Origin of the sequence: Candidatus Aegiribacteria sp., assembly GCA_021108435.1 — a bacterium.
GTDB lineage: Bacteria > Fermentibacterota > Fermentibacteria > Fermentibacterales > JCC-6 > Aegiribacteria.
This window is the reverse complement of the sequence record JAIOQY010000209.1, coordinates 1-57,671: the sequence shown is the minus strand read 5'-3', so window position 1 is coordinate 57,671 and position 57,671 is coordinate 1. Positions and strand designations below refer to the sequence as shown.

Annotated in this window: 55 protein-coding genes and 3 tRNA genes (1 of these 58 running past the window's edge); 46 read left to right on the top strand and 12 right to left on the bottom strand. The window is 47.0% G+C overall.

Annotated features, from left to right (window positions below):
- The 6 genes from K8R76_12925 to K8R76_12900 all read left to right on the top strand — a co-directional run.
- Positions 1-64: the 3' portion of a hypothetical protein gene (locus K8R76_12925; protein MCD4849077.1), read on the top strand. 629 nt of this gene lie to the left of the window's left edge; 64 of the gene's 693 nt are visible here — the last part of the coding sequence; the start codon falls outside the window, past its left edge; the stop codon is at positions 62-64.
- 92 nt (positions 65-156) lie between these two features.
- Positions 157-885: a YebC/PmpR family DNA-binding transcriptional regulator gene (locus K8R76_12920; GenBank protein MCD4849076.1), complete on the top strand. Its 729-nt coding sequence runs from the start codon at positions 157-159 to the stop codon at positions 883-885.
- Positions 886-912: 27 nt separating this feature from the next.
- A complete protein-coding gene (gene ruvC / locus K8R76_12915) occupies positions 913-1,416 on the top strand; it encodes a crossover junction endodeoxyribonuclease RuvC (protein MCD4849075.1) in 504 nt (167 codons plus the stop codon).
- Positions 1,376-1,975 carry a hypothetical protein gene (locus tag K8R76_12910; GenBank protein ID MCD4849074.1) on the top strand — a complete coding sequence of 200 codons (600 nt, stop codon included), beginning with the start codon at positions 1,376-1,378 and terminating at the stop codon, positions 1,973-1,975. The genes ruvC and K8R76_12910 overlap by 41 nt, the downstream gene beginning before the upstream one ends.
- The gene (ruvB, locus tag K8R76_12905) at positions 1,972-2,991 is read left to right on the top strand and encodes a Holliday junction branch migration DNA helicase RuvB (protein ID MCD4849073.1); all 1,020 of its coding nucleotides are present in this window, start codon (positions 1,972-1,974) and stop codon (positions 2,989-2,991) included. The genes K8R76_12910 and ruvB overlap by 4 nt, the downstream gene beginning before the upstream one ends.
- Positions 2,992-3,168: 177 nt before the next feature.
- Positions 3,169-3,729 carry an epoxyqueuosine reductase QueH gene (locus tag K8R76_12900; protein MCD4849072.1) on the top strand — a complete coding sequence of 187 codons (561 nt, stop codon included), beginning with the start codon at positions 3,169-3,171 and terminating at the stop codon, positions 3,727-3,729.
- 23 nt (positions 3,730-3,752) lie between these two features.
- Here K8R76_12900 and K8R76_12895 read toward each other — a convergent pair whose 3' ends face one another.
- Both K8R76_12895 and pyrB read right to left on the bottom strand, forming a co-directional pair.
- Positions 3,753-4,211 (bottom strand): aspartate carbamoyltransferase regulatory subunit, encoded by a 459-nt coding sequence (locus tag K8R76_12895; protein MCD4849071.1) that lies wholly within the window; start codon positions 4,209-4,211, stop codon positions 3,753-3,755.
- Positions 4,211-5,134, bottom strand: a complete 924-nt coding sequence (gene pyrB / locus K8R76_12890) for an aspartate carbamoyltransferase (protein MCD4849070.1) — start codon at positions 5,132-5,134, stop codon at positions 4,211-4,213. Before pyrB ends, K8R76_12895 begins: the two co-directional genes overlap by 1 nt.
- A 95-nt stretch (positions 5,135-5,229) precedes the next feature.
- Between pyrB and pepT the strand changes: the two genes are divergently transcribed.
- The 5 genes from pepT to K8R76_12865 all read left to right on the top strand — a co-directional run bounded on the left by pepT (position 5,230) and on the right by K8R76_12865 (position 10,229).
- Entirely contained in the window at positions 5,230-6,450 is a 1,221-nt protein-coding gene (gene pepT, locus K8R76_12885) for a peptidase T (GenBank protein ID MCD4849069.1), read from the top strand.
- Positions 6,451-6,633: 183 nt separating this feature from the next.
- The gene (locus K8R76_12880) at positions 6,634-7,485 is read left to right on the top strand and encodes a hypothetical protein (protein ID MCD4849068.1); all 852 of its coding nucleotides are present in this window, start codon (positions 6,634-6,636) and stop codon (positions 7,483-7,485) included.
- Between the two features lie 151 nt (positions 7,486-7,636).
- Positions 7,637-8,053 carry an OsmC family protein gene (locus K8R76_12875; protein ID MCD4849067.1) on the top strand — a complete coding sequence of 139 codons (417 nt, stop codon included), beginning with the start codon at positions 7,637-7,639 and terminating at the stop codon, positions 8,051-8,053.
- An 18-nt stretch (positions 8,054-8,071) separates the two neighbouring features.
- Positions 8,072-8,806 carry a type 1 glutamine amidotransferase gene (locus K8R76_12870; GenBank protein ID MCD4849066.1) on the top strand — a complete coding sequence of 245 codons (735 nt, stop codon included), beginning with the start codon at positions 8,072-8,074 and terminating at the stop codon, positions 8,804-8,806.
- Positions 8,784-10,229 (top strand): aminoacyl-histidine dipeptidase, encoded by a 1,446-nt coding sequence (locus tag K8R76_12865; GenBank protein ID MCD4849065.1) that lies wholly within the window; start codon positions 8,784-8,786, stop codon positions 10,227-10,229. Before K8R76_12870 ends, K8R76_12865 begins: the two co-directional genes overlap by 23 nt.
- 180 nt (positions 10,230-10,409) lie before the next feature.
- Here K8R76_12865 and K8R76_12860 read toward each other — a convergent pair whose 3' ends face one another.
- On the bottom strand, positions 10,410-11,102 hold the full coding sequence (locus tag K8R76_12860; GenBank protein MCD4849064.1) for a hypothetical protein: 693 nt from the start codon (positions 11,100-11,102) through the stop codon (positions 10,410-10,412).
- A gap of 248 nt (positions 11,103-11,350) precedes the next feature.
- On the opposite strand from K8R76_12860, the gene K8R76_12855 reads away from it, so the two are divergent.
- Entirely contained in the window at positions 11,351-13,609 is a 2,259-nt protein-coding gene (locus tag K8R76_12855) for a hypothetical protein (GenBank protein MCD4849063.1), read from the top strand.
- Between the two features lie 98 nt (positions 13,610-13,707).
- On the opposite strand, the gene K8R76_12850 is transcribed toward K8R76_12855, so the two are convergent.
- Positions 13,708-15,549 carry a T9SS type A sorting domain-containing protein gene (locus tag K8R76_12850; GenBank protein MCD4849062.1) on the bottom strand — a complete coding sequence of 614 codons (1,842 nt, stop codon included), beginning with the start codon at positions 15,547-15,549 and terminating at the stop codon, positions 13,708-13,710.
- A gap of 350 nt (positions 15,550-15,899) precedes the next feature.
- Between K8R76_12850 and K8R76_12845 the strand changes: the two genes are divergently transcribed.
- Positions 15,900-17,141, top strand: a complete 1,242-nt coding sequence (locus K8R76_12845) for a permease (protein ID MCD4849061.1) — start codon at positions 15,900-15,902, stop codon at positions 17,139-17,141.
- Positions 17,134-17,451, top strand: a complete 318-nt coding sequence (locus K8R76_12840; protein ID MCD4849060.1) for a metalloregulator ArsR/SmtB family transcription factor — start codon at positions 17,134-17,136, stop codon at positions 17,449-17,451. The genes K8R76_12845 and K8R76_12840 overlap by 8 nt, the downstream gene beginning before the upstream one ends.
- 6 nt (positions 17,452-17,457) lie before the next feature.
- On the opposite strand, the gene K8R76_12835 is transcribed toward K8R76_12840, so the two are convergent.
- Complete coding sequence (locus K8R76_12835; protein ID MCD4849059.1) at positions 17,458-17,829, bottom strand: YigZ family protein; 372 nt, start codon at positions 17,827-17,829, stop codon at positions 17,458-17,460.
- Positions 17,826-19,298: an FAD-binding oxidoreductase gene (locus K8R76_12830; GenBank protein MCD4849058.1), complete on the bottom strand. Its 1,473-nt coding sequence runs from the start codon at positions 19,296-19,298 to the stop codon at positions 17,826-17,828. Before K8R76_12830 ends, K8R76_12835 begins: the two co-directional genes overlap by 4 nt.
- A 129-nt stretch (positions 19,299-19,427) precedes the next feature.
- On the opposite strand from K8R76_12830, the gene K8R76_12825 reads away from it, so the two are divergent.
- The 7 genes from K8R76_12825 (at position 19,428) to K8R76_12795 (ending at position 26,063) form a co-directional block, all read left to right on the top strand.
- Positions 19,428-20,684 carry a 3-isopropylmalate dehydratase large subunit gene (locus K8R76_12825; GenBank protein MCD4849057.1) on the top strand — a complete coding sequence of 419 codons (1,257 nt, stop codon included), beginning with the start codon at positions 19,428-19,430 and terminating at the stop codon, positions 20,682-20,684.
- Positions 20,684-21,175: a 3-isopropylmalate dehydratase gene (locus tag K8R76_12820; GenBank protein MCD4849056.1), complete on the top strand. Its 492-nt coding sequence runs from the start codon at positions 20,684-20,686 to the stop codon at positions 21,173-21,175. The genes K8R76_12825 and K8R76_12820 overlap by 1 nt, the downstream gene beginning before the upstream one ends.
- Positions 21,172-21,813 carry an outer membrane beta-barrel protein gene (locus tag K8R76_12815; protein MCD4849055.1) on the top strand — a complete coding sequence of 214 codons (642 nt, stop codon included), beginning with the start codon at positions 21,172-21,174 and terminating at the stop codon, positions 21,811-21,813. The genes K8R76_12820 and K8R76_12815 overlap by 4 nt, the downstream gene beginning before the upstream one ends.
- Positions 21,814-21,860: 47 nt before the next feature.
- Positions 21,861-21,936, top strand: a tRNA-Thr gene (locus tag K8R76_12810).
- Between the two features lie 22 nt (positions 21,937-21,958).
- Entirely contained in the window at positions 21,959-23,305 is a 1,347-nt protein-coding gene (locus K8R76_12805; GenBank protein ID MCD4849054.1) for a phosphoglucosamine mutase, read from the top strand.
- A complete protein-coding gene (gene glmS, locus K8R76_12800) occupies positions 23,293-25,128 on the top strand; it encodes a glutamine--fructose-6-phosphate transaminase (isomerizing) (protein ID MCD4849053.1) in 1,836 nt (611 codons plus the stop codon). Before K8R76_12805 ends, glmS begins: the two co-directional genes overlap by 13 nt.
- The gene (locus K8R76_12795; protein ID MCD4849052.1) at positions 25,125-26,063 is read left to right on the top strand and encodes a YihY/virulence factor BrkB family protein; all 939 of its coding nucleotides are present in this window, start codon (positions 25,125-25,127) and stop codon (positions 26,061-26,063) included. Before glmS ends, K8R76_12795 begins: the two co-directional genes overlap by 4 nt.
- Positions 26,064-26,244: 181 nt before the next feature.
- On the opposite strand, the gene K8R76_12790 is transcribed toward K8R76_12795, so the two are convergent.
- Genes K8R76_12790 through K8R76_12775 form a run of 4 tightly spaced genes read right to left on the bottom strand, consistent with a single transcriptional unit; the run spans position 26,245 to position 28,301 of the window.
- Positions 26,245-27,234 (bottom strand): DUF933 domain-containing protein, encoded by a 990-nt coding sequence (locus tag K8R76_12790; GenBank protein ID MCD4849051.1) that lies wholly within the window; start codon positions 27,232-27,234, stop codon positions 26,245-26,247.
- A 17-nt stretch (positions 27,235-27,251) separates the two neighbouring features.
- Complete coding sequence (locus K8R76_12785) at positions 27,252-27,665, bottom strand: hypothetical protein (GenBank protein MCD4849050.1); 414 nt, start codon at positions 27,663-27,665, stop codon at positions 27,252-27,254.
- Between the two features lie 26 nt (positions 27,666-27,691).
- Positions 27,692-27,949: a hypothetical protein gene (locus K8R76_12780; protein ID MCD4849049.1), complete on the bottom strand. Its 258-nt coding sequence runs from the start codon at positions 27,947-27,949 to the stop codon at positions 27,692-27,694.
- A 1-nt stretch (position 27,950) separates the two neighbouring features.
- Entirely contained in the window at positions 27,951-28,301 is a 351-nt protein-coding gene (locus K8R76_12775; GenBank protein ID MCD4849048.1) for a DUF2089 domain-containing protein, read from the bottom strand.
- A 161-nt stretch (positions 28,302-28,462) separates the two neighbouring features.
- Between K8R76_12775 and K8R76_12770 the strand changes: the two genes are divergently transcribed.
- Positions 28,463-29,725, top strand: coding sequence for a glucose-1-phosphate adenylyltransferase (locus K8R76_12770; GenBank protein MCD4849047.1), 1,263 nt, complete (start codon positions 28,463-28,465; stop codon positions 29,723-29,725).
- Positions 29,726-29,896: 171 nt separating this feature from the next.
- Positions 29,897-30,928: a hypothetical protein gene (locus K8R76_12765; protein ID MCD4849046.1), complete on the top strand. Its 1,032-nt coding sequence runs from the start codon at positions 29,897-29,899 to the stop codon at positions 30,926-30,928.
- A gap of 71 nt (positions 30,929-30,999) precedes the next feature.
- Here the strand turns inward: K8R76_12765 and rpsT are convergent, their stop codons facing one another.
- Positions 31,000-31,233 (bottom strand): 30S ribosomal protein S20, encoded by a 234-nt coding sequence (rpsT, locus tag K8R76_12760; GenBank protein ID MCD4849045.1) that lies wholly within the window; start codon positions 31,231-31,233, stop codon positions 31,000-31,002.
- Between the two features lie 123 nt (positions 31,234-31,356).
- On the opposite strand from rpsT, the gene K8R76_12755 reads away from it, so the two are divergent.
- From K8R76_12755 to K8R76_12650, 22 genes are all read left to right on the top strand, one after another.
- Entirely contained in the window at positions 31,357-32,820 is a 1,464-nt protein-coding gene (locus K8R76_12755; GenBank protein ID MCD4849044.1) for a T9SS type A sorting domain-containing protein, read from the top strand.
- A gap of 19 nt (positions 32,821-32,839) precedes the next feature.
- Positions 32,840-33,577, top strand: coding sequence for a DnaJ domain-containing protein (locus K8R76_12750; GenBank protein MCD4849043.1), 738 nt, complete (start codon positions 32,840-32,842; stop codon positions 33,575-33,577).
- A gap of 1 nt (position 33,578) precedes the next feature.
- Positions 33,579-33,968, top strand: coding sequence for a MerR family transcriptional regulator (locus K8R76_12745; GenBank protein ID MCD4849042.1), 390 nt, complete (start codon positions 33,579-33,581; stop codon positions 33,966-33,968).
- Positions 33,969-33,984: 16 nt separating this feature from the next.
- Positions 33,985-34,061 (top strand) — tRNA-Pro (locus K8R76_12740).
- Between the two features lie 35 nt (positions 34,062-34,096).
- Positions 34,097-34,612, top strand: coding sequence for a small multi-drug export protein (locus K8R76_12735; GenBank protein ID MCD4849041.1), 516 nt, complete (start codon positions 34,097-34,099; stop codon positions 34,610-34,612).
- 60 nt (positions 34,613-34,672) lie between these two features.
- Positions 34,673-34,750: transfer RNA gene (locus tag K8R76_12730), tRNA-Pro, on the top strand.
- A gap of 40 nt (positions 34,751-34,790) precedes the next feature.
- Entirely contained in the window at positions 34,791-35,264 is a 474-nt protein-coding gene (locus K8R76_12725) for a TIGR00725 family protein (protein ID MCD4849040.1), read from the top strand.
- Positions 35,248-35,787: an adenine phosphoribosyltransferase gene (locus K8R76_12720; protein MCD4849039.1), complete on the top strand. Its 540-nt coding sequence runs from the start codon at positions 35,248-35,250 to the stop codon at positions 35,785-35,787. The genes K8R76_12725 and K8R76_12720 overlap by 17 nt, the downstream gene beginning before the upstream one ends.
- A gap of 92 nt (positions 35,788-35,879) precedes the next feature.
- The gene (locus K8R76_12715; protein MCD4849038.1) at positions 35,880-36,890 is read left to right on the top strand and encodes a hypothetical protein; all 1,011 of its coding nucleotides are present in this window, start codon (positions 35,880-35,882) and stop codon (positions 36,888-36,890) included.
- Positions 36,891-37,394: 504 nt separating this feature from the next.
- On the top strand, positions 37,395-38,720 hold the full coding sequence (locus K8R76_12710) for a replication-associated recombination protein A (protein ID MCD4849037.1): 1,326 nt from the start codon (positions 37,395-37,397) through the stop codon (positions 38,718-38,720).
- Positions 38,717-39,370, top strand: coding sequence for a protein-L-isoaspartate(D-aspartate) O-methyltransferase (locus K8R76_12705; GenBank protein MCD4849036.1), 654 nt, complete (start codon positions 38,717-38,719; stop codon positions 39,368-39,370). Before K8R76_12710 ends, K8R76_12705 begins: the two co-directional genes overlap by 4 nt.
- Positions 39,371-39,378: 8 nt before the next feature.
- A complete protein-coding gene (locus K8R76_12700; protein MCD4849035.1) occupies positions 39,379-40,413 on the top strand; it encodes a hypothetical protein in 1,035 nt (344 codons plus the stop codon).
- Position 40,414: 1 nt separating this feature from the next.
- Entirely contained in the window at positions 40,415-42,493 is a 2,079-nt protein-coding gene (locus K8R76_12695) for a VacB/RNase II family 3'-5' exoribonuclease (protein MCD4849034.1), read from the top strand.
- Positions 42,490-43,239 carry an NAD(+) synthase gene (gene nadE / locus K8R76_12690; GenBank protein MCD4849033.1) on the top strand — a complete coding sequence of 250 codons (750 nt, stop codon included), beginning with the start codon at positions 42,490-42,492 and terminating at the stop codon, positions 43,237-43,239. Before K8R76_12695 ends, nadE begins: the two co-directional genes overlap by 4 nt.
- Complete coding sequence (gene purH, locus K8R76_12685) at positions 43,232-44,719, top strand: bifunctional phosphoribosylaminoimidazolecarboxamide formyltransferase/IMP cyclohydrolase (protein MCD4849032.1); 1,488 nt, start codon at positions 43,232-43,234, stop codon at positions 44,717-44,719. Before nadE ends, purH begins: the two co-directional genes overlap by 8 nt.
- A 10-nt stretch (positions 44,720-44,729) precedes the next feature.
- Positions 44,730-46,874: a lytic transglycosylase domain-containing protein gene (locus K8R76_12680; protein MCD4849031.1), complete on the top strand. Its 2,145-nt coding sequence runs from the start codon at positions 44,730-44,732 to the stop codon at positions 46,872-46,874.
- Positions 46,871-49,066, top strand: coding sequence for a lytic transglycosylase domain-containing protein (locus K8R76_12675; GenBank protein MCD4849030.1), 2,196 nt, complete (start codon positions 46,871-46,873; stop codon positions 49,064-49,066). Before K8R76_12680 ends, K8R76_12675 begins: the two co-directional genes overlap by 4 nt.
- On the top strand, positions 49,063-50,361 hold the full coding sequence (locus K8R76_12670; protein ID MCD4849029.1) for a hypothetical protein: 1,299 nt from the start codon (positions 49,063-49,065) through the stop codon (positions 50,359-50,361). The genes K8R76_12675 and K8R76_12670 overlap by 4 nt, the downstream gene beginning before the upstream one ends.
- A gap of 131 nt (positions 50,362-50,492) precedes the next feature.
- Positions 50,493-51,584 carry a CNNM domain-containing protein gene (locus K8R76_12665; protein ID MCD4849028.1) on the top strand — a complete coding sequence of 364 codons (1,092 nt, stop codon included), beginning with the start codon at positions 50,493-50,495 and terminating at the stop codon, positions 51,582-51,584.
- Entirely contained in the window at positions 51,578-52,570 is a 993-nt protein-coding gene (locus K8R76_12660; GenBank protein ID MCD4849027.1) for a CNNM domain-containing protein, read from the top strand. Before K8R76_12665 ends, K8R76_12660 begins: the two co-directional genes overlap by 7 nt.
- Positions 52,467-54,533, top strand: a complete 2,067-nt coding sequence (locus tag K8R76_12655) for a HEAT repeat domain-containing protein (protein ID MCD4849026.1) — start codon at positions 52,467-52,469, stop codon at positions 54,531-54,533. The genes K8R76_12660 and K8R76_12655 overlap by 104 nt, the downstream gene beginning before the upstream one ends.
- A gap of 116 nt (positions 54,534-54,649) precedes the next feature.
- Complete coding sequence (locus tag K8R76_12650; protein MCD4849025.1) at positions 54,650-56,353, top strand: S8 family serine peptidase; 1,704 nt, start codon at positions 54,650-54,652, stop codon at positions 56,351-56,353.
- Position 56,354: 1 nt separating this feature from the next.
- Here K8R76_12650 and K8R76_12645 read toward each other — a convergent pair whose 3' ends face one another.
- Entirely contained in the window at positions 56,355-56,498 is a 144-nt protein-coding gene (locus tag K8R76_12645; protein MCD4849024.1) for a hypothetical protein, read from the bottom strand.
- A gap of 135 nt (positions 56,499-56,633) precedes the next feature.
- Between K8R76_12645 and K8R76_12640 the strand changes: the two genes are divergently transcribed.
- Positions 56,634-57,671 (top strand): S8 family serine peptidase (locus K8R76_12640; GenBank protein ID MCD4849023.1); only part of this gene is annotated, 1,038 nt, incomplete at its 3' end.

The following is a 57,671-nucleotide window of genomic DNA, read 5'->3' as shown; positions in this document are numbered from 1 at the left end:
TATTCCTTTTACGGCGGTAAAAGACGCAGACGATATTCTGAAGCGCAGCGGATATAATACGTGATGATGTATCTTCTTGACCGGAGCGGTGTAGATATCTAATGTTGTAATAGCTTTGATGGAGTTATAATAAATTCATGCGGACGGGAGATGTGCATGTCAGGACATAATAAGTGGAGCAGTATCAAGCATAAAAAGCAGAAAGCTGACGCCGTCAGAGGCAAGATATTCAGCAGACTGGTAAAGGAGATATCTGTTGCCGCAAGGGAAGGCGGCGGAGATACTGAATCAAACTCGAGGCTCAGAGTAGCTGTTGAAACCGCGAAATCTCACAACATGCCTTCGGATAACATCGACAGGGCGATAAAAAGGGGAACTGGTGACCTTGAAGGTATTAATTACGAGGAGATTACCTACGAAGCCTATGGTCCCGGCGGAGTTGCGATTATTATTGAAGTACTGACCGATAACAAGAACAGAACCGCGGCGGATATAAGGCACATTCTTTCCAAGCACGGTGGTCATCTGGGTTCAAGGAACAGTGTAGCCTACATGTTCAACAGAGTTGGACAGATAACTATCGACGGAGCTGAATACACGGAGGATCAGATTCTCGAAGCAGGTCTTGATTTCGGTCTTGAGAACGTTCAGTCGCATGATGATATCATAATTGCCATGACTTCACCTTCGGACGTGTTTGATGTAAAGGACGTTCTTCTGGAGTCCGGAATCAGGATAGAGAGCGCAGAGATCACGAAGCAGCCTGACAACTGGATCGGGCTAAACGAGAAAGAGGCTGGCAAGGCGTTGCAGCTCCTTGAAATACTTGAAGAGTGCGATGATGTACAGGCGGTTCATACAAATTTTGAGATTCGGGAAGAATAGTTGAATCCCGATGAAGCTCCAGTTTATATCGGTATAGATCCCGGACTGGGTACGACAGGTTACGGTGTTCTTCGATTTGAGTCAGGAAACACGGTATTAGTTGATGCAGGGACGATAAGATCCTCGCCGGATGATCTGCTTCCCGCAAGACTTGATGAACTGTACACAGGTCTTATCGAGGTTATCGATTCCTTTCATCCTGAGGCCATGGGACTGGAGCAGGTGTACTCGCACTACAGGCATCCTGCCACAGCCATCAAGATGGGGCACGCAAGAGGAGTGCTATGCCTTGCGGGTCAGAGGAGAAATCTGCGGATTGTTCCACTCCCTTCAACGACGATAAAGAAACTTGTGACCGGAAAAGGAAGGGCAAGCAAGGAGCAGGTCGCTGGTATGGTCAGACATCTTCTGGGTATATCTGAAGAAATACGGTCTAATGATGTTACTGACGCTCTTGCTGCTGCAATAGCTGCATACGAAAGTGAACGGTATGATAGAAAGTATAAGAGGAACAGTAGTAGATACGGGTGATTCTACCATCTATCTTCGGACAGGTCCCGTTGTCTTGTCGATTCTTGCTCCGGGATTCTTCCTTAGACGAGTTTCAGTGGGACAGACACTGGATATACCTGTATACCTTCATTTTCAAATGGAAGGGAATCGCATAGTACCTCTTATTGTGGGTTTTCCAGAGATCAAGGACAGAGAATTCTTCGAGCAGTTCATCTCCGTATCAGGAGTAGGCGTAAAAGCAGCTGTAAAAGCATTGGCCAGACCACCTTTCGAGATAGGGGGCGCAATCGCTTCAGAGGATTATGCCTATCTGACCGCACTTCCCGGAATAGGAAACAAGAGGGCAAGGCAGATTGTAGCCAGACTTCAGGATCAGATGGAGAAAGCCTATGGTTCCCTATCATCATCGAGGTTGGACGCAGCTGCTCTTGGTGAAGCCAGAGCCGTACTTCGACAGCTTGGTATACCGTCATCTGAAGCTGAAACTCTCCTTTCTGAAACGGTTAAAGAACTGGGAGATGATGCTGATACTCCGGATATGATTAAATACGCTATGAGAATCAGGAGCAGAAAGTGAGCAGAGAGTCTATTATTTCAGGCGGATCAGAGAGCATAGACGAAAGCACGCTTACTTCTCTTCGACCGAAGAATCTGGACGGGTACATCGGGCAGGAATCTGTAGTTAAGAAACTATCCATAGCCATTCAGGCTGCTCTCGGAAGAGGCGAACCTCTTGATCATATTCTGTTTCACGGTCCTCCCGGACTTGGAAAGACAACTCTCGCTCATATAGTAGCAACCGAAATGAATGCAGGTTTTGTTTCCGCGTCCGGCCCAGCTCTTGAAAGAGCTGCTGATCTGGTAGGAATACTCACCAATCTTCAGCAGGGTGATATCTTCTTCATCGATGAAATGCACAGATTACCAAGAATTGTCGAAGAGTACCTGTATCCCGCTATGGAGGATTTCGAAATAGACATTATTCTTGATCCAGGTCCTCATGCCCGAACAGTAAAACTTGATCTCGCCGAATTCACGATAGTTGGTGCCACTACGAGGGCCGGGCTTATCACCGGACCAATGAGGGACAGATTCGGCCTGTCGCTCCACATGCAATTCTATACTCCGAGCGAGCTTACTGAAATTGTTCGCAGATCATCAACGATTCTTAAAATTGATATCACTGATGGAGGAGCGGAGACAATAGCTCTTCGGTCCCGGGGAACACCCAGAATATCCAACAGACTTCTTAAGAGGGTTCGCGATTTTGCGCAGGTTGAAGAAAAGGATTCCATTACAGAGGATGTCGCAGTTGAGGCAATGGATATTCATGGTATCGATGAAGCCGGACTGGACAGTCTGGACAGGAAATATCTTCAGATAATCATAAAACAGTATACAGGCGGTCCGGTTGGTGTCGCTGCTCTAGCTGCAACCCTGAACGAGGAACAGGATACTCTCATCGATGTCGTCGAGCCCTTTCTTCTTTCAGCCGGATTTCTGAACAGAACAAGCAGAGGAAGGATGTCTACTCCAAAAGCATGCAGGCATCTGGGGCTTGATCACAGGGGTCAGGAAGAATTGCTATTGTGACTAACCTGTATATTTCACCAGGGTTCGTAACGAAACGGTGTAGAAGCGCTCGCAGACAAGGCATACGAAGGAGGTCGACGCAGACGTATAGTAGTATATACTTCAAGGAAGACCAACTGAGCATAACGCAGTATGCGAGTGCCTTATGCACCGTTGCAGTAGAACTGCTGGTGAGATATGCAGGTTAAGTCTGTTCCACTGCTGCTGCATGTATGCTGCGCTCCATGTATGACTGTTGTTCAGAAGGCGCTTTCTCTGGAGGGCTTCGAGATCACAGCCTTCTTTTACAATCCGAATATTCATCCATGGAAAGAAAGACAGAGAAGACTGGAGACTCTGACTACATACTCAGGTTCAGAGGGAATTCCTCTTGAGACAGTAGAAGCATATCCCCTGGAGGAGAACATAAGAATGCTTCTTGAGGCGGAGAACAGATGTTATGCCTGCTTTGAAGACAGGCTTTCAGCGACAGCGGATAAAGCGAATGAAATGGGATTGCCCGCGTTCTCGACAACACTGTCTGTCAGCCCATATCAGAACCAGGAGCAGATAAAAAGAGCTGGAAAAAAAGCAGCGGTCAATACCGGAGTGGAATTCGTATATAGAGATTACAGAGATCTATACAGGGATTCAGTAAGAATTTCCAGAGAAAACGGCATGTACAGGCAGCCTTACTGCGGATGCGTTTTCAGCGAACGGGACAGATATCTGAGAATTAAGTCACCTGGAATGATCTGATACGCTCTAGCCCTTGTTTCTTACTAATTTGAGCTTAGCAGATCAGCTTCGATCACAGTTGCACGTTCACAATATCTGCATCTGTATGTAACAGATTTTCTGTCCTCAAGAAAGAAGTGTTTTTCCGCTCCCAGTTTGTTGGTTGCACAATTGGGATTTGGGCAGGCAAGAATACCACTGACCTCAGAAGGCAGAGAAATCTGACGTTTTTCAAATACTTCGCCGTCCTTGATGATGTTAATTGTAGCATCGGGTGCTATAAGAGCTATCATATCCGTTTCATCATGAGATAATATGCGATTCTCTACTTTGACGATATCTTTACCATCAGGGTATTTCTTGGATCGGAAACCGATGCCAATCGTCATTATTCCTTCATTTCCGAGTCCAAGTATTCGGATGACCTTGAGAGCAAGGGGAGTTGGAATATGATCAATGACAGTTCCATTCTGAATTGAATAAACCTTGTATGCTCTGTCCATCAGTCCAGACCTCCGGTCACCAGGCCAAGCAGCGCCTGTCGTGTGGGTATCCCGTTGTGAGCCTGAGTGAAGTACAATGCGTTCGGAAGATCATCAACTTCCTCCGCAATTTCATCAACGCGCGGGAGCGGGTGCATAATTCTGATATCTTTTCCCAGGATATCAATGGTTTCTCTGGTGATTCTGTAACTCCCCGCAACTTTTTCGTATTCCTGCGGATCACCGAAACGCTCTTTCTGGATTCTGGTCACATAAAGGATATCGAGATTACGTTTTCCAGCGTCTTCCAGATCTTCCATATTCCTGTAATGAATCTTCCTGTCATCAAGTTCATTGAGCATATGTTCCGGCATCGCCAGAGCAGGCGGTGAGATGAAGGTTAATTCTGCACCAAAGAGTGTGAGTGCGTGTGTGAGTGAATGTACTGTTCTACCGTATTTAAGATCGCCAACTATTCCAATCTTCAGTCCATCAAGCGTACCCAGTATTTCCTTAATAGTGAACAGATCCAGGAAGGTCTGGGTAGGATGCTGGTTGGCTCCATCACCCGCGTTTATAACAGGTGTATCAGATAGTTCAGAAGCCATTCTTGCCGCTCCCTCTACCGGATGCCTTATTACAATTACATTGCAATATCCGGCGACAGTCCTGATCGAATCTGCAAAGGATTCACCCTTGCTCTGCGAGGATGAACCAGGATTGGCAATACCGAAAACAGATCCGCCGCTTTTGAGAACAGCCGATTCGAAGGAGAGCCTGGTTCTTGTGGAAGGCTCAAAGAATAATGTTGCTACGGTTTTGTCCTTCATGAAGTCGGGGGGATTGGATTCCTTCACAAAACGGGTTGTATCAACGATTTTTATGAGATCATCCAGTGACATATCTCTTATGGATATAACGCTTCTGTTCCTGAAGGATACCACAAAATCACCTGCTCTCGTTTACGGATTTCAGTCTGTACTCAATCCAAATCTTCGGTATATATACCAAATCGAATCCGCTAATGAAAAGGAGAAATATGTCTGAACGATTAACAGAAAGATTTCTGAGCTACGTTGGAATCAATACTGCATCCGATCCAGCCTCCACCTCCTCACCGTCTTCCTCATGTCAGCTTGATTTTCTCAGAATGCTCGAGGGTGAATTACGGGAAACAGGTATGAAGCATATCGAACTGGATGAAAAAGGCACTTTATATGCAGCTCTTCCCGGAAAGGGAAGCGGTGATACTGTCATCGGTCTGATCGCCCACGTAGACACTTCTCCTGATGTCTCAGGTAAAGATGTATCTCCCGTTCTTCACAGTGACTGGGACGGAAAGGCTATAACTCTACAATCAAATATTGTCATAGATCCGGAAGAGACCGAGGATATGATCAGGTACGTCGGGGGTACAATAATCACATCTGATGGTACAACCTTGCTTGGAGCTGATGACAAAGCCGGTGTTGCGATCATTATGGAGATATGCAGGAGTCTGATCGCAGATCCTGATATTCCAAGACCCCCACTGAAGGTTGCGTTTACAACAGATGAAGAAGTCGGCAGGGGTATGGACAATTTCAATATATCGACATTCGGGGCTGATCTTGCGTATACCGTTGATGGGAGTGCTATTGGAAAGGTGGATACACAAACCTTCAATGCATGGTCAGCTGACTGGAAAGTAAAAGGGAATGAAGTCCATCCTGGAAGTGCAAAGGATATTCTTGTCAACTCTGTCCGGATTCTGGCGGATATTGTTGCGATGATCAGTTCAGAAGAAATGCCTGAGAACAGCTCAGGTATGGAGGGCTATGACTACCCTCTTTCCATCACCTCTGTAACTGCAGAGGGTGAATTGAAGATGATCCTTCGTGATTTTACCCGGGAAGGTATGGAAACGAGAATCAACAGAATGCGCAGCATCGAGAAATGGATCAAGGTTAAATATCCGCGTGCAGAGATCTCGCTCGAACTTACAGAGCAGTACCGGAACCCCGGAGAAATTCTTCTGAAGGACAGAAGACCGGTTGATTACGCCCTGAAGGGAATGGAAAGAGCTGTCCTTGAAGGGGAAGAAGGTTCAATAAGAGGGGGTACTGACGGGTCGAGATTATCATTCATGGGTATTCCCACTGTGAATCTGCCTACAGGAGGAGAATTCTTTCACTCCAGGAAGGAGTGGATTGCTGAAGAGGGTCTTGAAGCATCCTTCAGAATTGTACTTGAAACACTGAAAATATGGGGAGCGAATTAGTCCATACTTTTTACCGGAAACGCTGTGGATTTCTCTGAAACAACAGGCTCCTGGCATAGCTGGTATAGAAAATCTGAGAAACACACAAGGTGTTTTACCGGGCATTCTGTTCCCCTTGCTTTTATTATAAATAGTGTTATGTGTTTCATGTGTTATACGTGTGATAACATATAGGGGGGTCTTTTGAGATATCAAGCAATAGTATTAATGACGTCCGCATTAGTGTTTTCTGTTGCTTTCGCACAGACAGAAGAGGAAATACCCCCGGACCCTGTTGTCAACGGGTTTATGCCGGAAGAGGAAACACCTCCAGATACCATTGACACATCTGAGACAGAAGAGGAAACACCTCCAGATACCATTGACACATCTGAGACAGAAGAGGAAACACCTCCAGATACCATTGACACATCTGAGACAGAAGAGGAAACACCTCCAGATACCATTGACACATCTGCGACAGAAGAGGAAACACCTCCAGATACCATTGACACATCTGTGACAGAAGAGGAATTATTACAGCCGGATGAGGATGAATCTTCTGAATCGGTTAGTGAGTACTCATACTACGAAGACACTTCACATTTGATTCCTGACAACCCTACCGCGGTTCTCGAGGCGTTTTTTGAAGCTCTTAAAGCGGGGGATGGTGAATCTGTCTCATCTCTTGTCTCAAGTGAAGCACTAGATAACATAGATGTTATGCTGGATGTATTGAAGGAAAGTCTTGATCGAGATGAAGAATTAACTATGAACCGTCTTGCTGCCGCTGGATACACCGCGACAGCAAGTGATATAGATGATTGGTCAACTCTGGAATATCTTGAATTCACACTCTCTCTCCCAATAATGATTGCTCGTTACTCGATGTACGAGATGGAGATAGGAGAATACACCTTAAATGGCAGTAATCTTGATATTCCACTGACATTTGTCAGTTCTGCCGGGATGGAGCTTCCTTTTGAGGTAAAGCTTGTCCGGGAGGATGATACCTGGAAAGTGTCAAATTTCATGGGATTCAGCAGCTTTCCCTGAACTGCGATATAGCAGGTATCCTGATTCTGTCATGAATCCGGTATGATTTGAATCACAGAATATTCCGATCTTTCTCGTATTTCCCTTACTCTTATAAATGCTTATTTTATATACTTCTTTTCGATACAAGGATTGATACATGGAGGAATCAATGGCTGTAAGCACTGCTATGTGGCTTGGAGGACTTGCATTCTCCGTTGAACAGGACGGTCACAGGTTTGTTATTGATGGCTCTGAGGAATTCGGCGGGGAAGATAAAGGTCCCAGGCCTAAAAACCTTCTTCTAACAGCACTGATCGGCTGCACCGGAATGGATGTTGTGTCCATTCTCAAGAAGATGAAGGTTGAGAACTATACTCTCACTGTCAGTGCCAGCGGTGACTATACTGAGGATCATCCCAGAGTTTTCAAATTCATAAACATTGAGTACCTCTTCAGGGGGAATAAACTACCGAGGAAGCAAATTGAAAGGGCTGTATCTCTTTCTCAGGACAGGTATTGCGGTGTATCAGCCATATTTCGATGCAGTGTTCAAATGAATCATAAGATCGTTATTGAGAATACCTGATTCCGGAGTGATACGGATATGATTCATCCTCCAAATGTTCTTATTCTTGATTATTCGGTAGACCGTTCTGAAGGTCCTCTTTTCAGGCGCTGGCTTCCGGATGAATGCGAATCAACAACTGTATTCGTTTACTCTCGCGAGGATATTCCTGATACTGGTGTATTTACACATGTGATGCATACCGGTTCGAGCCTGTCTATCTGTTCTGATGCTGAATTCTATTCAAAGGCTGAAAGAGTCATTCTCTCCTGCGTGGAGAACGGAATACCGCAAATGGGTGTCTGCTACGGTCATCAGCTGCTCTGCAGGGTTCTGGTCGGCCCATCATCTGTAAGGAAATGTAATAATGGACTTGAAGCGGGTTGGAGGAATGCTGTAATAACAGGAACCGGATTGAATATCCAGGGTGTGAGAGCGATTTCGAGGGTTTTTCAGTTTCATTTTGATGAGGTTGTTGTTCTGCCGTCCGGTGCTGAAATAATTGCGACCAGCAGACATACTGGAATTCAGGGTTTCATGGATAAAGCCAGGAGAATTCTCAGCCTGCAATTTCATCCTGAATTCTCAAGGAAGGATGGGAATCATCTTTTCTTTAAGGAGAGAAGGCTCCTTGAAGAGAATGGTTTCGATCTTGCCACTATTCAAGCTGATGGACCGAACATAGATGCAGGAAGAGTATTTTTCAGTTATTTTATGAGTAGTTTTCAGAAAAGCGGAGAGGATCAACCTTATGCGAGTACTTTCAGAGATTGAACCAGGAGAAATATGGTTCTGGTTTGAGGAAATATCCCGAATTCCCAGACCTTCAGGCAGTGAAAAAGAGATAGCTGATTTTCTTGTTGACTTTGCAGGAAAAAGGAACCTTCCGGTGAAGCGGGACGATGTTAACAATGTTCTGATAACTTCACCCGGAAGGGGGAACGCAGCTTCTCATCCATCACTCGTTCTGCAGGCTCATGTGGATATAGTCCCTGAGAAAACCGATGACAGTTCACATATTTTTACCAGCGATCCCATTATTCCGGAAATTGACGGAGACTGGGTTACTTCAAAAAAGACTACTCTTGGCGCTGATAACGGAATCGGTGTAGCGCTGATGCTTGCAGTTCTCGATTCTGATGACATTTCACATCCTTTTCTGGAGTGTCTCTTCACAACAGATGAGGAAAGAGGTCTTACTGGTGCTGCTCAACTGGATTCCGAATGGATTACATCGAAGCGTCTCATCAATCTTGATTCTGAAGACGAAGGTGTTTTTACCATTGGCTGTGCCGGTGGGCTTGATTTCACAGTGTCCATGAATTTTGACCGGACGGATGTACCTGCGGAATACTATCGTCTTGAAATCACCGGACTCAGAGGTGGTCATTCCGGAATGGAGATCAATAAAAACCGGGGTAATGCAATACGGTTCCTTGGCAGAATTCTTCATAGAATCTGCAATCATCATAATTGTCTGATAGCTGATATAGAAGGCGGATCAAAAAGAAATGCCATTCCGAGAACCGCGATAGCTGTTATCTCAATTCAAAAACAGTCTGTTGATGCTGTCAGGGAATTAATTCAAAGGGCAACCATAGAACTGAAGAGAGAGTATGAAGGTATTGAAGAAGGTATCGAAACAACTCTTCAGTCCACCGCAACAGATAGAAAACCGGTTTCACAGGAGATCACTATCAGGATAATAAATCTGCTTCTCTCGATGCCTCACGGAGTTGAAAAAATGAGTGGAGTGGTTCCAGGACTTGTTGAAACCTCTGTAAACATGGCTATCGCTTCAATGAAAGAGGACAGATTTATTCTTGAATTCGCAGCAAGAAGCCCTATGGACAGCGCCAAACAGGCACTTGCCGCCAGAGCTGCAGCAATCGCTGAGCTTGCCTTCTGTGATTTCAGGGCAGGTTCCGCCTATCCCGGATGGATGCCCGATTCAAATTCCGCACTGCTGACAAAAATAGCAAATATCTATAGGGAAGTTACAGGCAATGAACCAGTTATAGAAACAATTCATGCCGGTCTCGAATGCGGGATTATCGGTGACAGGATTGCCGGAATGGAAATGATTTCCATGGGACCTAATATAAGAGATGTTCATATTCCAGGGGAGAAGGTCAGTATTTCATCGCTTCAGCGGTTCTGGATATTTTTCAAATCGGTAATGGAATTTCTTGATTAAGGAAAGTGTCTGTCTTCGTCCAGATTATTAAGACCTTGCAACGATTCCTAGCATCCTCCGTATTTGAGCGCAGGATGACAACTACGGCCACACCGCCAAGACCGATAAGCCAAAGAAAGCCGGTGATGGATAAACAGGTCGCAATCCGACCGAGCCGGAGTGATCGAGAATCCTGGCAGGTCAGAATATCATATCGGCATTTACGACTACATTGGCTCCAATAACAAGTCCGGTATCAGATACCTCACTGTGATCCTGCCGGATCATACCTACAAACAGCCTTCCCTCAACAAAAACATCCTCTGCTACCCTCCTGCCGAAAGTTGCCATACCCGCAGGACCTGAAAGAGTGCCGTACTCGTTAAAGGGTGTTCCAAGCAGGAAAAGACCGAATCCTCCGCCTACAGACCAGGCTTCAGACGGGTACCATGTTGCCATAATAGCCGTCACTGAACTGGCTGCGAGGGGATCGTCACCCCAGAAACCCTGAGTGTTGAACCATGCGGTTGTGTTGTCCAGTGTAAATGCACACTTCACTGATCTTACCAGAACCCCCATGGACAGGTTTGTCACACCTGCGTTGAAACCCTCCCACTCACCGCCGTGCCAGTGGGTTTGAGCTCCGTCGCGAATCCATGTTCCTCCCTGATGTATCTGAAGACCGAGACCTGCCCCAACCCGAAAGAACGGCGAGATATTGGCCCTGGAACCATGTACTCTGTTAAAACCCTGAACCTCTGAGGCGCTTTCCTCATCAGGCACCAGAACCTCTGAAGTGGTTTCCTCCGGTGCGGTATCCTCAGCTGGTGCTGTATCCACTTCCTGAGCGAACACTCCAATGGAAAGAACAAGAAGAATGAGTAAATATTTCATTGTATAAGCCCCTTTACGTAAGAAGTATTAACGGTATCAAAATTTTTCAAATAGTAGTATACTGCAATCCAGCATGAAATGTAAATCGGAGGAGAGAAGACCTGGAATCCTCTTACAGTTCCGGGTATTCAAGAATGCGCCTGATAAAGGGAGGTTATATATTCTACTTCCAGCAGTGTTTTGTGTCCCTGTCGCTGAATTTTATACGATGAAGGCCATTTTCGGAAATTGCATATAGAGGGGAATTTATGTTTGTGGGATTACATCAGATATGGATACTTACAATACTGAGTACTATGCTGATAGTTACCAGGGTCGGTGCTGAACAGATTCAACCGGATGTTCTGGACAATATGGGCTTCGAAGTGATGGATGATGACAGCCTGATGCCGATTAGCTGGACCTTTGGAGGTCAGGGCTACTCCGGGTGCTGTGATTCCCTGATCATCTACAGCGGGACACGCTCCTTCAGAATAGACTACATAGACATAGAGCCGGCAGAAGATTACGGTTTTATCGGTGGTTACATCCCTTTCATTTTTGAGGAAGAAATAATTACACTCAGTGGTTGGTTTCGCACAGTTAATGTGCGAGAAGACGGTTATGTAGGTATGTATCTCTACCTGTACGATAAGCATGGTAACCCGGAGTCCAGGAAAAACATTTATCTGGAGAACCTTAATGGATCTACGGAATGGCATCAATTAGAGGTAAGTATTGAGAACAGTCGCTTTGGTTACGAACTGGAATTGGGTGTGTTTCTATACGGAACAGGAACGATATGGGTCGATGATCTTGAACTCCTGCTGGATGATAAGCCAGTTTCCGAGGCTATGCCGCGTATCCTGCCCGGTGCGGAACTGGATCATGAATTCGACACAGGATCGGGTCTTGAATTAACCGAAGTTAATGACTTCCAGCTTGAGTCACTTGTTCTTCTGGGGAAAGTGTGGGCTTTCCTGAAATACCACCATCCACAAATCGGAAGGGGGGATGTGAACTGGGACTACGCTCTCATGCGGGTTCTTCCCTACGTACTTGACGCTGCCACAGAACCTGAGAGGCAGCGATCACTCCTGGATCTGATAGAGGGTCTTGAGCCTGTCTCAGTTCGTATATGCTCGTTGCCCTCACCTGATGAGATCCGTCTGAGTTCGAATCTTGATTGGATCAACGGTCCCGAAGTTAATCCTGAACTTGCAGCTTCGCTCTGGAATATCTACAATGGGCGTTTTCAGGGGGAACACTACTATGTCCGAGGAAAACCATTCTCCTACTTCAACGAGTGTGAATACGAAGATATGGACAAACCGGATACAGGATTTCGGTTGCTGGCTCTATACAGATACTGGGGGATCATTGAGTACTTCTTCCCATACCGTTATGCCATTGACGGTGACTGGGACGATATGCTCAGGGAATATATCCCTGCCTTCATAGAAGCTGATGATCCTCTTTCCTATCAGCTTGCCCTTCAGAAACTCATTGTAGGCATTTGCGATTCACACGCTATCATAGTGGATGAACCTGATGCTCTCCGTGAGTTTTTCGGCAATTTCTGCATTCCCCTTCGTCTGGTCTATATTGAAGATCAGTGGGTCGTTGACGGATACACTCACGAGTCTGCTGTTTTATCCGGTATTGAGTTTGGCGATGTGATTATTGCCGTTGATGGCCAACCTGTCACAGAAAGGGTGGAGCAACTGTATCCATATACAACCGGATCAACTGAAGCCTCCCGATACGAGAGACTCGGCCGCAATCTGCTCAGGGGTGATAATACGGAGACCGTTACTCTCACTGTTCAGAGGGGCGATGACACGCAGGTTGTGACAGTACAGAGCGTAGAATGGGAGGAAGTGAACCCGGAACTGGCCGAAACACCGGCAGTAGGTGAAGGTGTGTACACAATTATGGATAATGGAACCGCTTATGTATACACAGCTATGCTCAAATGGAACGAATTGGATGCAATTAAGGAAGATCTGAGAAAAGCGGACAATCTGATTCTGGATCTTCGTGATTACCCGGGTGGATTCGTGATATACGATGTAGCTGATTTTATACTACCTGAAGAAACAGTTTTTGCTGACTTTACTTATTCGGATTACTGCAATCCCGGCACTTTCGTCTGGGCAGAACCTGTTTATGCCGGAGGAGGGGATTCCCTTGCTTTTGAAGGCAAAATCGCAATCCTTATTGATGAAGGCTCCCAGAGTTTAGCCGAATTTTCTGCTATGGCCTGGAAACTTGCGCCGCAGGCACGGGTATTCGGCAGCCCAAGCTCAGGAGCAGATGGTGATGTGGCGTTTGTGTCGCTGCCTGGCGAAGTACGGACACGTTTTTCAGGTCTTGGAGTCTACAACCCCGATAGAAGCGAGACCCAGAGGGTTGGCATACTGCCCGATGTGCTGGTCAGGCCCACCATCGAAGGTATGCAGTCAGACCGTGATGAGGTGCTTGAAGCAGCGCTGGAGTGGCTGTCATCAACTGAATCCGAGGAGTAACCGGTTCTTTATCTCAGATACATTGATAAGGCTATCCGTGAGTAATTTACATAAGATTCAGCAGGGAATTGGTTATTCCTTCAATTCCGAATTCTCAATTATTCAATTACTACAAAACGCTGTGTTGCTCTGAACGTTCCTGCTTCCATCCTGACGAAGTAGATGCCAGGTCTGAGATCACTCAGTTGTACTTCCTGCTGACCGGCAGAGAACTCACTGTTAACTGGATTGCTTATTAACCTTCCGGTAATATCAAAGATGCGTAATTGAACCATGCAGGTTTCCGGAATAGAAAATTCCAGTTTCATCAATCCTGCTGAAGGATTTGGTATAGCACCATAAAGGATATAATCGTCAACGGTTGGATCAATCGCAATTCCGGTAGGACTCCAGGTAATAGTAATATCTTCAAGGGCTGGTGAAACGGATGGATCGGACCTTTCAATAAGGACTCTGTACTGGAAGTAACTGTCGTTATCGTTGAGAATTCCTTCCAGGCTGCATGGTGCTGTTAATGTGTCGGACCAGTTTCCCATATCTTCCGGGTCGTCGGAAGACCGAACCAGGAATGCAAGAGCGCATCCTGCAGGAACATCAGCAGTCCAGTCTATGTATTCCCAATAAGGATTTTCATCGATATCAAGAATAGAGGATTCAAGCCAGCCTTCGAAAGATGGCCCGACAAAGTCAATCCAGTATAATTCAGTATCACCAGACATGGATGCCCATCTACTGATAGCGTCCGTGTAACCGTTCTCATCTATATCTCCGGCAGACCAGCATCCTATTCCACTCGAAGCACTCCAGAAAGTGTGCCGCTCCCATGTCATAGCATTACCACTGATGTTCTCGTACCAGACCAATATATCTGGATAGCGTTCACAGCCCAGAACATCCATGTCGCCATCACAATCAATATCCATTGATACTGCTGGCTTTGAGGTGCCGGATAATTCGAATATTTCCATCTGCTCCCAGTTGTTTGCCGAACCATCGGTATTAAGAAACAGTTCCAGGTTGAAATGAGTATGGCTATAACCAGTCAGGAGATCTATATCTCCATCAAGATCCCAATCATATGGCAATCCGGATCGTGTGTTATGATATCCGGCAATGATAGAATGAGTGGTCCAGGTTCCCTGATTTACCTGTTCAATCCAACCCAGACGACTTGGAAGCAATCCATCCCCACAGAAGATATCTGTATCACCATCCCCGTCTGCATCTGCTGCCCTTAACCAGCTTGGATAACCGAAGTATCCGGTTTGATAAACAGTAGACCAATCATGTCCGAATCCATCTACATTCTCAAAGATAATGACTGTTCCCTGACCCTTCGCACAACCAATCGCATCAAGGTCGTCATCTCCGTCAATATCAGCATGGATTATCCTCCATGCCCAGTCATAACCAAGAGCTATTGGATAACCCTGCCAGGAATCGCCAACTCCATCCAGGTTCTCATAGTAGTAGAAGTCATCACCCGATGAGATCAGGAAATCAATATCCCCATCAGCGTCCAGATCGACTGGATCCAGGCAGTATGTTTCGTAGTACGTCACTGGAAATGAGTGAGTAATCCATTGCTCACCTGACCCGTCAACATTCTCCATCCAGAATACTGAGTCTACTGGAGTATCACTGAAAGCAACATCGATATGACCATCACCATTAACATCACAGGCAACTGCATATCTTATCAGCATTTTACCCAATACTAAAAAGTGAGACTCTTCATCTTTTGGACTTGTTCCCAGCATCAATGAACCTGGATTAGTTGGACAAATCCCCGAACTTGAACAAAATTGGTCACTCCAGACCAGGTTTGGTCCGGGAACTCCGGATCCTCCAGACCAGTCTGTCTGAGTTGCTGAATCCGCAATGGAAAGAGAGAATGGAATAATGACAAGAACAGCCATGAGTACTTCTGTCATTCTCATGAATGCACCTCCTTTAAGCAAGATTACAAATGAATCTGTCTTTTACAGCCGAAAGGCTGCTGGATATGATGTGCAACACTGAAGAATGAAGGGCTGGCCAATCGGCCTTATTTATAATAATAACAGCCAATGATATTTTTTGTCAATACCTATTAAACTGAATAGTGAAGCGATTCTCTGCAGTTTCGAAGGAAAGTAATATCGTAGAAATATTTCCTCTGGAACGCGACTTCGCGGGGAGGCTTTTCGACATTCCCCATAATGCATAATTGCGAGATCTGACCTTAACAGAGATTGACATTTGAACATTTGCTCATATATTCAAATATAGTTACATGGAGGTCAGACAGATGGAATTCATAAATACCGTATGGAGCACAATTCGGGCACTTGCTCCGTCGCTCATATTCGGTCTGCTGATTGCCGGAGTTCTGCATGTGTTTGTCAAGAAGGACAGGATATCCTCTCATCTTGGCCGACCGGGGTTCAGAAGCAGCATGAAAGCGGCTCTTATCGGTGTTCCGCTTCCTCTATGTTCGTGCGGTGTTCTTCCAGCTGCTCTTGGTCTCCGGAGGGATGGAGCTTCCAGGGGTGCAGTCACATCATTCCTTATCAGCACTCCTCAGACAGGTGTTGATTCCATAGCGGTTACATGGGGAGTGCTGGGATGGCCTGTGGCACTCGCAAAGGTTATAGCGGCTTTTCTGGCGGGAGTGATCGGCGGGACGATCGCGGATAAAACAGGGAATGGACTCGAGAACGCCGGAACGGCAATAGGTTGTTCCGAGATCGAAACCGGCTCCATTCCTTACAGAATATGGAATTACTTCTTTGGGTCGATATTCAGGGATATCTACAGGTGGCTTGCACTGGGAATAATCGTATCAGCGCTGATAACCACATTTCTTGAACCGGGTCAGCTTTCCGAATACACTGTCCTCGAAGGTCCGCTGGGTCTTATTGCCGCTCTGGCTATAGGCATCCCGCTGTACGTCTGTTCAATTGCATCCGTTCCCATTGCAGCAGGTTTGATCTATGCCGGTTTTCCAATTGGAAGCGCGCTGGTCTTCCTGATGGCCGGACCGGCAACAAACGCTGCAACAATGGGAGCAGTTCGGAAATCACTTGGAACAAGGGTTTTCCTTATCTACATTCTGACTGTTATCGGAGTGAGTCTTGCAGCGGGTGGAGTTCTGAATTCACTGAATATTTCACTGTCAGGAATTCATCATACCGGACATTCAATGAATTCAATAACTTCATCTATGACGACAGGAACTGGAATTCTGCTCGTTACGGGCATAGCATGGTTTGCTGTAAATGACATTCTCAAATATCTAAGGAAACTTTCACTGAATGATAAAGCTGATTCCGTATTTCAGATTAAGATTGAGGGTATGGGATGCACAAGCTGCGAGATGAAAGTGACAAACGCTCTTTCAGAGCTTCCAGGTGTTCTGGGTGTGACTGTATCCGCTTCGGATGGGAATGCATTACTCAACATTGACAGAAGCGGGGATTTCAATCCTGTGATGGCTGTCAGGGCAGTAGAAGAGGCGGGATATACTGTCAGAGAGGAGCGTTATGTCTGATACAGCAACCGGTAGTGGAATCAGGAGACCTGATCCTGAGGAACTTCTGTTGCTTGCGGAGCTTTTCCACCAGATGTCTGATTCTACAAGGCTCGGACTTCTTATAAGTCTTCAAGGTGAGGAAACATGCGTCTGTGAACTGGCTGATCAATCGGATGTGAGCGTATCAGCCGTTTCACACCAGCTTCGATCGCTGCGAACCGCAAGGCTCGTTATCGGAAGAAGAGAGGGAAGGCACATCTACTACAGTCTTGCTGACGATCATGTCAGAGCACTTGTATCCATTGGTCTGGAGCATGTGCGGGAGTAGAGCGGGTTATCGTAGTATATCCGCTGTCAGGTTCCTGTAGATCCTGAACCGCAGTCCCCCGAGGTGTCTGCCGCCATACCATCTCGCAACAACCACAAGGGTGTTCACGGCATTCTTTATGCGCATTATTTCCAGTATGCAGTTTCCAGCGCCGTTCTCTCCACCGTCATTCTTTACCTCCCGAATTGAATCGCTGTACTTCAGGCGGAGAGCCCAGCTGATATGAGAAGCCTTATGAAGGCGGTGACCGGATGAAAGTTGACTTATAATGTCGGGAACATCATCCGGATTATTACACGGAACTGTAAAAGCCTGGAATCGATCTTTTCCCTGTATCAGCTTTTTTCCGACTCTTGTGCTTCTGGATAATTCTTTCATCTGAATTTCAGTGACCGCGCGAAGAGACATTCAGGGTCGATGATCCGCCGGATCGTTTCCATTCCATCAATTTCCCTGTCGGTATACATAAGGTGCAGTAAATCGATTTTCAGTTTTCCAAGGCCATGTTCCGCGGAAACCGTTCCCCCCATTTTAACAGCTGCTGCAGCGATTTCACGCATTGCCTCCTCAGCTAGCGCAAGTTCCCCCAGGTTGTGCGGCAGCGCGTTTGCGTGTATATGCCCCTGTCCCGCATGTCCGAAAATGACAAAAGGCAGGTTCTTCTCTTCCAGAATGCTCCTTGTTCTCAAATAATACTCCTTGAGTTTTGATGGTTCCACTGCTCCATCCGAACCCAGTTTGTGGATGGATGGACACTCCCTTCTCGCTTCCGAAATCATTTGATTTACTGATTCCGGCAGAGCATGCCTGAAATCGCGTATTTTCTTTTGTTCGGAAGGCTCAAAACCACCCCATGCGGTCTCTGAGCTGACATTCGAATTTTCCAGAATCTCATCCATCTTGATAAGCACTTCATCCAGCTGGTTGTCATTGTACGCTTCTGCTCTTAGAAGAAGCGCGCAATGAGCATTCTCAGGAGGGAGAGGGAAGTCTCCCGGATGAGACCGGATGAAATCGATGCAGCGGTCATCCATCATTTCTATTGCTCTTATTCTGAGCGAATCATCGGCATTGAACAGATTTTCAAACAGATTCCAGAAGGATGTGAAATCCTCGGGGAAGACCGTCAGATCAAACAGGAAAGACGGAACCGGAGCAAGCTTGAGCCAGGCTCTGGTTATAAGTCCCAGAGTGCTCTCAGAGCCGATAAACAGATCAACCAGATCCATATCGGGATGCATATAATACCCGGCAGCGTTCTTTGGCGGCTGTTTTCTACTGAGTTCCGGCAGAATCAGGGTTCCGATATCAGGGTGTCTGCAGGTTAAACCTTCAAATCTGTACTGATTCCTTTCTATCTCCAGAAGTTTTCCAGAGGGGAGAACAAGTTCGAGCTTTCTGATCCATTCTCTTGTTGAGCCGTAGAGAAAACTGTCTGCGCCCGATGCATCCGTGGCGATGGTACCGCCGATAGAAGCGGTATCTTCGGTCGGATCCGGCGGGTAGAAGAATTCCCCGTCTGTGGATGAAACGAATCGGTGGAGTTCCTCGATCGTTACTCCTGCTTCGGCTGTAATCAGCCCATCATCATATTCCATCTTTTTTAAGGATGATGTTGAGACAACCGCGCCTCCTTCAGGCAGTGCGCCCCCTGCGATTCCTGTTAGTCCTCCCGAGACCGTGATTGGAACTCTGTTCTTCGCGGAGTTGCGTACAAACGCCTGTACTTCTTCCGCAGTTTCAGGCCAGACAGCTTTGTCGCACCATGCTCCGGGCAGGTTGGATTCATCTGTGAGTATATTCGCACATGAATCCTCAATATTCTCTTTTCCCGTAATTGATCTCATCTGATCCTGTCATCAGGAATGTTTCATTCCAGGTCGGGGTTACTACTCCAGGAACCGGTTGTATAATTCATACTATAATGAATTGATTTTCTGCAGGTTTTCTTCTGCTTTATGAAAGGTTTCTGAATTATGGGTGAAACATTCGCGATGAAAATCCTTGGCCGTGCTGTCGGGAAAAAGGTTCTGGAGGGGGAGATCATATTCGTGGAACCTGACTATGTGCTTACGCACGATAACAGTTCTGCGATAATCGGAAAATTCGAAGCAACAGTCCCGGGCAGTAAAGTACGATATCCGGAAAGACTTGCCATTGTTCTTGATCATGTCATTCCCGCTGCTTCAAGCAAGAATGCCGCCGGTCACAGGAAAATCAGGACATTCGTCCAGGAGCAGGATATCAGACATTTCTACGACATCGGGACTGGTATATGTCACCAGGTCATGCCGGAGATGGGGCTTGTTAAACCCGGATCAATTGTTGTAGGCAGTGACAGTCATACTTGTACTTACGGCGCATTCAACTGTTTCGCGACAGGCATAGACCGGACTGAGGCAGCAGGTATCTGGATAACCGGTAAAACATGGTTCAAGGTACCTGAAACGATAAATATTGATATCACCGGCGGTTTTACTGCCGGAGTTACTGCAAAAGATCTTATTCTTACGATTATTGGTGATATCGGCGCCGGCGGGGCTAATTATATGGCTGTGGAATTCAATGGTCCCGCGGTAGCCGGTTTGAGGATCTGCGATAGAATGACAATTGCTAATATGGGAATCGAAATGGGTGCCAAGATTGCTGCATTCCCGACCGATTCGGTAACTAACAGATACCTGGAAACCATAGGAGTTGACATTAGCGCGGCACTCTGGAGTGATCACAATGCGAAGTACACTAAGTTGTTTGAATATGATCTTGCGGATATCGTTCCTGTGGTTGCCTGTCCGCACCAGGTTGATAATGTGCTTCCGATTCAGGAGCTTCAAGATATCGGAATAGATCAGGTTTTTATCGGAACATGCACGAATGGACGCGTGGAGGATTTTCAAGCCGCGCTTTCAATCCTGCGGGGTCATACCGTTCACAGCGATGTTCGACTGCTTGTCGGTCCTGCGTCCAGAAAAGAATACCTGAAAGCTATGCAGATGGGACTTATTCAGGACTTTGTTGAAGCCGGAGCGGTGATTCTTCCTCCGGGTTGCGGTCCCTGTCTTGGTGCTCACCAGGGGGCTCTGGCACCTGACGAGAAGTGTCTGTCAACAGCAAACAGGAATTTCAAGGGTCGAATGGGGGAGAAGGATGCCGAGATTTACCTCTCCAGCCCGGAGACAGCTGCAGCATCCTCCATAACCGGCAGAATCACAGATCCCAGGGAGGTGCTGTAATGCAAGTGTTTTGTTACAGGCAGAATGATATCAACACCGATCTGCTCTTCCCGGGTAAATACACATATACCTGCTCCACAGGTCCTGAGATCCGCGAGCATCTGCTTGAGGATCTTGATCCCGCATTCGCGGAGTCAGTAGAATCCGGAGATATCATAATTGCGGGAGATAATTTCGGATGCGGATCCAGCAGAGAACAACCATCTCTTGGCCTTCGATATGTTGGAGTGAAAGCGGTTATAGCCAGGTCATTTGCGAGAATATTCTACAGAAGTGCGATAAATCAGGGGCTTCTTCTTGTACAGAGTCCTGAAGCTGTTGAAGCCTATAATGAAGGAGACGAGGTCGAAGTTGATCCTGCGGGCGGTATAATAAAAATAGGAAACAAAGCATTTGATTTTCCCGCTCTTCCACATGAAATGCTCTCGATTCTTGCTGATGGCGGATTGCTGAATCATATCCGGAAAGAATTCTCAGGAGGAGATAGATGATGAAGCTGACCCTGGTTGCAGCAATACTCAGTGTTCTTATGTCAACTGTATCCGATACTTCTGCATCTGACGGGATTTCCGTCAGCGCAGGTCCTATGATCTCAAATCTTGAGCCTTTGGATGATGACTATGGAGAAAGATTTCTGACACCGGGAACTACAGTAGGTCTTGCTGTAGATATCGATGCTCCTGGAATACTGGACTTCAGAGTATCGGGTGAGTATTTCTGGAAGGATTCCGGTCCGGCTGAATGGGATGGTGAACTCAGTGCTTTTCTCATTTCCATCATGCCGCTCGCAAGTTATCATTTAATGAAGGATTTTTCAGTCTTTGCCGGAGCCGGAGGAGTATATATCACTGGTAAGTACAGCGGTTCTGATGAATTCGGGGAGTACGTTGAAGCTGATGGAAGTGCTGCAGGTTTTTCTTTCGCGATCGGCGCTGAGGTCGTCCTTGTGGGACCGATATCGGGAAGACTGGAATACAGACATTGCTTTGCTGACCTGAAGACAGATAACGCAATTATTGATGAAGTAGAATCAACTGTCTATCCTGCTGCGGAAACGGATCTGAGCAACTCGCAGTTCTGCATCACATTTCCAGTCAGTATTTTCGGAAGTGAGGAGTCTATCTTCTGAGATTGTTGACGTTTTTCATGCTAACCGTTAATATCTCTTGTTTCGGAGCCGGCGTAGCTCAGCTGGCAGAGCAGCGCATTCGTAATGCGCAGGTCAACGGTTCGATTCCGTTCGCCGGCTCCAGTCATTTTTTCAGGGATTATATATGAAACCGATTATTAGTGGTTCCGGCATCAGGGGTATATTCGGCAGATCTCTGACTGTCAGGAATGCTGCAGAATTCGCTTCCGCTTTCGGCGTCCTCGCAGGCAGAGGGAATATCGTTATCGGGCGAGATACGCGAAGAAGCGGCCCCGCAGTTGAAGCCGCTGTATCAGCAGGTCTTATGGCCGTTGGATGCAATCCTCTTCATCTGGGAATTGTTCCAACACCAACTGTTCAGCTTGAAGCAATGGATGATTCTGTCCGTGGGGGCATCTCTATCACATCCAGCCATAATCCAGGGGAATGGAACGCTCTGAAACTTATTGGTTCTGATGGTGTTTTCCTTCGAGGTGATGATAGAACCAGATTGATGAACATACTTGATGAAGATGTTAACTGGGTCGATTACAGGTCTGTAGGAATTCCTTCTGACCGTCCCGGATCCATAGAGCGGCACATTGAAACGATACTCGATATTCCCTGGATAGTATCGCAGGGGAAACGTTTTAAGGCTGTTCTTGATGTTACCGGCGGAGCGGCTGCCGAATTTGCAGTCGAACTTATGGAGGAACTTGGTATCGACTCTGTTGTTATCAATCCATTCATGACGAAGGAGGGTGATTTCCCCAGAGTTGCCGAACCGAATATTGACAGCTTGAAACAGCTGTCAGAAGCGGTTATCAGAGAGAACGCGGACATTGGATTTGCCTTTGATCCGGATGGGGACAGACTCGCGCTGATAGATGAGAACGGCAGAATTATCGGTGAGGATTATACTGTTGCCCTTGCAATAGATTATGTACTTGCTTCAAGACCTGGAAATGCTGTTGTTAATCTCTCTACTTCCAGGCTTGCTGAAGATGCCGCAGAAAGACATGGCTGCCGAGTATTTCGCAGTCCTGTAGGAGAGGTGAATGTTGTCGAGGAAATGGAAATGCGGGACGCCCTGATAGGCGGCGAGGGGAATGGAGGAGTAATCGACAGGATCTGTCATTCGGGGCGTGACAGCGGCGTTGCAATGGCCTGCGCGATATCATTCCTCAGAAGCAATCCGGGAGCGACCATCGGATCCTGGGTTGACAGTTTTCCATCCTATGCGATGTTCAAATATAAGATCCCTCTGATCGGGGAATTTGATCGGGCAATCGAAGGCTTCGAGAGGGAGTATGGTCAGGCTGATGATATCCGTGATGGTCTATGGTATGTGAGAGAGAAAGGCTGGATGCATATTAGACCATCCGGTACTGAACCCGTGGTCAGATTTATCGCGGAGAACGCGAACAGAGATGCTATTGAAAAGGATTTTCGGTCTTTCAGGGGAGTAATGGAGAAAATATGTGTGGAATAGTCGGATATGTTGGCAGCGAACCCGCGAGAGAAGTACTCCTTGCAGGGTTAAAACGTCTGGAGTACCGGGGCTACGATTCAGCGGGATATTCCCTCCAGCTGCCCGATGAACTTGTTTGCATGAAATGCCAGGGACGCGTAAGCGAACTTGAAGCAATCGATCCTGGAAACGCCGCATCATCTACAGTAGGAATTGCTCATACACGGTGGGCAACACACGGAGAACCATCCTATAAGAACGCACATCCTCTTTCTGATGAAGCGGGCAGGATCTCCGTGGTTCACAACGGGATCATAGAGAATTTCAAGGCTCTCAGAAAAGAACTCCAGAAAGAAGGAGTTCACTTCGAAACAGATACGGATTCAGAAATACTACCTATGCTGATAAGTCAGGAAGTCGGTAAGGGTAAGGATCTTTTCACTGCCGTGAAGGATGCGCTTGCGCGGGTACACGGTACTTACGGTATTGTAGTTCTGTCTGCGGATGAACCCGATACTCTCGTTGCTGCCCGCTACGGAAGCCCTCTTGTCGCCGGTATCGGTGACGGTGAGTATTTCGTGACCAGCGACGTAGCCGCGATTGTTTCCCATACTCGTGAAGTTATCTACCTTGAGGAGGGCGAGGTTATAAAAATAGATCTTAAGGGTATATCATCTGATAACGGGCACTCATCGCTCATTCGTGAGAGGATTGAGTACGTTGACTGGGATATCACTGAAATTGAGAAGGATGGATACACCCACTTCATGCTCAAGGAGATATACAGTCAGCCCGAGTCCCTCTCGAATGCATTCAGAGGCAGGCTTGATCTTGAACAGGGCACAGCTCATCTCGGCGGATTGAACATGTCAGAAGAAGAGATGCGATCGATTGACAGAATAGTCATAACTGCCTGTGGTACTTCCTGGCATGCCGCGCTGATCGGAAAGTATCTGATAGAAGCACTTTCCAGAATACCAGTGCAGGTGGAGTACGCATCAGAATTCAGATATAGAGATCCTGTTCTGACACCCGGCACTGTGATGATAGTTATCAGTCAGAGTGGTGAGACAGCAGACACACTTGCAGCTCTCCGACTGGCCGCAAAGAGGAAATGCAGGACTCTTGGTATTGTAAATGTTGTAGGCTCAACTATCGCTCGGGAGACTGATGCCGGAGTATACATTCATGCCGGTCCGGAGATCGGAGTTGCTTCCACAAAGGCTTTCACTTCGCAGGTTATGGTGCTCAGTCTGATTTCTCTCGCGTTTGGCCGGGCAAGGAACATTCTGAACAGGAAGCAGGGATTGGAATTCACTCGGCAGATCATAGCCATACCGGAGAAAGTAGCGAAAATCCTGGATAACTCCAGTGAAATAGCGGAAATAGCCAGAGAATTCACATACGTTAATAATTTCCTCTATCTGGGGCGGGGAGTTAACTACCCGGTCGCGCTTGAGGGCGCATTGAAGCTCAAGGAGATATCCTACATTCATGCGGAAGGGTATCCCGCGGCTGAGATGAAACATGGCCCAATTGCTCTTATCGATGAAATGATGCCTATTGCGGTTATTGCCGTAAAAGGTGCCGCATATGACAAAGTGATTTCGAATATTGAGCAGGTTAAAGCAAGGCATGGCAGAGTACTGGCAATTGCCACAGATGGAGATATCGATATTGAATCGGTTTCCGACTGGGTGATACGGGTACCTGAAACGTCTGATATGCTTGTGCCGCTATTGACAGTGATTCCTCTGCAGCTTCTGTCATACCACATTGCGGTAAGCAGGGGATGTGATGTTGACAAACCCAGGAATCTGGCCAAGAGCGTAACGGTGGAATAATTCTGAATCTCCTGAATGGAATACCCCTCCGGCTTCAGGATCTGTTAACGCTTTTCAGACGATTACTTTTCAGATCATGGGTTTTTCTCAGATTCTTTGGAAGACGGCTTTATAACAAATGGAATGATGACAGCGTTTTTTTCTCCGCTGCCGCTATTTCATTCAATGTTCTGATAACAATTCTGCCGCTTGGATTGATGATTCTGATGTTAAGCGGGATTGCGCTTCAGAAGGATGTCGAACTGCAGCGTGGGTTGCAGAACTGGCTTGATACCGCGAATCCCCTTATTCCTGTCTCTACAAGAAATGAAATCGAGGGTGCAATATCTTCAGGAAATGCCGGTATTCCGGGAATAGTCGGTTTTCTCTTTCTTCTATGGCTTGTAAGCAGACTGTTCGGCACTATTCGAACAGCGTTTGATAAGATCTTCGAAGTTCCAAGAGGACGGAATGTCGTTCTGGGAAAGCTGTATGATTTTGTCCTTGCGCTTCTCGTGGCGGTCTGTTTTATCTCAGCGGTTATCTTTTCCACAATGGCTAGGCTGGTCGTTGACAGTCCGCTTGGCGATATTGTATCACACTGGCCACTTATAGGACACCTTACCGGTGGAGGAATGGCTCAGATTCTCGGTATCACATTTACAATGCTGCTCTTTTTCACTCTCTTTATGGCTGCTCCGAACAGGAAAATGGGCAAAGGTCAGGTATTTCTCGCTACTTTAATCGCAACCGTATTCACCGGGCTTGGAACTCAAATATATATGTGGGTGATCGGTAATCCCGGATGGGGAGTAGTCTACGGATCAATGGCCAGACTTATGGCAACGTTCTTCCTGCTTTACTGGGAGTGCGTGATTCTTCTTGGAGCGGCAGAAGTAAGTCAGATCGTACACGAATGGCGAAAAGTAGCTAGTGTCATGTCAAGTGTCAAATGATGTATCCTGCTCGTTCTTTGACGCTCCTGCGGCGTTGCGGATTCAGTTACATAGCTCTGCTATGCTCCCTCACCCACGCCTTGCAGGAACGCCAAATAACTTCGCAATTTTACAGCATCTGACACTTGACATGACACCAACCATGAGCAGAGTGAGGCAGGTTTCGGGTTAATTCTGATTTTCAGACATTGAAGAGAATCTCTATTATGTCACCATCCTGAACCACATAATTCTTGCCTTCAATCTGCAATTCACCCCTGTCTTTCAGCATTGCTCTATCAGGAAACTCATGATAAAGTTCGTAGGGCATTACAATTGCTCTTATGAAACCTCTGGCGAAATCAGTGTGAATGCTTCCTGCTGCTTCAGGAGCTGTCGCCCCTTGTCTTAAGGGCCAGGCCCTGACCTCATCTTTTCCGATTGTATAGAAAACTATGAGATCGAGTGCGGAATAGCTCTCTCTGATCAGGCGGGAAAGACCACTTGAGGAGTAGCCCAGTGATTCCAGGAATTCCTGCCGGTCATCATTTTCAATAGCAGTCAGCTCAAGTTCAAGACCTGCATCTATTGGAAGAATGGAAGCCCCATGAGACAATACTGCTTCGTGAAGAGCATCTTCGGGGGTTACAGGTTCCCCCATCCTGTTTGGAACAACGAGAAGCGGTTTTAGAGATAGTGGAGCGTATGGAGAGAGCAGATCGAGTTCATTACTATCAAAACTTACTGTTCTGAGCGGTTGATCTGTTTCCATATGCGCGAGTATCCGCTCAAGAAGAATCGCTTCTCTGGATTTGCCCTTGCTTTCCTTGCGCAATCGCGCGAGTCGTTTTTCTGTGATTTTCATATCAGAGAGAATGAGTTCGGACTCTATCTCTGAGAAGTCCGCTACAAGATCACCCAGAGCGTAATTATCAAGAACAGCAGCTAGAACGGCAGCGTTTCTCATGATTGCCATATTCCCGGGAGAAAACGAGGGTGAAGGGACATCGTAGAATACCACTGTAGCGTTTACTTTTTTCTCAGGTATATGAACAGTTGTAAGATAATCGAGCCTTTCATCTGGTACCTGAACAGTGAGCGGTTTGCCGGTGTCAGCATCTGAGGATCCCGCAAGAGCTTTAAAAAGAGTTGATCTGCCGCAACCGGGTTTTCCTGCAAGAGCGATTTTCATGTTACCTTCTCTTTGCTTTATTCGGTGAAAACCCTCACCTTGTCACCATTGGCGCTGTCAACATCGACCTGTAATTCTCTGAGTGCTTCGATAAGCTCATCACCGGAAAGCTCTGAGATTTGCGAAAGATCAAGTCCCGAATTACCTATCCTGGCGGCTGCATCACCGGGAATGAGCGCAGAAAGCTTGATACCAGTTTTTATAAGGCTCAGAGGCACTCTGACATTTACTTTGTCACCTTCTGCTGAATCAACCAGAACTCGAAGGTATTTTGGTGTTTTTCCTCTGCTGTCCTGATCCTTCTCAGAGCTCGATTCGTCAATGTCGTTGTCAGTATTCTGAAGTTTGGAGAGAAGCGCTGTAGCCTCTTCTACAGTGATCTTACCTTCCGAGAGCATTTCCAGAATCTTTTTCTGTGAACTGTTTTCCATTGTTCGCTCCTTTCACTTCATCCAGTCTAGATGAATTTAAAAAGAATATCTTCCTCACCGGTATTCACCCGTACTTCAGTTCCATGAAGACAGATAATCAGCATCAGAATTCTCCATGATTCACTGAGAAGACGGAAGATGTAGTTTCCAAATCCGCTGATTCTGGCCAGATATCCAATCATTGATGTAATGAGAATAAATGGCAGTAGGAGTATCCATATAATGAACCAGGGAATAGGAATGGGGAAGTTACGTATTCTAAGCAGAAGTATCCACGCAGGCATTCTAAAGGTTCTCCATTGCTTCTTTGAAGGAGATATCTCCCCGTTCGAGTTTATCGAGAATTGCGTTCTCCTGTTCATCCGGTACGTTCATGGTTGAATCAAGTCTTTTGATTACCTCAGCGATTCTTGCCCTGGCAGTAGGATAACTGACATTGAGTAAATCCTGTATCTTCTTGATAGACCCGAAACTATGCATGAAAGCTACAACAAGAGCCTGGTCGTCCGGTGGCAGCTGGGAGAGTATCGAGACGGTGAAATTACCCTCCATCCGTATTCCACAGATGGGGCACTCGCAGGCAATCGGTGTCATAGGTTTGTTGCAGTCAGGACACCTTGCATTTCCAATATCCATATTGAACCTCCTGAATGTTAAAGAATATATAATATATATTTTAGATTTGTCAAGAAATGATTTAATAAATCTTAATATTCTGTGTGACTGGCAATGATATGGTTCTTGACTCATTCTTCCCGTGGAGTTCTATTTCCGAAGAGTATTATGAGGGAGGGGCCATGAGTAGAATTGTTGCTGTAGTATTAGGAGGCGGAAGGGGTACAAGACTTTTTCCTCTCACTCGGGACAGGAGCAAACCTGCGGTTCCCATTGGTGGAAAATACAGGCTCATCGATATTCCAATCTCAAATTGTATCAATGATCGAATCAGACATATTCTTGTTCTAACACAGTACAACAGTGAGAGTCTGAACAGGCATGTCGCCCGGACATACAGATTTGACAGATTTTCGGAAGGTTTTGTATCCATACTGGCAGCAGAGCAGACGGAAGAAAACAGGGAATGGTTTCAGGGAACCGCTGATGCTGTCAGGCAGAGTCTGAAATACATCAGGAATCTCTGCCCTGATCTGGTGCTTATTCTGTCCGGTGACCAGTTGTACAGAATGGATTTCAACAGGTTCGCGGAATATCACATCAGAAATGGCTCTGATATTACAATCGCCACCAAGCCGGTATCAGCAATCGAAGCCCCGACACTTGGTATCATGAAAGTTGGACAAGACGGTGTCGTTACTGAATTCAGTGAAAAGCCGTCTCCGGTTGATTTGCCTCAGCTTAAGAGTACACAGAAAGGGCTGACAGATGAAATGCCATACCTTGGAAGTATGGGTATTTACATGTTTTCACCTGATGTGCTTGAGGAAGTTCTGGGGCGAGAACCTGATGTTATAGATTTCGGAAAAGAGATTATCCCTGATTCTATAAGTGAATTTAATGTATTATCCTATCCATTCAACGGATACTGGTCAGATATTGGAAGCATCAGCAGCTTCTTCCGAGCAAATCTGGATATGGCCGGGCCTGACCCCTGTTTTGACATGTATACTTCTTTTTCTCCCCTGTTTACACGGGCAAGAGCGTTACCAGGAGCGAGGATGGAGAACTGTGAAGTGGATAACACTATCATCTGCGATGCTTCAGATGTAAGCGGAGTAAAGCTGAGGAACTGCATAGTTGGGCTGCGGGGCAAGATTCGAAGCGGAACTGTGATGGAGAACTGCGTCTTCATGGGTGCGGATTACTGGGAAGGATATTATCGTGATCCAAGAAATACTGATAAAACCCTCCCTTTGCTCGGGATTGGCAGAGATTGCCTGATAAAGAACGCGATAATTGATAAAAATGCTCGAATTGGGGATCGATGCAGGTTGGAGAATTCCGAAGGTATAGTGGAATACTCTTCAGACCAATGCTTTATCCGAGAAGGTATAATTGTGATTCCAAAAGGTGCTGTGCTCGAGTCTGGTTTTTCGATCTAGCTCGAAAATACAATATATTGAGATATGTTTGATTTGCGATGATCTTGAAGAAATCGGTGGTAAGGTAGAAAGAAAATTCATCTAATCTATGATATTCATAAGTTATGAATATCATACTATCAATCATATTGAATATTATTGGCTTTTATTCTGTTTGACCAGGAGGTTTATATGAGAACCGGAATATTAGCGCTTATTGTACTCACTGCTTTTTCGTTTGCGAGCGATCCACGGATGACAGTGCTGACTGACGACGCAAGGTTGCTCATGAACGATTTTTGTGAAATATGGGCTTTCCCAGGAACTATAAACAAATACCAGTTCTGTTCGATAAATTCTATTTCAGTTGAAGGAATAGGAGATAATAATGATAAGTGGCAGCTGGGATGGTTCGGCGGAGTTATAAATTCCAGAGGAACAAGCTGGGGAGCTTTCTATAATCACAACAAGCATATTCTCGAGGTTCTCTACAATCCCGGCCGTTTTGGAATCATTGCTGGAGTGGATTATATAGAGAATGAAGCAACAGGGTACGGCCCCATAGAATGCATCAAGGATCAGTATTCGTTTTCAACCACTTTCGGAACAGAACTTGCGTTTCCATTCGAGTATTCCGACATTTCTCTCGGCGCTGAATACTTTTCAGTCAAATATAAAGCTGCCGAAACGTCCACAAAGATCACGGAACTTCAATTCAACGCTTCGCTCAGAGGGCATATGGATCATGCTTTCTTCAACCTGTTTCCTGTTTTCAGCGCTGACTTCTCGAAACTTGACATACAGGATTCCACTATCATCACCACCATAAGCGCGGATCTGGGTATTGCCACTAACAGAATGATTACGACGGAAACAAGATTGATTGCAGGGGCGTTCATAGGTGTGAATAATTCTTCCCCGGAAGATGGTGATAATGCATTGACCCTTGATCTTATCCACATTAAGGCCGGTATTGAGCAGAGAATAAACAGGTGGCTTATTCTGAGAGCAGGAGCTATCAGTGTAACCAACAGATTCAAAGATGGTGAAAAGGATGCTGTAGTCACTACGAGGGTTTCCAGCAGGTTCGGACTCGGATTTGAGATATCCAATTTTTCACTTGATGCCTGCATCAGCGAAGGTTTTCTGCATGATGGACCGTATATAATAAGTGGAACCCCTGAAGGGTTTCTTGGGAATCTGTCCTGTACGTACTACTTCTGAAGCACTGATCAGATCAGGAATGAAACGAATCGGGTCTGACTGTTGATTATTTAACGGTCAGACCCTGATCTCTATGATAGAGAGCTTTTAAGCCTCTTAGCCTTATTAGGGTGTATCAGCCGTTTTCTGCCGGATTTGTCAATGATACTCTGGGCTTTTTTGTAGGCTGTTTCCCTTTCCTCAGGGGTTTGCGCATCGCGAACGTTGCGGATGGCGCTTCTGAGTGTTCTCATTCTGCTGCGATTTCGTTTTGTCTTGACCGTATCGGTCTTGTGACGCTTGAGAGATTGCTTGCTCCTTGCCAAGAGGAGACTCCTTTCACAAATTATGTGGTATTTTGTATATACCCTAATACTATATTATCTGTCAGTAGGCGGCAAAACTAAGTGCTAAACCGATAGAAGTCAATCTTAACGAAGGAGATTACATTGAAATTCCTTATAACTTTGTTCTTAATTATCATATTTGTTCCCGCTGTTTCATCGGACAGACTGGTTCGGGTTCATGATGTTACTGCCGGTACTGTGCAGCAGCTGCTGGCTGACGGATACGATATAGCAGATGTAGATATCAGGCTCGGATACGCTGATCTGATGATTCCCGAGCGGGAGGTTGATCAGCTTTCTCTGCGTTTTGCAGATTATGAACTTCTTCCGAGGGAATGGGGTGAACTCCTTCCGGAGAACGCTAAAAATGCCGGAGAGTATTACAGCCCTGAGGAGAACTGGCTGTTCTGGTGCACACTTGCCGCAGACTATACGGATCTTGTCGATACACCGGTCACTATAGGCCAGTCATACCAGAGCAGAGACATATATATGATAAAGATGACCAGTCCTGTGGGAAGCGGATACAAGCCTCCGATTTATTTTTCGTCTCTCATCCATGCGCGTGAGCCCGGCAGTAATATAGTTCTGATTGATTTCGCCATGTGGCTGACCAGCAATTACGATGGAGGAGACACAAGAGCAGCCTGGATTCTTGACAACACCACTGTGTACTTTGTGCCGATAGCCAATCCTGACGGATACGAGTACAACATGCCGAACGGTGGAAACCAGCGGAAGAACATGAACTGGACAGACGGTGACGGAGTCGACCTCAACCGCAACTGGGGATACATGTGGAATTACGATAATTACGGTTCGAGCGGTGATCCTTATAACGAGACTTATCGCGGAACAGCGGCGTTCTCCGAACCTGAAACCCAGGTTCAGAGAGATTTCATAACGGACATTGAGCCGATAGCCGCCATGAATTACCATACATACGGCGGCTGGCTGATTTATCCATGGGGATACATAAACAGTCCCACGCCGGATCAGAGCACTTTCGAAGCCTGGGGTGCTGCTATGACTTCGTTCAACGGCTACACTCCTGGAAGAGCAGGTCAGATTCTTTATCCTGTAAACGGAGAACAGTGCGACTGGTGCTACGGCGGCAACGATATGCAGGGTATACTTGCTTTCACTCCTGAAGTTGACGATGACGGTTTCTGGGGTTCGCAGAGTGACACAACAGAGATAGAGAGAATCTGTAATGAATGCCGACCTATGAACATCTGGCTCTGCATGACCGCGCCTGGATTCGTTGGTATCGGCGAAGATGAAGGTGTTTCGATAGAACCGATGCTTTCACTCAGCGCTGTCTATCCCAATCCTGTTATTTCCAGCGCGGTTTTCACACTCACCGCACCTGGATCTACCGGAGTGAAAGTTGCCGTATACGATACAAGTGGAAGAATTGTGTATAATAATTCCGGAGAATTGCTGAACGGTGATAATACGATAATATGGAATATCACGGACGATATAGCCGCCGGAGTATATATTTTAAGAGCGACTGACAGTAACGGATTTGCTGCCAGCCGAAGATTTACAGTTCTGAAATAGGCAGAGATTTGGACAGAATTTGACTGATAATACAGAATATTCCACTTACTACGAAATTCTTAGTGTATCCACCCGGGCATCTCACGATGAAATTGAAGATGCTTACCACGATCTGGCAAGAAAACTGCATCCTGATGTAACTGGAAATGATCCAGCGATGACGGAAACATATATGACTGTCAATGAGGCTTATCATGTGCTTTCCAATCAGGATGAGCGCGAAAAATATGATGAACTCATAGGAGTTGACAAAAACTCCGGCAAGTCTCCTGATCCTAAACCGAAAATAATTCATGATAAAACCGAGGCAGCCGACATGAAGCTCCTCGACGCGAAACTGATGCGCTCAACAAGACAGGCTGAGAAACTATGCGGGAAAGGGAATTACTGGGAAGCTACCCGATTGCTTGAGAAATACCTGAATACACATCCCGATAGTCCTCATTTGAGAAAAGTACTGGCAACCGCTGCAGCTGGAATGAACAGGTTTCATGATGCAGTGAATCATATGAAAATTGTATGCAAAATTGAATATCATGATCCTGAAAACTATGTGATGCTGGGGAAAATATATATACAGGCTGATCAACTGCTGCTTGCGGAGAGATCGATGAATGAAGCTCTGGCTTGGAATTCTGAACATGAAGAAGCAAAGCGGATGATCAGGGAAATCAGAGAACTGAAGGATGCCAAAGGATCGGTTTTTACACGAGTGCTGCGGAAAATGTCACATATTATCAGACACGAGGAGGAGTAGAGTGGAATCAAACAGTGAGAAGCTTTACTATTCCATAAGTGAGGTCTGCAGCATGACCGGACTGAAACCTCATGTACTCAGATACTGGGAGACTGCTTTCCCCATGCTCAGCCCTACTAAAAGCCAATCCGGGAACAGAGTCTACAAACCGGAAGAGATCAGATTGATCAAGCTGATAAGTCGATTGCTTTACGAGGAACGTTACACAATCGATGGAGCAAGGCAGAAGATTGAAGAGATGAGTAACTCGGCGGAACAGATGAATCTTGAATTGGATGCAACCAGCGTTTCCACCGCTCTGATCGATTCGATAAAGCAGGAATTAACCGACATAATCAGTACTCTTGAGCGGGATCCTATGGCAGTTGACAATCAGGAGGACAGCGAGTAATTATTGGCCTTCCGGTCGGGGCGTGGCGCAGTCCGGTAGCGCACTTGAATGGGGTTCAAGTGGTCGCTGGTTCGAATCCAGTCGCCCCGACCATTTTCATATCATGATTATTTACTGAGAGGAACAGCATGGGTGATGTGGTTCTGGGGTGGTTGAGCGGCATCCCTGCTGAAATACAGATGATGGTGCTTTCTGCGTTTCCTCTCACTGAATTGCGGGGCAGTATTCCAATAGCTTTTCTTAATGCTAATTGGATCTGGCCGTGGTGGAAGATCTACGTTCTTGCTGTGGCGGGAAACATGCTGCCAGTGCCATTCATACTCTGGTTTCTGGGTCCGGTAAGCAGGTATCTGAGCAGATGGAAGTTCTTTGAAAGGTTCTTTAGCAGACTTTTCGAGAAGGCAAGGAATAGAGCCGGAACTAAAATAGAGAAATATGAAGCTCTGGGATTAACTCTTTTCGTGGCAATACCACTTCCGGTGACCGGAGCCTGGACAGGTTGTATCGCGGCATTTCTGTTTGGTATTCCAGCACGGGTGGCAATTCCATCTATAGCTCTTGGTGTTGCAATTGCAGGTGCAATAGTTACCCTGATCATGACCGGTACACTTGCAGGAATCGGGTTTCTGGTAGGTTCCGGTTAACGAGTACTGATATTGCATCAAGATGGAGTTAGTAGTAAATTTGCGTGGCTGTATTGTTGTCGGGGCGTAGCGCAGCCCGGTTAGCGCGCCTGGTTCGGGACTAGGAGGTCGGAGGTTCAAATCCTCTCGCCCCGACCAATCCTCTCTATCACCGTATTCAATTATCTGGAAGGTTTGTATGGTCAAGATGGTTGCCGTTATTGGCGGAGCGGTCGCGAATCATGAAGAATATTCATTTGCCGGAGAACTTGGGCACAATCTTGCTGAAGAGGGTTATACCATTGTCTGCGGCGGGGGAACAGGTATAATGGAAGCTGTCTGCCGGGGTGCCAGTGAGGCAGGCGGTCATACAATTGGAATTCTTCCAGGTGTTAATCCCTCGGAAGCGAATGCGTATGTTGAAACGGTTCTTGTAACGGGTATGGGTACTTCGAGAAACAGAATAATTTCACTTTCCGGTCGCGTTGTTATCGCTGTCGGAGGAATGTACGGAACACTTTCTGAAATTGCTTTTGCCCTTCAGGCCGGAAGGCCTGTCTGCGCAGCGGGAAAATGGAATGTAATTGATGGAGTAACTCCTGTTAATTCACCACAGGAAGCACTGGCATTTGTCAGAGAAAACTTTAGGGGGATAGATGCTGAGCATAACTGAAATTAGCGGACTTATACGGAATGTGCCTGATTTCCCGATTCCGGGAGTGAATTTCAAGGATATTACCACAATACTTACGCATCCAGGAGCCCTTGGCGAAACCGTTAAGCATCTCGAAAAGGCCTGCGGAGAATTTGAATATGACGCAATTGCCGCCATTGAATCCAGAGGGTTCATATTCGGTTCAGTTCTGGCAGCAGAAAAAAATCTTCCGCTTGTTCTTATAAGGAAACCCGGGAAACTTCCGAGCGAATCGATCAGCGAGGAATATTCGCTTGAGTACGGTTCCAACATACTTGAAATGCACAGGGATTCACTTCCTGCTGGAAGCAGGGTTCTTTTAGTTGATGATCTGCTGGCTACAGGTGGTTCGGCGATTGCTGCTGCTACTTTAATCAGAAGAGATGGAAATACTGTTGCCGGCGCTGCCTTCGTGATTGATCTTGGGTTTCTGGGAGGCGGGAAAAAGCTCGGAGAAGCTGAAATTCCTTTTGTAGCACTCATTCATATCAGTTCTGAATAGCCATATATTTGACTGATTGAGTTTATTTTCGCATAATTCCGGGATACTGGTTCTTATTGAAAAGAAGTCTGTATTAACATGAAAGGGTTGATATGACGAAGTTACTGCTTGTGCTTTTAATGATCATCGGTATGACTTTATCCGGATGTGGAGAACAGCCGGGAACTACTGGTGAAGGCGATACAGAGGGAACAGATACGGGAGAGGTTACCGGCGGTGGAGAAGCTGGTGACAGTGAAGGCGGTAATGGCGGAAGATCAGAAGGTTCCGCAATACTTGACCTTAATACACCGGAGCTTGCTGTAGGACAGTGGATAGAGTTCGGGGCGGACGACATTCCGCAGACTGTCACAATTTCAGTTGTATCAACGGAAGAAAATCAGGGAACCGAGTGCTACTGGGTACAGCTGAGCGGTGAGGATTTCGTTGCTCAGATCCTTGTGGATCCAGTTGGTATCAATATCGCTTTTGAAGGTTACGAAGAGATGTTCGAGGATTTCATGTTTGATCCCGCAGCGTATATCCGTGAGAATATGGCTGACGCAGAGGGAATGGCTGACATGTTCGGCAACGATGAGAACATGGAAAAAGCTCTTGACTTCCTGAGAGCCATCAGGATGATCAAATTCGATCAGCAGGGAATGATAATGGCCATTGATATGGCAGGTGTACCGGAGTTCCTCGAAGGAATGATGGATGATCCGGCTTTCAAGGATCAGTTCCAGCAGGGATTTACTGAAGGCTTCTCCGAAGAAGGCGGACAGGAAGGTCTTAACGAATTCCTTAACGAACTAGATAACATCGAATTCGGAGCGGTTGAGACGGAAGTCGAAATCGCAGGACAGACTGTTAAGGGTCTGGAATTCTCCATTATTCATCCTGAGGGTGAACTTGTAGCAGTTATTTCTTCCGAGCTTCCTCTTGTTCCGCTTGCCTATGCCAGCGTAACAGGATTCGAAGATGGTGAATCTCATTCTGTTCAGGTCAAAGGATTCGGATTCGAGGGTGCTGAGAATCTTCTTCCCGGAGCACCCGCGCAGACCATTCCTGCAATGATGTTCCTTCAGGGAATGACGCAGCAGATGGGTGCAGAGACTCTTTAGGGCAGAGGCATCAACTAGAGATTCTGTTCTGTTATCTGATGAAACCCGGCATTCGTGCCGGGTTTCTCACATCGAGCGTGCCACCCACTAATAAAAACGACATGCAATGGCGTGCCTTGGCTCTAAACCATCTATTCTTCCTGCTTGTTTCAAATCCTGTTCCTATTCATACAACAATAGCTGACAGCTCCCTTGTCGCCTTCACGATTGATACACAGGTATCATTCGATTCAGTTTTACATAATTCCGATAATTTCATAAGGTTTATTGATATTCCTGTAACTGACAGCATCGGATATCCTGAAGTACCTGTACTGTTGTGACGTTGCTTAAAGAGAGTTGATAATTGATTTCTGCTTGAATATTCCTTCAGATAGCTGATTTGAGCCTTTTCATGGAGTCAACAAGCATCTGACGCATTAGATATTACTGCTCGGTGGTGGTGAATCCGGATAAACCCTTTCCCTTTCCTTCCACCTTCGAATAAGGTATTTTCTGCCTGAAATGGACCTTCTTGACAATGTAATCAGTAATGATCTGAAGCCACCACTGGCAGATCTTCTCAGACCATCAACACTTGAGGAGGTCGTCGGACAGGTGCATCTCCTGAATGATGGTGCTCCATTCAGGAAAGCTCTTACAGAGGGAGTGCTTGGTTCCTTCATTCTGTGGGGCCCTCCCGGTTCAGGGAAGACAACTCTTGCTCTTCTGATTTCGAAATACACCGATCAGCATTTCGTTCGATTCAGCGCGGTCACAGGGGGAGTGAAACTGGTGAGGGCCATTGTCGAGGATGCTCGAAGACTGCAGGTTAACGGAACCGGGACAATTCTGTTCGTTGATGAAATACACAGGTTCAATAAGGCGCAGCAGGATGCGTTTCTTCCACATATTGAAAACGGTACAATTACGCTGGCCGGCGCGACCACTGAGAATCCGTCTTTCGAGATCAACGCGCCTCTCCTCAGCAGGTGTTCGGTATATGTTCTTAAAAGACTTCAAGAATCCGAAATACTGTCGATACTGAATAGAGCCGTTTCACACGATTGCTTCCGGGACATGATTCCCTCAGGTATTCAGGATGGCGCGCTTGAGCGGATAGCGGAGATTGCGGATGGTGACGGCAGACGTGCGTTAAATCTGCTGGAACTCCTTACTGGTATGGCTTCCGGAAAACAGATAACCATTGAGCAGGTGAGTGAAGCTGTTTCTTCTTCCCCTCTCTGCTATGACAAATCCGGTGAAGAGCATTACAATCTTATCAGCGCTCTGCATAAATCACTTCGATCGAGTGACGTAGATGCTTCTCTGTACTGGCTGGCAAGGATGATATCTTCCGGTGAGAATCCCCTTTACATTGCCAGGAGGATGATCCGTTTTGCTACTGAAGACGTTGGTATGGCTGATCCCTCTGCTCTTACTGTAGCTATGAGAGCAGCGGATTCATATAGATTTCTTGGATCTCCGGAGGGAGATCTGGCGCTTGCTGAGGCGGCATGCTATCTTGCGCTTGCACCGAAATCGAATTCCGTCTACTCAGCCTGGAAAAAAGCTGTATCTGCTGCACAGAGTGGTGGAAGCCTTCCCGTTCCTCTTCATCTGCGGAATGCTCCCACTGAGTTGATGAAGCAGCTGGATTACGGCAGGGGTTATCAGTATGCCCATTCCCAGTCGAATGGAGTGGTTACACATCGCAATTTCCCTGATGAAATTGAGGAAATCGAGTTCTACAAACCGTCGGAATCCGGAAGAGAATCAGCGATCTCGTTAAAAATGGCTGAATGGAGAAAAATCAGGAACAAGGCAAGAGTGGATGGGGGGAAATCTTGAAGACCGATTATCCCTCATCTCTTCTCCGCATGAAGATGGTCAGTCATGACATCGCGAACGCCGGTGTTTCCAGTCCGGAAATACTTGACGCTTTCAGGAAAGTACCGCGGGAAAAATTCGTATTGCCAGGAACAGAAACCTCTGTCGCATATGGAAATTATCCACTACCCATCGGGTTCGGACAGACTGTATCTCAACCTTTTATTGTAGCTTTCATGCTTGAGATGCTGCGGTGTCCGCCAGGCAGCAGAATACTGGAGATAGGAACAGGATCAGGATATCAGACCGCAATCCTTGCCTGCATGGGGATGGATGTTGTAACTTTGGAGTTGATACCGGAACTCGCTGTGCGAGCCAGAAAAACAGTTCTTGAACTGTATCCTGATTCAGGAATAAGGTTTATCGCCGCTGATGGGTATAATGGCTGGCTACCTGCAGCGCCTTACGATGGAATCATTGTTTCTGCCTCTCCTCCGAAGGTTCCTGAAGAACTCGAGCAGCAGCTGAGTACATCGGGGGGCAGGCTGGTTCTGCCGGCCGGTTCATGGTCTCAGCGACTGCTTTCGATAACCAGGAGTGGAAGTGATCTCTCCATGGAGGAATCACTCCCTGTCAGATTCGTACCTCTTGTCAGGTCATCGCGTCGATAGAAAGGAAAATGATGAAGAACATGCCATGTGAAAAGAAAACAGGAACTGTAACACTGATCGGCAGTGAGGCCGGGAGAATTGCGAATAGTATCGGGGAATCGTTTTCTGTTCCATTCAGGATTATTGAAAATCCGGGGGAGCTGCGTGATCAGAATAACTCAACATTTATCATTATCTGTCCTTTCGATAATTCCGAACTGAATTCACTGTACTCCAGCTTTTCCGATTCAGCTGTTCTCAGAGAGTCTCTCTCAGCAGTCATTGCTCCATTCGCTCTGACCGGATCTTCGATCGAGCCTGAAATTGTACTGAGAGAAAGTGATTTTACCTGCAAACTGCTCTCACAGATGAGCAGCATGATATGTGTATCTTTTGCGAGTTCAATGTTTTCAAATTTCTTTACGTGGGAAAGAACTGGTGCCCTTCTTCCGTTCTTCATCCATAATATGAACAATATGCTTGCCAGGATAATGGGGAACATAGAACTGGCGGAATTCCACTCTGCAAACGTAGTCAAAGTTAAAGAAAAACTTGCAATTGCTCTTGAAGGCGCTGAAGATCTGAGAAATTTTCTTGAAAAACTATCCACTCATTCATCCTTCTATGGAAATCCGGATGATATGTGGATTTCCGGGAATGAGAAAACTGTGCTCGAAATGGGGCATATGTCCAGTGGAACATCTGTTGAGTTTACCTGCACGAAAAGCGGTGATATCCCTGACAGACTTCCGGTAAGGAAATGGATACTGAATTCACTTATAGGAATCCTGTCCGCTGCGGCTACAATCTCTGTGAACGGATGCGGCGCGGTACATATGGAAGTATCACGAATGAGGGATACCGTTAATTTCACAATAAAATGGAACAGGTCATCAAGGGATAATCTCTCAGAGTGGAAACTGCTTTCGACGGCTGATCTTGCTGCGACAGCTGCTGTCCTGGCATCTCATTCCGGTATTTTCTTCAGGCTTGATGAATGGAGTGTTGCTCAGGGAAATATCTATATTGCCGTTCCTCTTAATAATGAGAACCAGGTTCTTTGACATGAATACACAGGATTCAGAAGATCTCAATACAGACCGCAATTCATCAGCTTCAGACGAAGTTCTTGCGCTGTTTCAGAACGAGCCGGCGTTACGGCTGACATTCGGACAGATAGCTTCCAGACTTGATGGGAAGCATCCGGATTTGTCCGGAGCGGTGGAAAACCTTGTTAAAAGTGGATTACTCTACCGCATGGAGGGTAAGAGATATGCGCTTCCGGAGGATCTCGGCGTCTTTCGAGGGGTCATAAGGATACGTCCGAGCGGGAACGGAATTCTTTCGGTTGGAGACGAAAGGATTGAGATTGATTCCAGAAACATCTCCGGTGCGTTGAATGGCGATACGGTCATGGTTCGCAGATTTGAACATCGTACTCATGGAAATGTAAGCAGCGGAAAAGTAGAATCCGTTCTTAAACGTTCCAGAAAAGGTCTGAGTGGTGTTGTCAGGAAAGCCGGCAGAGGCTGGATTATTGATCCGGTTGATCCATCACTTCCAAGAAGGATACCTTTGAAAACAGGATCTGGATCAGACATATCCGAAGGAAGGATAGCATTCGTCCTTCTGGATTACTCAGGAAGGAAACTCAGGGCGTTTGCAGCAGCTGATATAGGGAGTTCGAATTCCCCCTCAGCGCTGATTGATTCTGTTGTGCTTGATCATGCTTTGCCGGAGGAATTCTCAGAGAATGTACTTGATGAGGCTGCTGAACTGGCATCCGAACCATGGTCTATCGATGGAAGGATTGATTTCCGGGACCTGTATACAATTACGATTGATCCTGTAGATGCACGCGATTTCGATGACGCTATTTCTATCCGCTTCGTGGATGGACTTCGGGAACTTCACGTTCATATCGCTGATGTTGCTCTGTACGTTACCGGGAACAGTTCGCTTGATACTGAAGCCAGATTAAGGGGAACCAGTGTATATCTTCCGGACAGGGTAATTCCCATGCTGCCTGAAAGTCTCTCAAATGGCGCATGCAGTCTGAGACCGCTCGAAGACAGACCGACGAGAACGGTTATAATGAAATTTGATGAATCAGGCGAGCGCGTGGATTTCAGCATAGTACCGTCTGTTATAAGATCTGACAGACGAATGACATATGAAGAAGCGTTTGAGTACTTGAATGGCAAAGGTTCCGACCCTGATCTGAAAGATCTCTTCGGGATTCTGGGGGGGCTTTCAGATGATCTTGACAGAGTGAGGGATGCAAGAGGAACTCTGGATCTTGGAAGCAGCGAGTACAGAGTCGAATTTGGAAGTGACGGGTGGCCTTCAGGTTTCAGGCATATTGCATCCGATTCTGCTCACAGGCTGATCGAGAATTTCATGATTGAAGCGAACAGAGCGGTAGCTGATCATTGCATGTGGTCGAATCTTTCCGTGCTGTTCAGAGTACATGATGATCCAGTTGAAAAGTCCGAGGAGCGCCTTGCCGAACAGCTTAATTTGCTGGGAGTGAAACTTCCCGGCGGGAGGATTCACAACACGGCAGTCCTTCGGCGGATCCTTGACGGTCTTCAGGATTCGCCTCTTCGAGACTTGGCTGTTGAGTATATCCTTCGATCTCTTCAGAAGGCTGTTTATTCACCGTCGAACACAGGGCATTTCGGGCTTGCTCTCCGAAGCTATATGCATTTCACAAGTCCCATACGACGTTATCCTGATCTTCTTGTGCATCAGGTCCTTGCAATGCAGGAGGGTGGAATTATCCCAGTTGTCGACGGAGATATCGCTGAACTTGCGTCAGGAGCAAGTAGTTGTGAGCTGAATGCTGAGAGAGCTGAACGGGAAGCTGATGAACTTATGGGGCTTCTTTACCTTTCCCGGAAAACGGGTAATGTGTTTGACGGCGTGGTTACCGGCGTAAAACGGTTCGGTATATTCGTAAGACTTGCGGGTGTTCCCGCCGAGGGACTTGCCCCTGTGAGTGAGATCAAAAGGGCTGGTTTCCCATTCAATGATTTGAGTGGACCTTTTCGGGAAGGTTCGAATGTGAAAGTGGAAGTGATATCTGTTGAACCTCTTGAGCGGAAACTGACACTCAGACCTGTGCAAAGTGGAGAAAAATGAAAGTAATCACTGATTTCACAGGATTATCCGAAGCGATTCAGGAATGGATCTGCAGGACTGTTTTCAGCGCTTCAGCAAGCGGAGTGGTGGTAGGCCTAAGTGGAGGAATTGATTCAGCGGTAGCCGCTGCTTTAGCTTCTTTTGCTCTTGGGCCGGAGAACGTACTCGGGTTGATAATGCCATGCGGAAGCTCACAGGAAGACACGGATGACGGCATTCGAATAGCTGATCATCTTAAGGTTGAATACCGTCTGCTGGACCTTTCTCCGGTTCTGGATTCCTTTATAAAAGCTGGAGAACTCGAGGAAACTTCGGTCATGAATGCGGCTAACATCAAATCCCGTCTGAGAATGGCGATGCTTTACGCTAATTCCACTGATCGACTCGTCCTTGGAACAAGTAATTATTCTGAGATAAAGGTAGGATACTGGACCAAGTGGGGGGACGGAGCAGCCGACCTTCTACCCTTAGGAAGATTATATAAAGAGGAAATAAGGAAGCTAGCCGAATCGCTGGAACTTCCAGGATGGATTATCAGCCGGGTCCCATCTGCCGGATTATGGCCGGGTCAGAGCGATGAAGATGAAATGGGAGTATCTTACTCCGACATTCAGGCATACTTTGAAGGGACCGGTGTATCTGAAGCCGCAGCAGAAAAAATACAACATCTGGTGGGTTTAAGTGAGCACAAGAGGAATCCGATATCATTCTTTGAAGCAAGAAAATGGATGGAGTGTAATGGCTGACAGAAAAAAAACCGCGCTGATAAGTGTCTGGAACAAAAAAGGCCTGGAGAAATTTGCTTCAGGACTCTCCACACTGGGTTGGAGGATATACGCCTCCGGAGGTTCCGCGGATGCGCTCAGAAAATCAGGGATAGAAGTTACGCCCACAGAAGAAATTACAGGAATTGATTCGCTTCTGGGCGGCAGAGTCAAAACTCTTCATCCCGAACTTCATGCTTCGATACTGGCAGCCGGGAATGACCGTCTCCTCAGAGAAAAGGAAGGAAAGCCTCTGTTCGATCTTGTCGCGGTTGACTTCTACCCTTTCAGTATGACCGATGGAATGGAACCCGCTGATCCTGAACTTGTGGAACTCATAGATATCGGCGGCCCGACAATGATTCGTGCTGCCGCCAAGAACTGGCGTCATGTCATCGCAGCAGCAGGAGCAGACGTGTTTCAGGATGTTCTTGAAGCCGTTTCAAACGGTCGGGATGATGATGATTTCAGAAGAGTCATGGCCGCCCGGACGTTCGACATTACGTCCCGATACGATCTTGAGATAGCTGTAAGCCTTGAACGCGGCATTGTGCCTGTTCTGCGTTATGGTGAGAATCCGCATCAGTCTGCATCAGTACATTTTACATGGCCGCGAGAAGGATTCGGCAGAGCTGAGATACTCGGAGGAAAAGCTCTAAGTTATAACAATTATCTTGATGCGACAGCCGCATGGGATCTCGCCTCTGAAATGCCGGGAAATACACATTCCGCGGTATTGATGAAGCATGGAAATCCCTGCGGCGCAGGAACCGGACAGACTCCTCTCGAAGCCTTCACTCATGCATTCAGGGCTGATACGATCTCACCTTACGGTGGAATACTTGCGGTTAACAGTAATATTAACATGGAACTGGTTGCGAAACTTAAAGGTATTTTCCTGGAGATTGTTCTTGCTCCATCATTTGATGATGATGCGCTTGAGAGACTTCAGAAAAGGAAGAAACTTCGAATACTGAGAATGCCTGAGGGACGCGACGAGGGAAAACAGATCAGAAGCATCTGGGGCGGTCTGCTCATCCAGAACGCTGATTCTGTCAACGGTCTGGAGAATGTGAACGTTGTTTCTGAGAGAAAACCCTCAGTAGAGGAACTGCAGGCAATGGACATTCTTTGGATAATATGCAGATCAGTTAAGAGCAATGCGATAGTCATAGGTGACAGCGTGGGAACTCTTGGTGTCGGTGCCGGACAGATGAGCAGGATAGAAAGCCTTGATCTTGCCATTCGAAGAGCTGAACGTGAGGGGCATTCTCTGGATGGAGCAGCGCTGGCTTCTGATGGTCTATTTCCCTTCAGAGATGCTATTGATCGAGCAGGAGAAGCCGGAATAAGCGCAATAGTGCAGCCAGGCGGTTCAATTCGCGATCAGGAAGTCATTGATTCGGTGAACGAGCACGGTATGACCATGGTGTTCACCGGAACAAGGCATTTCAAACACTGACGGGAGTTGCATGAAAATCCTCCTGCTGGTCGCTTCACTGATTTGTGTCTGTTCTGTGTCCGGATACCCACTCGAAACGATTGATTCCCTTGTTCTGACAGGAAGGAACAACCTTGCGGTTTCTGAATTACTTGAACTTCTGAGGGAAAGTGACATCGATAGTGACCAGCTGCTGTTCAGGCTCACCGGGATTTATCATGCCACCGGACGGTTCGATGAATGCATTCTGCTTCTGGACAGTATCGAACGCGCCCGGAGTATTGATCTGTCAGGGTGGAAAATATCCCTTCTTGATCTTTCCTGCAGACAGGAGGAAGCTTTACTGATTGTTTCGGAAAACGATATTCTTCTGCGATTCTGGCTGACCAGGGATTCAGATGAAAGGCCTGTTTCCGGCACACTTCCAGCACCGGAGAATATAGCTGAAAGGGCAATCCGCTCGATGATCTGCCAGGAAGGCCGGATGAACAAGGGACAGATTGACCAGACGGTTGATGATTCACGCATACTTCCCTTCCTTGTTGAGGAGGTGTGCGATGAACTTGAGATCACACTCGAAACTGCAGGTTCCTGGTGGGATGAAGTCGCGTTTGACCTTGCCGCCCTTCATGAGAATGACAGGTTCGAACTCCTCCAGGCAAAAAGGGAAAGATTTCTCTTCTCCGGTACGGTTGAATTGTGGGAGGAAAGACTTGACTGTGGCGGAGAAATATCCGCTATCGCAGCTATGATGCTGATAGGCCTGGATAAGGAAAAATGGTCACAATCCTGGAGAATAACCGATGCTCTCGTGGAGGAAGGTTACATCAGCACAGCTGAAAGCCTTGCTGCTATTTCGAATGATCCGGTTTTTTTTGCAGGTATGACCATGTCCATACTCAGAGAGACATCCCGCTTTACAGATCTGCTGGCCTTCTGTGATTCTATTGCTGATGATTCCCCCGATTCACTTCATGCAAGAGCGGCCCTTTTTCGAGCACGAGCGCTGAGGGCATTGAAGAGACCGGCCAGTGAATATTACAGCAGCTATCACGAATTCGCTGAAGGGTATCCGTGGCATCCAACTGCTTCTGAAGCGGCTTATCTGACAGCGAAGTATTACGATTCTGAGAGGAACTGGCCAGCTGCAGCGAGTGCGTACATGGAGTCCCTTTCAGCCGGGAATTACGGCGGTGCCCTTGCTTACTGGCGCGGCGGATTCTGTCATTACATGTGCGGCAGGGGGAATATCGGAGATTCAATATGGGTTGAAGGTATCCGTGCGTATCCTTTCTCCGCATGGTGCGATGAAATGCTTTTTTGGAGAGCAAGATATGCGAACAGAACAGGTAATACAACTCTGGAGAATGCATTGCTGCTTGAAACTGCGCAGGAACACTCCTGGGAGTTTTATGGACTGCTGGCGTCCGAGAGAACAGGGGGCAGTATAGATAAGATCGAGTATCCACTCCTGGATCTGTCTGACAATCCGGTTACATCGCTTGCAGTAGAGATGATGAAGGATGGATACGGGGCAATGGCCTCATCGATGTTGTACACGACCGAAGCATGTGATATCGGACTCAGAGCCGCTGCTCTTTCCCTTATGGGTGAACATCACGAATGTCTGGCGCTTCTTAGAAGATATGACAGGGAGCTTCGGAGTACCGGAGTCGGTATGCTGCCTGATACTCTGCTGTGTTTCTATTACCCGGCTCCTTACCGGCAACTGACTGAGAGTACTGTATCCAGCATGAATATCGATCCATTCATTGTAACCGGACTAATGCGTCAGGAAAGCTATTTCAACAGACTGGCCAGATCCTGGATTGGAGCAAAAGGTTTGATACAGCTGATGCCGGGAACAGCGGGTGATATCGCCAGATGGTATGGTCTTCCCGTTCTGTCCGGGAATGATTTCTATATACCGGAAAACTCCATACTGTACGGTTCTCTTTATCTGGCGAGGCAGAATTCAGCTTTTAATGGATCATCAGTTCTTGCGCTTGCAGCCTACAATGCGGGACCGGGGAACGCTGCAAAATGGATGGAAGCGTTTCCCCTTGATTCATCCGATCCCGAATTGTTTATTGAACAGATACCTTTTACTGAAACAAGAGGATACGTGAAACATGTGCTTGCAAACGCATGGCTGTACTCGGAGATACTGAATTGAAATACCTGATGTTTATTCTGATGATATTATTGCCGCTCTCCTGTCAACATGTATACGAGGAGGAACTGCCGCCGCCGCAGACAGAAGAGGAAATACGGCCCGTGGTATTCAAGGAAGTTGACTCTCTGTATCTGGCAGGAGGGTTCGTCCAGGTTCGTGATTCACTGCTTTCCATTCTCAGAACAGATTCCTCTCTTCTGGACGAAACCCTTTTCAGGATGCTGGGACTCTACCACGGAAGAGCCATGGAGTGCGATTACATTGATCTCCTGGAAAGCCTTGAATCCGAAGGTTACGGTAATCTATACGGCTGGAAGGTATCAGCGCTGGATCTTGCCGGACTGCCAGCAGAAGCTCTGATATATCTGCCGCCTGATGATCCCCTGCTTGAAGCATGGCTTATATGCGAAATCGATTCTCTGCATGAAGATTGTATTCTTCCCATTCCCGGCGGACAGGGAGAAATATTCTCAATGGCAATGACTGCTGCTCCTGGATCGATGTCTCCATTCGAAATTCAAATGGCTGCTTCAGTCGCTGATCTTTTCCCCTCGGTCAAGTCTGTTGTTCTGAGGGAACTCGAGGTTTCCAGTGATACTGCTGGAGCCTGGTGGGATGAGGTTCTGTATACAGTTAACAACGAGACGGTAACTGCTGAGCCGCTTTTACTTTCAAGATTGGCGTTTGAGGGTTGCGAGTCATTTGAATACTGGTCTGATATTCAGCGTACCGGAGGAGAGGCGTGCGTAATCGCGACTAACGAAATTCTGGAGCGGTTTGCCGGGAATTATGTTCCATCCTGGCAAATAGTTGACTGCCTTATAGCTCAGGGTGAAGCTGAACTTGCGCTTGCATATGCTGAAAACGGTGACTTCTTTTATAGAGCAGGAGCGGAAATGGCTCTTCTGCTTGATGAACATAGATATGATGATCTGATCGGACTCTGTGATTCCTTCAGCGAGGGTGTGCCGGATTCACTGAAAGCAAGAGCTGCACTGTTCAGAGCGCATGCTCTGAAAGCCGTCGGCAGAGGGGGCAGTGTCTGCTTTCCGGAATATCTCATCTTCGCTTCTGAATATCCCTGGCATCCGGAAGCCAGAGAAGCCGCCTACAATGCAGGCAAATATTTCGATTGTGAACAGGAATGGGCTGATGCAGCTGAAGCCTATCTGATATCACTGAAAACATCCGGTTCATGGGATGGTGATGAGAGGGCGCACTGGCGGGGTGGTTTTTCATTGTACATGTCCGGAAGAACTGCTCAAGCCGATTCCCTGTGGGAGGCTGGATGCGCACGATGGACATCCGGTTACTGGAGAGATGAAATGCTCTTCTGGAGAGCTCGTCTTGCGGGCGAATCAGGTCTTACTCACCTGCAGGATTCTCTCCTCTACCTGGTTGCTCAACAGCACCTCTGGGAATTCTACGGAATGCTTGCCGCGAGAAGACTTGGAATTACTGCATCAGAAGAATTTCCTGCTCCTGAGATAAGGCTACTGGAGGATACTGCGTGTTCCCTTGCTGTCGAACTCACATCGGAAGGCTATGGGGTAGCAGCAGTGGAAATGCTGGAAGGAGGATCAGCGGGTTCACCTGAGAGGAGGGCAATCGCGCTTTCGCTCATGGGCAGGCACGGAAGTGCATTGAATATGCTTCGAGTGCTTGATGTGGGGTTCCGGGAATCGGCTCATTCAATACTGCCGGATTCACTGCTGTGCTTCTATTTCCCCTCTCCGTATAAGGATCTTGCTCAGATGTCTACGGATACACTTGTCCTTGAAGCCAGTATGCTGCAGGGTATTATGAGAGAAGAGAGCTACTTTAACAGATTGGTAATCTCCAGAGCGGGAGCGCGTGGAGTCATACAGCTCATGCCTGGAACTGCATATGATGTCTCCAGATGGTACGGTCTGCCGCGACTTGAGGAGGATGAGTTCTTTGATCCTGTTATTTCCGTTCCGTACGGAGCGTTGTACATTGACAGGCAGCGAAGCAGATTCAACAATGATATTCCTCTTTTCCTTGCCGCATACAATGCTGGTCCTGAGAATTCCGCAAGATGGGTTAACATGCACGGATGGAACCCTGGAGACCCTGAACTCTATATTGAGCAGATAACGTATAGGGAGACCCGAATGTATGTAAAGAAAGTATTGAGATCCGCCTGGATTTACGAAAGGCTTGAAAAATGACTGCTCTTATTATGTTATTCCTGCTGAATTACTTCGTTGATCCTGCTGTTCCTACGACTCTTGTTTATCCTCCATTTGGTCACTGCATGGGCATATACAGGGCAGGAACGGCACAGCTTGCGATTCTGCTTGGAGGTCTCGTCAGATTTGATGATCCACAGGGACTCGCATGTGTGAAACTCGAAGACTGGGATGATCCGGGGACTTCGGACGATGATGAGCTGGCAGTATACGGGGTGAATTCCGGGACCGGACATATCATCTATAATGCCGATATGTACACACTTGGTCTGTATGGTGGTACAGGTTCGGATGAAGACGAACTTCGAAAGCCTCACGGGATAGCTGCGGACCCATCAGGCATGGTTCTGGTGGCTGACACAGGTAACCAACGGGTGATGATACTTCGGAGGAATGGATCCAGACTGATTCCCGACGGACACATCCCCGGTTCCTTCACCGAACCCTGGGATGTTGCGATTGACGGCAGTGGAAGGATTTACATAACTGATCGTGCAGGAAATGCGCTGTCCATCTATTCTTCTGTTGCGGATTCACTTCCCGCTGTGATTGAACTCAGCACTCCTGGTGGTGTCTGCGCTGTAGGAATGGAAACCTGGTTCCATAACGATGAAAACAGCATTGTCGCAGTAACAGATGAGGGCTCAACACTCGTAAAAATCGAGAATGGTATAATTGTTGAATCAGCTGATATTGATGATTGCAGGGGAGGGGTTTTCAATTATCCCGCCTTTGATTTCTGGGGGAACGTCTGGGTTACAGATAGCCTCTACAGTACGATTCACAAGTTTACTCCTGACCTTGAGTACCTTGTCAGTTTTGGTTCCGAGGGGCACGGTGACAGGGAATTCACAAATCCAACAGGTCTGGCCATATGGAAGCGTTTTGGCCAGATGTTCGTTGCCGAGAGAGAGGGTGCAAGGTATTTCTGGATAGGCGCTGATCTGATTGACCTTACAATAGAATCAACCGGAAGAGGTTTGCAGCTGAACGGAATTCTCACGGAGAAAGCCATTCTGGACGCGATTATCACCAGCTCTGATGGTTCACAGATACGTCGTATTTTCGAAGGCAGGCATGCCGCCGGACAACTCCATCTCCAGTGGGATGGCTGCAACTCGAGAGGAATACCTGTTGAGGGCGGGGAATTCAGTCTGGAGCTTGTTCTGCAGCCTACCTATTCAAGCAAGGGTTATTTCAGCAAGACAGTTCTTGAAGATTTCATGCTGGATTCTCTTCCGGAAGCAGCAACAGGGAGGGGGAGAGGCACCTGAGATACGCTTTTCTTGTAATACTCCTTATTCTATCCGCATTTTTCAGCGGGACCGAGACAGCCTGTTTCAGTCTTGACAGGCTCCAGAAAAGAAGACTTCGAAAAACCGAATCGGGCAGAAGAGTGATACATATGCTCTCCACCCCGGAGAAACTTCTATCCTCTTTACTTTTCGGAAACACAGTTGTGAATGTCATTGCATCAGCGCTTGCCGTATCCATTGTCGCTGACCTTTTTCCGAATAATACAGGTCTGAGTCTGGCGCTGTCCGTTACTCTGATGACTTTTCTTCTGCTTGTATTTGGTGAAATATCGCCCAAAACACTTGCTGTCTCACATGCGGGGAAATGGGCTTCAAGAAGTTCTGCGGTAATGCTTGCCTATCTTAAATTATGCGCTCCTGTTGCTTCAACTCTTTCGCGAATGTCGAAATACATATCACACCTGGCAGGAATAGGGCATCACGGAGAAACTCTTTCACATGAGGAGATCATAGCGCTTGTTGAACTGGGGCAATCAGAGGGATTGCTCGGTCGGGAAGCGGGTGCTACACTGAATCTTCTGACACTCGAGGAATCTCAGTGTACTCATGTAATGAAACCGCGATCGGATGTAGCTGTTCTTCGAACAGGATGGACCCGCTGCAGGTTCACTGAAATCATGGAGAGTACCGGATACACAAGGTATCCTGTACTGGATGGTCAGATTGAAAAGGTACTTGGTTATATTGATTCAAGAGAGTATCTGCTGTCAGATAAAGAAGCCCCCCTTACACTGTACCCTCTGCCATCCTTTCCTGAAAATGCCCGGCTTGAAACAGTTCTGAGGGGTTTGAGGGATTCCGACGAGGAAGCGGGTATCGTTTTTGATGAGTACGGCGACTGGACAGGTTTTATTACAACACGTGATATCATTGACAGTATATTGCTCAGTCCTGCTAAAGAAAGAGGATTCCTTCCGGATGGAGTTACGGTTAAAGACGGGTGGATGGAAATTCCCGCATCTATGAAACTGATCACTTTTTCTGAACTCGTGCGAAATGACATACGTGCAGAACGGGCTGAAACTTGCGCCGGGTTGCTTATGGAGGTTACCGGAAGAATTCCTGAGGCGGGAGAGGAGATATCTGCGTCGGGCTATCTGTTCAGAATCGTATCAAAGAACGGTCCAAGACTTGAGCGCCTGGAAGTCAGGTCTGATAGCAGCAGGAGTACTCAATGTTGATGATTATTCTGTTTCTGGCTGCTCTTGTACTTAACGCCTTTTGCAGCGGAAGTGAGACAGCGTTCTCAGCAGCAAGCAGAATAAGAGCCTACAGCCGCATGAGAGAGGGCAAGAAGTGGGCAGGATTAACTCTTTCCTTCATAGAACATCCCCGGAAATATCTTACTACGACTCTGGTTGGTACGAACGTGGGGATGGTTCTGGCGTCTGCTATTACTTCAAGGGTTACCGGGAATACCGGTATTTCATGGCTCGAGCCTCTCTCAGTTGCTGTACTGGTTTTCTTTATTCTGATTTTCACGGAAATGATACCGAAACAGATGATGCTGATATCGAAAGAGCGAGTGGTCTTCAGACTCTCATTTCCACTTTTTATGCTCCGGTTGATTCTTTTCCCTGTTATTCTTATCGCCGATTTTCTTTCAACTCTGATTGTCGGAAGAAGGATTGATTCCCGCCTTTTCGAAAGCAAGAGTGAGATTCTTGGTCTTCTTACCGATTCATCCTCTGAAGCCGGACCAATTGCCGAGAGAGTTCTCAGAATGAACGACACCATTATAGGTAATGTGATGAGAACCCTCAATAGAGTACCTTACACCTGTACAGGAGCTTCCCGGAGAGATATCCTGGAGAAACTCATTGATATCGGGTATCCATTTGTACTGGTTCGGGAGAAGGATGGCGAGACTATCCGCGGTTATGCCGATAGAGCTTCGATAATAGGATCCGGGGAAACACTTGACGATACGGGTATTAAAGGATTACCATATTTTGAACTTAGCGATGATCTGATAAGCGTGATCACAGGGCTTGGGAAAGCAGCTGCTCCAGCCGGAATAGTGCTTGGAAATACCGGTCAGCCTGTTGGAATTGCCATTCTAGATGATATCGTTGATTCGCTGCTGGGCAAAGAAGTACGATCCACTTCGGAAACAGAAATCGCCCGGAGAATTGAATGGATTGATGGAAAAGCAGTCGCAAGGTAAATTTCTCTGGATTGGTGATGATGATCCGCCGTTTAAGGGAGCAGTGATTGATGACCAAACTGATAATCAACAGTTTTCCGCTGTTCTGGTTTCAGGCAGATACAATCCTTCTGAAGCTGCGGATCATATAAAGAAGCTGTACGGTGATGACATTCCCTGGTTTGTGTTCACGCCCGGAGATGACGCTCAATCATGGTTTGATGCCGGAGCTACCGGATTCATACCGACTGATACACCTCCTGATGTAATAGTCGCGATGCTTGAAAATTACTCCCGTCTGCTGGAGGCCGCAAGTACACGGAATCCCCTCTCCGGTCTTCCCGGAAACAGGACGATAGCCGCAAGGATAAGATCAGATGTTATTGATAGGTCATCGATGGCGGCATACCTTGATATTTCCGGATTCAAACCGTTCAATGATTACTATGGCTTTACAAGAGGTGACGCTGTACTCCGATCACTTGCCGGTATTCTGACTGATAATCTCTCGGGCTACTTTACGGGACACATCGGCGGCGATGATTTTATCTGTATAGGAGAAGGTGAAAACTTCGTCATTTCTGTCCGTCGTGCTGTGAAAATATTCAACAGCAGAGCGGGTGGGTTCTATAACGGGAAGGATCACGCTGCGGGAGGTATCGAGACTCTGGACAGGTCAGGACAGTTCAGGTTCTATCCTGTAATGGATCTGACATTATCTCTGGTTTCCGGCAAAGGCTGCAGTACAGTGGAGGAACTCACTTTCAAGGCTGGTCTTGAGAAGAAAAGGGTAAAGGGGGAAATACCGCCTGGAACTGTAGCCGGTATTCTCAGGAATTCTAATGACATACCGGACTATTCCGATTTCAGGACATGGATCGGAAATTGCGCTCCGGATATAGTCCAGATAAAAGCACTCCTTGAGTCTGCCGGTATTCTGGGTGACAGGAAGATGACAGGTTGTCTGATAGAGATACTCCAGGAAGAACCGGATCATCATTTAAGAAAAAGCGCTGCAAGGGCACTCGGAAATGTTGCCGGACCGGATTCCGCGAAAGCTCTTAAGGATGCGCTGAATGACAGAAGCGCACATGTGAGAACCGCTTCGGCTACTGCTCTTCCATTTGTTCTTGGCAGAGAAGCCGGTGAAATCCTGCAAAGTGTCCTTTATGATAAAAGCACATGGGTACGAAGGGCTGCTTTAAGAGGTCTTGGAATTAGCGGATGGCAGGATGCTGCCGATATTCTTGATCGTGAACTAAGAAAACCGAATAAGGGCGGATACTGGCTGAATCATCAGCAGGAACTCGTGTCGACGCTTGAGGGTATCACTTTTCTCGGTGATCAGAATCTGATAGATGCTGTAATCTCTATTCTAAGGAAGAACCCCGGCGTCAGTAAGGACGCGATCTGGCGCACAATGCTGTCTCTGGGAGGTGAAAAATGCGTTGAAGAAATGCTCAAAGCCGCTGAGAGCGGCAGGCATCGCGAATTTCTTCCATTCCTTGATTGTTTTGATGTTCACTGTGTTTCCCGTCTGACTCTTGAGAAACTTGAAAGAGTCCTGACAGAACTTGATCTGAAAAAGAAAAACGATCGCATTTCTGTCCTGAGATTTATCATGAGAATTCCCGGCAGGGCCATTCATGATATTTCGGAATGGCTGCTTGGACTGACTGACACTCTGGTTGATCCTGATGAATTCGAGATACTTCTTGAGACCATGACAGCAAGGGAAGTGCTTCCGCGAGGGTATGATCTGGCAAGAATCGTTAACAGAGCGAAGCAGGGAAGACTGGAACTCACAACAAAGGGAATCGTATCGATGCTGAGATGGGCATCAACCGGAAAGTACACTCTTTCACGAACCTATCTTGAACGACTTCTCCGGCACGATTCAAGAGAAATCAGAACCGCAGCAGCAAGAACAGTTGTTCAGCTTGCCTGCAAGAGAAGAGACGATTTTATCGCAGATACAGAATAATCATCAGCTTGAATCATAACGGAAATAGATTCAATAACGCAGATGTATTGCATTATGTAATGCTATTGATTATTCTTCCAAAATCTATATGAATTCAAACAGAGAGAGGAGTGTTTATGAAATATCTTTTTATCCTATTTTGCTTAACAGCTCTTGCATTTGCCGGAACCATCCATCCCGATCTTCAGAACCTGATGGATTCCTCCAGTAACATTGAGCTTATTCCCGTATTCATTCTGGCTCATGGTGAGCTTGATGCCGGATGGATCGATGCAGCAACGGTGGATATGACCCGCTCGGAGAGACAGGAGTTCGTCGTTGATGCCCTGAAGATGATTGCCGAGACATCTCAGGACGGAATTATTGAGGATCTGGAAATTTACTCATCGGACTGTGTTAGAAATATCGTATCGCTGTGGCTGTCCAACGCTGTCTACTGCGAAGCCACCCCATCAGTTATCCTTCAGATATCTCTTCGAGCCGATGTTTCTCTTATAGAAATGGCTGCGCATGAAGACGCGGGGCTTATCGAACCTGTCGATGTTCATCCCTCAACTCACGAGGAACTTGACAAGGCGATAACCTGGAGCGTCACCCAGATCAACGCTGATGATGTCTGGGCACTCGGATACAATGGTACAGGTGTTATTGTCGGTGTGATAGATACAGGCGTAGATTACAATCACCCCGATCTTCACAACAACATGTGGCATGACACAGGTGCAGGTTATCACTACGGATGGGATTTCTATGATGGAGATAACGATCCGATGGATACCTACGGTCATGGGACACACTGTTCAGGATCGGTTTGTGGTGATGGCACGCAGGGTACTGAAACCGGAGTTGCTCCAGGAGCCACTCTCATGGCTATTCGTATTAATTATTACTATGGCGGAGAATCTACATGGATTCAGGGTATGGAATTCGGGGCTGATAACGGCGCTTCGGTTCTTTCAATGTCACTCGGTTCAACACATGGGAATACCGCTCTCCGCACAGCCAATGAAAATCTGCTAACTGCGGGTGTCTTCCACAGTGTAGCAGCTGCTAACAGCGGGCCAGGTGCGGGAACCATTCTTTCCCCTGGTGACTCTCCACCACCCTGGTTCCATCCTGATCAGACTTACCATGGAGGTCAGAGCGCTGTTGTCACTGCCGGAGCGACAAACAGCAGTGATGTAATCGCATCCTTCTCAAGTCGGGGCCCGGTGACCTGGTGGACTGATTACACCGGTTCAACGCCCCTGATCGATCCCGACATCTGCGCCCCCGGTGTGAATGTTGTGAGTACTCAGTGGACAGGCGGCTATACAACCATGAGCGGTACTTCGATGGCTACTCCTCACATCGCTGGTGTGGCAGCCCTTATGCTTGACGCGAATGATAATCTTTCTGTCGCGCAGATAGACAGTCTCATGGAGGTTACAGCGCTTGAACTCGGCGCTGGCGGTAAGGACAATACCTATGGAGCCGGTCGAGTTGACGCATATCAGGCCGTTCAGGCCGCACTCTGGGTCGGCGTTGCAGATACAGGTGAAGCCGGCCAGCCGGCAGATCTTATATTAAGTCCGGTCAGCCCCAATCCTGTAAACGGCTTTGCGACATTTGAGATTTGTACTTCCAGAGCGGGTACTTCTGATATCAGCGTGTTCGATATCTCAGGACGAAGAGTCGCCAGCATCAGCTCAAGCGAAGTATCCAGTGGAACACATGCATACAACTGGATGGTTCCATCCGGAATAGGCAACGGCGTATACTTTGTTCGTGCCAGTGTTGACGGCAGAACAGTGTCATCAAGAATGACAATTATCAGGTAAATCACAGTTCGACATCAGAAAGAGGGTACTCGAAAGGGTACCCTCTTTTCAGTGTGCGCCGGGCATGGCGCGCAGCGCCAATTCCGGCTTCTGGTGTTTTGATGAGACCATCATTCACTCCTGCCTGATTGAGGAGTATTAACATGTTTTGTCTTTATCTTTTTATTGACAATCTCCTCACTCTAAGAATATTTAACTTAGCACAGATGCATTGCGTAGTGTAAGGCTACTGATTATTCTTACAATATCCATATGAATTCAAACAGAGAGAGGAGTGTTTGTGAAATATCTTTTTATCCTATTTTGCTTAACAGCTCTTGCATTTGCCGGAACCATCCATCCCGATCTTCAGAACCTGATGGATTCCTCCAGTAACATTGAGCTTATTCCCGTATTCATTCTGGCTCATGGTGAGCTTGATGCCGGATGGATCGATGCAGCAACGGTGGATATGACCCGCTCGGAGAGACAGGAGTTCGTCGTTGATGCCCTGAAGATGATTGCCGAGACATCTCAGGACGGAATTATTGAGGATCTGGAAATTTACTCATCGGACTGTGTTAGAAATATCGTATCGCTGTGGCTGTCCAACGCTGTCTACTGCGAAGCCACCCCATCAGTTATCCTTCAGATATCTCTTCGAGCCGATGTTTCTCTTATAGAAATGGCTGCGCATGAAGACGCGGGGCTTATCGAACCTGTCGATGTTCATCCCTCAACTCACGAGGAACTTGACAAGGCGATAACCTGGAGCGTCACCCAGATCAACGCTGATGATGTCTGGGCACTCGGATACAATGGTACAGGTGTTATTGTCGGTGTGATAGATACAGGCGTAGATTACAATCACCCCGATCTTCACAACAACATGTGGCATGACACAGGTGCAGGTTATCACTACGGATGGGATTTCTTCGATGGAGATGACGATCCAATGGATGCTCACGGTCATGGGACACACTGTTCAGGATCGGTTTGTGGTGATGGCGAGCAGGGTACTGAAACCGGAGTTGCTCCAGGAGCTACTCTCATGGGGCTTCGCATCGATTACACGGGTGGCTCATCATATCTTACATGGATAGAAGCCATGGAATTCGGAACTGATAACGGCGCTTCGGTTCTTTCGATGTCACTCGGTAGAGCACATGGGAATACCACTCTCCGCACAGCTGAGGAAAATCTCCTTACTGCGGGTGTCTTCCACAGTGTAGCAGCAGGTAACAACGGACCCGGTGCCGGTACTATTCTGTCCAGCGGTGACAGTCCACCACCCTGGTTCCATCCTGATCAGACTTACCATGGAGGTCAGAGCGCTGTT

Excerpts from the sequence above, each read along its gene's own strand:
- K8R76_12920 (MCD4849076.1), top strand. The coding sequence starts at position 157 with ATGTCAGGACATAATAAGTGGAGCAGTATCAAGCATAAAAAGCAGAAA.
- K8R76_12910 (MCD4849074.1), top strand. The coding sequence starts at position 1,376 with ATGATAGAAAGTATAAGAGGAACAGTAGTAGATACGGGTGATTCTACC.
- K8R76_12900 (MCD4849072.1), top strand. The coding sequence starts at position 3,169 with ATGCAGGTTAAGTCTGTTCCACTGCTGCTGCATGTATGCTGCGCTCCA.
- K8R76_12895 (MCD4849071.1), bottom strand. The coding sequence starts at position 4,211 with ATGGACAGAGCATACAAGGTTTATTCAATTCAGAATGGAACTGTCATT.
- pepT (MCD4849069.1), top strand. The coding sequence starts at position 5,230 with ATGTCTGAACGATTAACAGAAAGATTTCTGAGCTACGTTGGAATCAAT.
- K8R76_12875 (MCD4849067.1), top strand. The coding sequence starts at position 7,637 with ATGGCTGTAAGCACTGCTATGTGGCTTGGAGGACTTGCATTCTCCGTT.
- K8R76_12870 (MCD4849066.1), top strand. The coding sequence starts at position 8,072 with ATGATTCATCCTCCAAATGTTCTTATTCTTGATTATTCGGTAGACCGT.
- K8R76_12865 (MCD4849065.1), top strand. The coding sequence starts at position 8,784 with ATGCGAGTACTTTCAGAGATTGAACCAGGAGAAATATGGTTCTGGTTT.
- K8R76_12860 (MCD4849064.1), bottom strand. The coding sequence starts at position 11,102 with ATGAAATATTTACTCATTCTTCTTGTTCTTTCCATTGGAGTGTTCGCT.
- K8R76_12855 (MCD4849063.1), top strand. The coding sequence starts at position 11,351 with ATGTTTGTGGGATTACATCAGATATGGATACTTACAATACTGAGTACT.
- K8R76_12850 (MCD4849062.1), bottom strand. The coding sequence starts at position 15,549 with ATGAGAATGACAGAAGTACTCATGGCTGTTCTTGTCATTATTCCATTC.
- K8R76_12845 (MCD4849061.1), top strand. The coding sequence starts at position 15,900 with ATGGAATTCATAAATACCGTATGGAGCACAATTCGGGCACTTGCTCCG.
- K8R76_12840 (MCD4849060.1), top strand. The coding sequence starts at position 17,134 with ATGTCTGATACAGCAACCGGTAGTGGAATCAGGAGACCTGATCCTGAG.
- K8R76_12835 (MCD4849059.1), bottom strand. The coding sequence starts at position 17,829 with ATGAAAGAATTATCCAGAAGCACAAGAGTCGGAAAAAAGCTGATACAG.
- K8R76_12830 (MCD4849058.1), bottom strand. The coding sequence starts at position 19,298 with ATGAGATCAATTACGGGAAAAGAGAATATTGAGGATTCATGTGCGAAT.
- K8R76_12825 (MCD4849057.1), top strand. The coding sequence starts at position 19,428 with ATGGGTGAAACATTCGCGATGAAAATCCTTGGCCGTGCTGTCGGGAAA.
- K8R76_12820 (MCD4849056.1), top strand. The coding sequence starts at position 20,684 with ATGCAAGTGTTTTGTTACAGGCAGAATGATATCAACACCGATCTGCTC.
- K8R76_12815 (MCD4849055.1), top strand. The coding sequence starts at position 21,172 with ATGATGAAGCTGACCCTGGTTGCAGCAATACTCAGTGTTCTTATGTCA.
- K8R76_12805 (MCD4849054.1), top strand. The coding sequence starts at position 21,959 with ATGAAACCGATTATTAGTGGTTCCGGCATCAGGGGTATATTCGGCAGA.
- glmS (MCD4849053.1), top strand. The coding sequence starts at position 23,293 with ATGTGTGGAATAGTCGGATATGTTGGCAGCGAACCCGCGAGAGAAGTA.
- K8R76_12790 (MCD4849051.1), bottom strand. The coding sequence starts at position 27,234 with ATGAAAATCGCTCTTGCAGGAAAACCCGGTTGCGGCAGATCAACTCTT.
- K8R76_12785 (MCD4849050.1), bottom strand. The coding sequence starts at position 27,665 with ATGGAAAACAGTTCACAGAAAAAGATTCTGGAAATGCTCTCGGAAGGT.
- K8R76_12780 (MCD4849049.1), bottom strand. The coding sequence starts at position 27,949 with ATGCCTGCGTGGATACTTCTGCTTAGAATACGTAACTTCCCCATTCCT.
- K8R76_12775 (MCD4849048.1), bottom strand. The coding sequence starts at position 28,301 with ATGGATATTGGAAATGCAAGGTGTCCTGACTGCAACAAACCTATGACA.
- K8R76_12770 (MCD4849047.1), top strand. The coding sequence starts at position 28,463 with ATGAGTAGAATTGTTGCTGTAGTATTAGGAGGCGGAAGGGGTACAAGA.
- K8R76_12765 (MCD4849046.1), top strand. The coding sequence starts at position 29,897 with ATGAGAACCGGAATATTAGCGCTTATTGTACTCACTGCTTTTTCGTTT.
- K8R76_12735 (MCD4849041.1), top strand. The coding sequence starts at position 34,097 with ATGGGTGATGTGGTTCTGGGGTGGTTGAGCGGCATCCCTGCTGAAATA.
- K8R76_12725 (MCD4849040.1), top strand. The coding sequence starts at position 34,791 with ATGGTCAAGATGGTTGCCGTTATTGGCGGAGCGGTCGCGAATCATGAA.
- K8R76_12720 (MCD4849039.1), top strand. The coding sequence starts at position 35,248 with ATGCTGAGCATAACTGAAATTAGCGGACTTATACGGAATGTGCCTGAT.
- K8R76_12715 (MCD4849038.1), top strand. The coding sequence starts at position 35,880 with ATGACGAAGTTACTGCTTGTGCTTTTAATGATCATCGGTATGACTTTA.
- K8R76_12710 (MCD4849037.1), top strand. The coding sequence starts at position 37,395 with ATGGACCTTCTTGACAATGTAATCAGTAATGATCTGAAGCCACCACTG.
- K8R76_12700 (MCD4849035.1), top strand. The coding sequence starts at position 39,379 with ATGATGAAGAACATGCCATGTGAAAAGAAAACAGGAACTGTAACACTG.
- K8R76_12695 (MCD4849034.1), top strand. The coding sequence starts at position 40,415 with ATGAATACACAGGATTCAGAAGATCTCAATACAGACCGCAATTCATCA.
- nadE (MCD4849033.1), top strand. The coding sequence starts at position 42,490 with ATGAAAGTAATCACTGATTTCACAGGATTATCCGAAGCGATTCAGGAA.
- purH (MCD4849032.1), top strand. The coding sequence starts at position 43,232 with ATGGCTGACAGAAAAAAAACCGCGCTGATAAGTGTCTGGAACAAAAAA.
- K8R76_12680 (MCD4849031.1), top strand. The coding sequence starts at position 44,730 with ATGAAAATCCTCCTGCTGGTCGCTTCACTGATTTGTGTCTGTTCTGTG.
- K8R76_12670 (MCD4849029.1), top strand. The coding sequence starts at position 49,063 with ATGACTGCTCTTATTATGTTATTCCTGCTGAATTACTTCGTTGATCCT.
- K8R76_12665 (MCD4849028.1), top strand. The coding sequence starts at position 50,493 with ATGCTCTCCACCCCGGAGAAACTTCTATCCTCTTTACTTTTCGGAAAC.
- K8R76_12660 (MCD4849027.1), top strand. The coding sequence starts at position 51,578 with ATGTTGATGATTATTCTGTTTCTGGCTGCTCTTGTACTTAACGCCTTT.
- K8R76_12655 (MCD4849026.1), top strand. The coding sequence starts at position 52,467 with ATGATATCGTTGATTCGCTGCTGGGCAAAGAAGTACGATCCACTTCGG.
- K8R76_12650 (MCD4849025.1), top strand. The coding sequence starts at position 54,650 with ATGAAATATCTTTTTATCCTATTTTGCTTAACAGCTCTTGCATTTGCC.
- K8R76_12645 (MCD4849024.1), bottom strand. The coding sequence starts at position 56,498 with ATGTTAATACTCCTCAATCAGGCAGGAGTGAATGATGGTCTCATCAAA.